Source organism: Micromonospora sp. NPDC007208, from assembly GCF_042869175.1.
Classification (GTDB): Bacteria; Actinomycetota; Actinomycetes; order Mycobacteriales; family Micromonosporaceae; genus Micromonospora; species Micromonospora foliorum.
Genome location: NZ_JBIAFG010000015.1, coordinates 1 through 55,559 on the forward strand (window position 1 = coordinate 1; position 55,559 = coordinate 55,559).

A 55,559-nucleotide genomic window follows, 5' to 3' on the forward strand; every position below is an offset into this window, starting at 1 on the left:
GGGCGGGGGGGGGGCTCTTACCGCTCCGGGGGCGTCTGCGCCCGGGTTGAACTTTCCCCACGACCCCCCCCCCCCCCCCCCCCGGGGGGGGGCCCGGGGGCCCCCCCCCCCCGGCCGTGCCGTGCCCGTCCGTCCACCCCTCCCACAAGGAGCTATCCATGCGCAGACGCGCCATCAGCACACTCGCCGCCGCCGTCGTCACCGGACTCACCCTCGCCGCCGGCGCGGCGACGGTGGCTCCGACCCCGGCCGAGGCCGCACCGGTGGGCAAGGTCCTGGTCTTCTCCAAGACCGCCGGCTTCCGGCACTCGTCCATCCCGAACGGCATCGCCGCGATCCAACAACTCGGTGCGGCGAACGGCTTCACCGTCACCGCCACCGAGGACGCGGCCACCTTCACCACGGCCAACCTCGCCCAGTACCAGGCGGTGGTCTTCCTCAGCACCACAGGCGACGTGCTCAACGCCGGCCAGCAGGGCGCGTTCGAGGCGTACGTGGCCGCCGGGGGCGGCTTCGTCGGGGTGCACGCCGCCGCCGACACCGAGTACGACTGGCAGTGGTACGGCGGGTTGGTCGGCGCGTACTTCGCCTCGCACCCGGCCACCCAGCAGGCGACCGTGCGGGTCGAGGACCGGGCCAACGCCTCGACCGCGCACCTGCCGTCGACCTGGACCCGCACCGACGAGTGGTACAACTACCGGGCCAACCCCCGCTCGGCCGTGAAGGTGCTGGCCAGCCTCGACGAGTCGTCGTACACCGGTGGGTCGATGAGTGGCGACCACCCGATCACCTGGTGCCACAGCTACGGCGGCGGACGCTCCTGGTACACCGGCCTCGGCCACACCGAGCAGAGCTACACCGACCCGAACTTCACCCGGATGCTGCTCGGTGGCATCCAGGTGGCAGCCGGGGCGGTGCCGGCCGACTGCCGGCCGGAGCCCGGCTACACCCCGCTGTTCGACGGCACCCAGGCCAGCCTCGGGCAGTGGCGGCAGGCGGGGCCGGGCGGCTTCACCCTGGCCGACGGCACCCTCACGTCGAACGGCGGCATGGGGTTGCTCTGGTACCCGGTGCGCACCTTCGCCAACTACTCGCTGAAGGTCGACTGGATGATGCCGGGCGACGACAACGGCGGTGTCTTCATCGGGTTCCCCGATCCGCAGGGCGACCCGTGGGGTCCGGTCGCCGCCGGTCACGAGATCCAGATCGACGCCACCGATGGCGACCCGACGCGCACCACCGGCAGCGTCTACAGCTTCCAGGCACCCGACCAGGCCGCCCGAGCTGCGGCGCTCAACCCACCCGGCTCCTGGAACACCTACGAGATCGGCGTGCACGGCCAGCGGGTCGAGATCTGGCTCAACGGCGTCAAGATCAATGATTACGTCAGCAGCCGGGCCATCGCCAACGGCTACATCGGGTTGCAGAACGACGGCGCGGGGATGGACATCAACTACCGCAACGTGCGGATCAAGACCGACGGCCCGAGCGAGCCGCCCGCCACCGACCTGGCCCGGAACCGGCCGGTGACGGCGTCCAGCGTCGAGCCGGGCAGCGCGCACGTGGCGGGCAACGCCGTGGACGGCAACGCGGCCACCCGGTGGGGCAGCGCCTACGCCGACCCGCAGTGGATCACCGTCGACCTGGGTGCCACGTACGCGGTCAACCGGGTGCGGCTGGCCTGGGAGACGGCCCACGCGCGGGCGTACCAGGTCCAGGTGTCGCCGGACAACGTCACCTGGTCGCCTGTGCACACCACGACCACCGGCGACGGCGGCGTCGACGACCTCACGGTCACCGGCACCGGCCGTTACCTGCGGGTGTACGGCACCCAGCGCGCCACCCAGTGGGGCTACTCCCTGTGGGACCTCAACGTCTACGGCACCGCCGCCGCCGGCACCCTGCTCTCCCGGGGCCGGCCGGTCACCGCGTCCAGCGTGGAGCCGGGCAGTACGCACGTGGCGGCCAACGCCGTGGACGGCAACGCGACCACCCGGTGGGGCAGCGCGTACGCCGACCCGCAGTGGATCTCGGTGGACCTCGGCGCGTCCCGCACCCTCGACCGGGTACGGCTGACCTGGGAAGCGGCGTACGCGCGGGCGTACCAGATCCAGGTGTCCCCGGACAACGTCACCTGGTCACCGGTGCACACCACGACCACCGGCGACGGCGGCGTGGACGACATCGCCATCTCGGCCACCGGCCGCTACTTGCGCGTCCAGGGCACCCAGCGGGCCCTGCCCGCGTACGGCTACTCGTTGTGGGAGCTGGAGGTGCACGGCAGCTGAGCCGGCCGCCGCGTCCTGACCTCGCCGACCGGCGAGGTCAGGACGTACGCCATTTCTGGTTGTTGCCGCCGTTACAGTCCCAGATCGCGACGGTGGAGCCGTTGGCGGTGGCGTTGCCGATGACATCGAGGCACCTGCCGGCACCGACCGCGAGGATGCTGCCGTCGCTGTTGAGCCGCCACTGTTGATTGGCCTGCCCGTTGCAGTCCCAGACCTCGACCGCGGTGCCGTTGGCGGTGCGGTTGTCGTAGACGTCGAGGCATTTGCCGCCGGCGGTCCGCAGCTCGCCGGCGCCGGTGCGGGTCCACTGCTGGTTGGCGGCGGCGTGGCAGTCCCAGATGACCGGCAGCGTGCCGTTGGTCTCGTCGCCGTTCGGCACGTCGAGGCAACGGTTCGAGCCGACGCCGCGCAACACGCTCGTGCCGCCGCCGGGTGGGGGGGTCCCGCCGCCGGAGACGATGAACATCGCCGCGCCGTGCGATGGGACGGACGCGCTGATCGTCGGCCCGGAACTGGCTGTGGTGTGCGCCCACAGGTCCCGTACCGAGTAGCTCGACGCACTGCCCAACCCGAGCGCGGACGCGGTGGTCGACACGGTGGCCGTGCCGCCGCCCCGGTTGAGCAGCACCACCGCGGCGGCGCCGTTGGCCATCGGCTTGAGCCAGACCTCCTGGTCGCCACTGTCGCTGATCTTGTTGCCCTGCCGGCCACCCCAGTCCTGGTTCACCGCGATGACCTCGGTGTTGGTCAGGATCGACCGCGTGGTCGCGCTCATCGAACGCAGGTCGTTGCCGGCGATCAGCGGCGCGTTGAGCAGCGACCAGAGGCTGAAGTGGGCCCGCGACTCGGTGTCCGTCAGGCCGTTGCCGACCTCCAGCATGTCCGGGTCGTTCCACGCGCCAGGCCGGGCGGACGCGGCCCACCGGGGCTGGGCGTCCAGGATGCCCATCACCGAACCCCAGTTGCCGGCGATGTCGCCGGTGGTGCGCCAGGAGTTACCGGTGGCCGGCCCCCACGAACCGACGTCGTCGTTGCCCCAGTTACAGATCGCGAACAGGATCGGTCGGCCGGTGCGGGCCAGCGCGTCCCGCATCGCGGTGTAGCGCTGCTGGCCGCTGCGCCCCTGGGTGTCACCGCAGTTGTCGTACTTGAGGTAGTCGATGCCCCAGGACGCCCACAGGTTGGCGTCGCGCTGCTCGTTGTTGAGACTCGCCGGGTACCCGGCGCAGGTGGTGAGCCCGGCCGAGGAGTAGATGCCGAGCTTCAGACCCTTGCCGTGTACGTAGTCCGCGAGCGACTTCATCCCATTGGGAAACTTCTGCGGATCGGGGACCAGATCGCCGTTGCTGTTGCGGCTGCGCGTCGACCAGCAGTCGTCGATGTTGACGTACTGGTACCCGGCGGCGGCCATTCCGCTGGACACCATGACATCCGCGGTCTGCCGGACAAGCCCGTCGTTGACGTTGCAGCCGAAGCTGTTCCAGTCGTTCCACCCCAGTTGCGGGGTGCGGGCCAGCCCGTTCTCCAGGGCCGCTGCCGGCAGGTCGGTGGTCGTGACGACGGTCGTGGTCGCCGCCGCGAGTAGTAGCAGCGCGGCGCTGAGGCGGGCGAGTCTGCGCATCCTGGATCCTTCGGGCGCGGTGGGAGTCCGGCAGCCAACGGCTCCGGTCCGACGGTCATCCGGAGCCAGGTCCGAGTGTTCTCCCGACATAGCAGAACGTCAATGTTAACCGGCCCGAAACATGACTGCCGACCATGGGCTAGGTCGCTCGTGGGGCCGGTCCGGAGGTGTCCGACAGCAGCTCCGCCAGACGGGCACGCATCTCGTCGAGGCGCCGGTCGCCCAGGCGCTCCAGAATCGTGACGGCCTCGTGCAGGGCCGCGATGGCGGCCGGGATGTCGCGGCGGGCCGCGGCGACGTCGGAGCAACCGTGCAGCGCCCATGCCTCCAGCATCCGGTCGCCGCGGCTCCGGGCGAGACGGACAGCCGTGTCGTAGTGGTGATCGGCCAGGTCGACATCGCCGAGGAGGAACCGCAGTCGACCCAGGTTGACGTGGGCGCTCGCCGACAACCAGTCCCGGTCGTCGGAACGCTCGGCGGCCGCCAACGCCGACGTGTAGGCGTCGAGTGCCTCCTGCTGACGGTCGGCCCGTCGATGCAGGTAGCCGAGGTTGAGTTCGACTTTGAACAGGAGATCCGGATCATCCAGCCCGGCCGCGAGCTGCCGTGCCCGCAACAGCGGCGGAAGCGCTTCGTCGAGAGCTCCGCCGTCGGCCAGCATCGCACCCAGGCTCGCCTCCACGTCGGCCCTGCCGGCATCGTCGCCGTTCTGCTCGAAGAGCGTGCTCGCGCGAAGGTAGGCGGCTCTGGCCTCGACCCGTTGAAGCAGGAGGCTGTGTGCCACGCCCAGGCTCGCGTACAGCGTCGCCTCGCCGATGCTGCTGCCGGCCAGGGCGGCGGCCCGGATGCCCTGCTCGGTAACGGTGATCCAGGTGCCGCGGGGAGCCCGGCGTTGCAGCCAACCCCGGATGTTCGCGGCGAGTGGCCACACGAGGTCGGGATGCGTCCCACCGAATTGGGCGATCATCGCGATGATCGTGTCCGCCTCCGCGTCGACCCAGGCGACAGCGGCCGCGGTGTCGGCCAGGTCCGGCAGGAAGAGCGGACGCGGTTCGGGCGCCGTGTCACGGCCCGCTCGGCCCACGGTCGGGCGTATGTGTTGCTGTGCCGCGTCGGCGGCCTGCGCGTACCAGCGGAGCGCCTGCCGTTCCGCGCTCGCTTGATCGGCGGCGGTGTCGTCGCGCTGCCCCTGCTCCCGAGCGAAGAGGTGGGTCAGCTGGTGAAGGCTAAGCCGGTCGGCCGCGTCGACGGCGACGAGGTTGGCCGCGGCGAGCCGCCCGATCAGGTCGGTGAGGACGGTTGCGGAGGTGATGCCGCAGAGTGCGGCGGCGGCACCGGGTGGCACGGCGTGGGCGTCCAGCAGCCCGAGACGGCGCAACAGCTGACGTTCCGATGCGGCCAGGCGCCGGTACGACACCGCGATGACGGCGGGGACGTTCACATCGCCGTCCGTGGTGGTCAACCGGGCGAGGCGGGTGCGCTCGTCGTGCAGGGCGCCGACGAGGACGCCTGGGCTGGTCCCCAGCCGCAGGTGGGCTCCCACGATCCGGATGGCCAGCGGCATCCCGTGACACAGCTCCACCAAAGTACGGATGTCGTCGGTTGGGGGCCCGGTCATCCCGGCGGTCGCCCGTAGTAGGCGGGTGGCCGGCTCGACCGGCAGCGGCGCGAGCACCAGCAGGTGGGTGCCTTCGCGGGCGACGAGCCCGTCAAGTCGGTTGCGGCTGATGATCACCAGCAGGCTGCCACCGCTGCCGGGGATGAACGGCCGGGCCTGTTGGGCGCTGCCCACGTTGTCCAGAACCATCAGCACCGCCCGGCCGGAGAGCAACGACCGAAGTCGTGCCGCGCGTGCCTCTGCCTGTCGTGGCACGTCATCGGGTGCGATGCCGAGATCCACGAGGGCCCGGGCCAACGTCACCGACACTGGAACGTCGTTGTCGAGATCGAGGTAGAGCTGCCCGTCGGGAAAGCTCTGCCGGTGTTGGTGGGCCCACTGGGTGACCAGGGCTGTCTTGCCCATGCCGCCGGAGCCCGTGACCACCACCGAACCCGCGAGCCGCTGACCGGACCCGGGTTCGGCGTTCACGGCGTCGAGTGCCGCGAGTTCGTCGTGGCGACCCACGAAGTTGCTGGGCGGGGCGGGCAACTGCGCCGGCCGGACGGTGACCGGAGCGGCGGTCGGCGTCACCGCCTGCGCGGGTCCGCGCAGGATCGCGGTGTACAGCTGCTGGAGGCGGATGCCCGGATCGGCACCAAGCTCGTCGGCGAGGATCCGCCTCGTCCGCTCGTAGACGGTCAACGCCTCCGCCCGGCGGTCACTGCGGACGAGCGCCAGCATCAGTTGCGCCTGTAAGCGCTCGCGCAGCGTGTTCGCCGAGGCCACGGCGGACAGTTCGGCGCACAGTTCCCGGTGCAGCCCGAGGCTGAGTTCGATGTCGACGCACCGCTCGTACGCGCCCAGGCGCTGCTCGCCGAGGTGGTCGGCCGCACCCCTGACCTGATCGGTGTCGGCCGTGCCCTGGTAGGCGTCCGTTGTCCGCCACAGCCGCAGCGCGGCCCGGTAGCCCTCACGCGCCTCGGCGAGCCGGCCTCGTGCCTCGTCCCGGGCGGCGGCGTCGACCAGCGTGACGAACTCGTCGGCGTCGAGCTGGTGGCCGTCCAGCATGATTCGGTAGCCGCCGGCCGTGCGGGTGATCGACCCGGTGCCCAGGTTGCGGCGCAGGTGATGGACGAGGACCCGCAGCGCCACCTGCTTACTCTCGTTCGCATCGTGACCCCACAGGGCCTCCCGCAGGATGCCGTCGGTGACGGTCCGTCCGCCGGCCGCGAGGAGGCAGGCCAGCACCACCTCATGTTGCCGTCTGCCGACCGGAACCACCGATCCGGACGCGTCGACGGCTCGCAGTGGCCCCAGGACTTCGAACCGCATGATCCCTTTCCAGGAGCGCGATCTGTCTCGACTGCGCGCACGTCGGCCATCGATCGACGACGCGCCCCGCACCCAGTGGCAGGATCGTTGCACCCGCGCGGCGAAACGGAAAGGGCAGCACGGCCGTCAGCCGTCAGCCGTCCAACGCCCAGCCAACATTCGCCTGTGAGACTGCCGCCGAAGCGATCGGGTCAGATCGGATGGAAGGGGGCCCAGGCAAACCCATCAGCGCCAAACGGGGATACGCGACCGCGGCTGGCGGTTGGCTCGGGGTCGGGTGTGGCGCGGCGTGGGTCAGCAGCGACCGTGCCCCGTCGGCGCGGCTGGACCGCACCGACGGGGCACCGGTTGTCGGAGAGCAGCGTTACCTCTTGGCGATCCTGATGGTCGCGGTGCGGTAGTTGTTGCGCTTGTCGTTCTTCGTCGGGTCGTAGTTCTTCTCGATGTTGCCGGCGCTGTCGACCGAGAACCAGTTGAACGTCGTCGTCTCGGTCACGTGGAACACCTGCCCCGGCTCGCGGAACTCGGTCGCCGCGTAGCGGGGCGACTCGAGCGTGGGCCGGCTGCCGTCGGTCGTGTAGTAGATGGTCGCCGGCTCGTTGGTCTCGAAGTGCACGTCGACGGGCCCGGAGTAGCGTCCCGCGCCGGGGATCAGTTGGGACGTCGGGTTCTTGTTGTCCCTGCCCCAGTCCGCCGCGACCCGGAACATCTCCATGATGCCGTTGGCGTACTCCATCGTCTCGGCGTGGCCACTGACGAGCTCGGGGTTGCCGTCCCACTCCGGTTGGAACGAACCGCCCTGCCAGTCCCCGGTGGCCGGGTTGTAGACCGAGCCGCCGACCTCCCAGCCGAACGCGTAGATCCCGTAGGTGTGGTACAGGTCCTCGCGCACGTTACCGGCCGAGGAGTAGAGGACGTCGGACGAGCCGCCGACGTTCTCCGGCGTGACGACGGTTTCCCGGTGCGCCTTGACCTGCGACAGGATCCGGGCGGCGGACTGCCAGTAGAACGCCTCGTCACCCAGCGGCGGACGCGGCGTGGTGATCCGGCCGTCCGCGATGTAGGCGCCCGGCTGCCAGAAGAGCTGACCACCGTTCGAGTGCACCGACATCATGAACTTGATGTTCTTGTACTTCTCGACCAGCCAGATGATGTTCTTCGACTCGGGCTCGGACAGCTCCTCCGGCCCCTGGTAGGTGTCGCTGACGCAACTGGTCGACGCACCCGCGTAGCCGTCGTGCCCCGAACCGACCCGGTAGTTCCGGTTCAGGTCCACGCCCCAGGAGTTGCGTCGACCCGGATCGGCGTTCGCGTCCGGGCAGTGGTTGGTCAGGTTCCGCCGCTGGGAGGCGAAGTTGTAGAAGCTGTAGTTCGCCCCGTCTGGGTTGTTCGACAGGATGAAGAAGACGTCGGTGTTCTCGACGATCTTCTTCGTCTCCCGATCGGACCGGTAGTTGTGCACCAGCCGTTCGGCGGACTCCAGGCTCGTCGTCGCCGGCACCCACTCGCGGGCGTGGTCCTGCGCCTGGATCAGGACGCCGGGCTTCTTCCCGTCACGGTGCTTGCCGATCCGCAGGACCGGGATCGTGGCCGGGCCGCGCGGCACCTCCCCCGCCGGCGCGCCGACCCGCTTCTGGTCCAGGAAGTCGGTCAGCGCGACCGGCCCGGCCGTCGGCGCGACGATTCCGCTGCCCTCGTTGGTCCGGTACGGGTGCGCCCGGTCGATGAGCCCCGCGGAGCGCGTCCGCAGCGCCTCTCCCACCTCGGCGGCGGTACTCGCCGGTGCACCGGAGGCGTCCGTGGCGAGCAGGACGCGAACCGCCTTGCCGGTGACCTCCACCGCCAGCGGGAGGTCCGGGTCGGGCCGGGCCACGAAGTCGACAGTGACGTCGTTGCCGCCCTGGTGACCCCACTCCGCCGAGGTGACGACGACCGCCGCCTGCCCCGTACCGCCGATCTGGGCCTGCGCCTTGCGTTGGTACCCGTTCGTCTGGTTCGGCAGGTAGACGATCTCGGCGATGTCCGGGTACTGGCGGGCGATCTCCTTGGCACGGCTGTAGAGCTGCTGCGGGTGCCGGTAACCGTCCACGAAGTCAGACTTGTAGGACGGGTTCGCCGTCAATGGCGGCGGGGCGTCCTCCAACCAGTTCGAGACGACACCGGTCGTGACGCCACCGGTGGAACTCGTCACCTGGATCTTGTTGGGGCGTACGTCGAGCTTGAACAGGTTCCGGTGGAACATGTACTGCCCGGAGTCGACGAACCGGCTCATCGTCCGGGCGAAGCCGAACGGCGTGCCCTTCCCCGAGTCGTTCTCCAGTTGCATCCCGACGATCGGGTCCGCCTGCTGTCCCTCGGTGGTCCGCGCCTCGACGTAGAGGAAACCCTGACCCTTGGTGGTGAACCAGTCGGCGCGGACGACGCGTACCGTCGCCTCGTGGTTCGCCGGCTGGGCCGCCCGCGCGCCGGCCGCGCCGATGCCAAGGCCGCCGTCGGCCTCGTCACTCCAGGCGAAGCCCGCGTCGTCGCCGAGCACTGTCACGCCCATCGCCGTAAGTTCGGCGACCTGCTCGGCGGTCACCACCGCCTCGCCCTCGATGCCGTTCGGCACGCGCCGGAGGCCGTGTTCGAGGTCGAAGCCGGCCGCGGCCACCTTGTCCAGCATGTCGGCACCGGTCAGCCTGATGTGTACGAGCCGTACCGACTCACGATCGTCAAGCTGGGCTCGGCTGGCGACGGCTGACGACCCCTTGGGATCCGCACCCGCAGGGCCAGTCGTCACGAGGATGCCACCTACCAGGGTGGACAGTGCGAGAAGCGCGATGCGTCGCTGTGTACGCCGCATTCCCCCTCCTTCTGTTACGACGGGTGATTACCGGCGGGCCGGGTCCGGTGAGCGTATGTGCGTTTGCGGCTTCAGTGGATGACGTCGATCGAATTTGAGCATTCCTTGAGCACTCTCGCCGTCCCCGAACCGCCGCGTCCGCACCCCGAACGACGGCCTGTCCCCCGGCAGAGGGAGCGCTTCCCCTGCTGTCGGGGAGGAGAGACGATCCGCAGCCAGCGATCGTTGGTCCATGGCTGTCGTTGAGATACCGACCCGCACCAGACCGTGGGTGCTGGCGTGTGCCGTGTTCGTCGTCGCTGCGGTGGCTCAGCGGCTGTACTGGATCGCGGGTGGCCGGTGGGCGTACACCGCCTGCGATCGCACCGCACTGGTCGATCCGACGGGCGGGTGCGGCGCGGACCAGGTCATGGCGTTGCCGTTCTGGTCGGGGTGGGGAGCGGTGGGAGTCGGCGTCGCCCTCGCGGTGGTGCTCGCATGCACGGTCCGGTTTCCCGGCCGCTGGGCGACCGCCGGTGGCTGGGCCGCGGCCGCGCTGCTCCTGGTGGTCGCGTTCCCGCTGCACCTGGCCTTCGAGATCCCGGCGGCGCTGGCGGGGCGGCCCTCGGACTGGCGTGACCTCGGAGCCCGCCTCGTGCTGGTCACCGGTGGCGTCCTGTTCGCCGGGCTCGCGAACGCATCCGGGTCCCAGCGCGGACCGGCCGCCGTCGGCTACCGACCGGTGCCGCGGTGGACGCGCCGCTGGGCGTACGTCGCCGTCGCGCTGCCCGTGGTCGGCTGGGCCGTTCCGCACGCGCTGTGGGTGCTCGGCGTTCCGCTCGGCATCTCCGAGCGGGAACTGAACGACATCGAACGGAACCTCTCCACGTGGACGGGGGTGGCGATCACGCTCGTCCCGCCACTTGCCGGCCTGCTCGTGCTCGGGCTGGTCCAGCGGTGGGGGCAGCAGTTTCCGCGCTGGGTGCCGGGACTACACGGTCGGCAGGTCCCCCGACGGCTGGCGGTGATCCCGGCCGGCGTGGTGGCGCTCACGCTGGTCACCTACGGCGTGCTGAGCATCGCCGTGCTCGTCGGCGAACTGCTCACAGGTGAAACGCGCTGGTCCGACGTGCGGGACGGGTGGGCGGTCACCGCCACGCTGCTGGTGTTCCTCGGCTGGGGAGTGTCGATGGCCGTCACCGCCACCGGCTACGCCCTCGCCACCTCGGCCGACACCACCATGACCGAGCTTCCAGGATCGGAGCACCCATGAGCCCCACCGACTCTGCCCACGTCTCGACCGCCACCCCGCCGCCCTGGGCGGTCTGGGCCGCCTACGCCGTACCGCTCTGCGTCCTGCCGTCCGCGGCCTGGCGACTGTCGCTGGTGTTCACCGACGATGCCACCACGCACTGGTACATGATCTTCCTGTCCACCCTGTCGATGGGCCTGGCCCTGTTGACCCTCGGGCTGGTGCACCGGTGGGGACAGCGATTTCCGCACTGGGTGCCCCGCATCGGCGGCCGTCGCATCCCGGCGCGTCCGGTCGTGCGCGTCGCGCTGACCGGCGGCTGGTCGCTCGTCGCCATCTGCGTCTACTTCCTCCTGAACCAGAGGTTCCACTTTGTGCAGAGCATCTGGGTCGGCATCGGCGAGGACGAACCGGTACATCCGCCGCCCGGCTGGGAGGTGCTCCGCTACTACGCCCCGATGCTCGCGTGGGGCCCGCTCGTCATCGCCGTGGCCGTCGACTACGGCCGGCGCGCAGCCAGGGTTCGAAGAATGGAGAAGCAATGACAATCCGCAGGTTGCTTGTCGCCATACTTGCCGGGGTCGTGACGGTCGTCGGTGCCCCGGTGTCGGCGCAGGCCGACGACCAGGACCCACCCGCGGTGCCCGCCACGCCGGGTGCCTGGATCGCCGGAGTCGGAGGCTTCGTCTACGACGAGCCCGGGACACTCGGTCATCAGATCCGGTTCGGCGTCCTGGGCTGGGTCGACCGCCACGGGACAGGCCACGGCGTGTTCCGCTTCCGGCACGCGCTGCCCGACGGGCGCGTGGTGAGCGAGGGGCTCGCCGAGGTGACGTGCGTCAGCGTGGTGGGCGACACCGCCCTGGTAACCGCTGTCGTTCCGGAAGGCGGGAGCCCGATGGTCAACCACGTCTTCGTTATCAAGATCATTGAGGATGGTCCGGGTCGAGCCGACCAGATCGAGACGCTCCAGGCCGGCGGCGATCCGACCAGACCCGCCAAGCGGTACTGCATCGACACCGCGCCGTACAACGTTCCCCGCTACCCGGTCCGACCCGGCGGCTACGCGTTCGGGTCGTGACGTTTCCGCCGGGACGCGGCCGGTGGGCTGATCGTCGAGTTCGACCGGACCGGGCAGGTGGCGAGGGCCCGAGCGTTCACGGACGTCTCCTATGACGAGGCGATGGCCCAGCTGGCGAGCGTCGACCTGCCGACGACGACCGCGGATGAATGGGGGTGGGGTACAAGCACCAGGCGACCACTGAGCGCGCCATCGTGTGCGGCGGCGATGGCGGTAGCACCACCTGCGGAGGCAGCGGCTTCTTCCTGGGGTGGCTCGCCCTCGCGACCGCCTACCGGGACAAGGATTTCGGCCAGTGGCTCGCCTCTGAGGACGGGTACGCCGACGAGATCCTGACCCGGCCCGTCATGGAGCTGAGCTGAGCAGCCCCGAACCACTGTCGACCGGAGCCGGGCTCCTCGCCACCGCCGCAGCGGTCAGAACGTGGCGATCGGGTTGACCGGGCTGCCGGACGTGCCGGCGAAGCGGACCGGTGCCACCGCCAGCTGAAAGTCCCACTGGCCAAGCTCGGTAGCCGTCGTCGCGCAGGCCTCCAGGTCGCAGTTGTCGAGCATCCACAGACCCATCGCGACGAGACTCACGGCGTGGACCGGCATCAACACGTCGTCGTACCCGGACGGCTGAACGTCCTGAGGGCTGTCGGCGCCGATCAGCGCCACCCCCCGTTCCTGTAGCCACGGCAGGCAGGACGCGTGCCAGCCGGCCTGCGTGAACCCGCTCGCCGGACCGTTCTCGTGCCGGAAGCGGCCGTAGCCGGTCCGCAGGAGTACCGCGTCGCCGGGGCGCACCTGCACACCCTGGCGACGCTCGGCCTCCTCGAGGTCGTCGGGAAACACACCCTCCCCCGGCTCCAACCACGGCACACCGCGGACCGCCGCGACGTCCAGCAGGACACCACGCGTGACGATTCCGTTCGCGGCCGCCGTGACTGCCGCCCACGCCGAACCCGTTGCGGCGTCGACCAACGAGTGCGACCGCCCGTTGTACATCGTGCCGTCCCAGTAGATGTGGCACGGCGAGTCCAGGTGGGTGACGGTGTTGCCGTGGTACGAGATGCCGACCCGCTCGGACGAGAAGCCCCAGCGCCGGTCGGCGTGGAAGGCGGGCGGCATGTTCTCGGCACCCGGCATGTCGGCGGTGCACGGGCACGTCGTCGTCGACCGCTCCATGTCTCCCGGTGCGGAGACCTCCCACGCGCAGGACACGCTCCGGCCGTGCCGCACGGCCCGCGCCGCCGCCAACCGGACGTCGTCGGTGATGTGGTTCAGCGTGCCGAGTTCGTCCTCGTCGCCCCACCGTCCCCAGTTCGACAGGGTGTCGAAGTACCCGAGCACCTCGTCCTGGGTCGGCATCGGTCGTCCTGCCGTCATCTCAGCATCGACTCCTCTGGTCACGCGGTTTCGAGGCACCGCAGGTCAGGTTAGCCGGCCGCCGAGTCGAAGATCGCAATGGCTGGCCGATCAGACGAGGCGGTGTTCTATTCACTGAACTCGGTCACGGAGAGCGCCTCGTCCAGCCGACCGGCGGCCAGGTCGTCGTGGCCGATGACGAAACTGCCGTAGTAGAACTCGTCGGTCAGCGCAAAACGGGCGAGCGACACCCACCCGCTCGTCAGCCTGTGCTTCTCCCGCTCCACGTGGGAGTACCACTGCGCCAGCGGGACGACGATCTCGCCGGCCTTCTCCCGCCCGGCGAGGGTCTGCTCCGCGATACTCCCGATCACCTCGTCGTCGGCATACCCGCCGAGCCATCTGCCGGCAGGCCGAAGCCGTCGACTCTCGGCAGCGCCGCACAGTCCACGGAGAAGACCGTCAGAGACCCTGACCCACCTCGACCAGGTAGCCGTCCGGGTCACGCAGGTAGCAGCGGATCTCCGTTCCGTGGTCCTTCGGCTCGGTGAGGAAGTCCGCGCCCCGGGACTTCCACTCCTCGTAGAGTTTCCGGATGTCCCGGACCCGGACGTTCATCGCGCAGCTCAGGGTGTTGGAGTCGGCTGGCGCCTTGGCCTGCACCGTCGGCTTGTCGTCCGTCGGACCGCCCTCGACGTTGATGATGATGTAGCTGTTGAAGAACTTCATGATCAGCGGGCTGCTCTCGTGGACGCAGGTCGCCCCGAACACCCGCTCGTAGTACTCCCGTGATCGCGCGAGATCGCGCACGATCAGCAATGTCGCGAGGAACATGCCGTCCTCGGGCTCGAAGTAGTCGGGTGCCGGGTTGGCCAACGCCATGACCGTCCTCCTGTCGTCGCCCGTCCAGCGCGAGAAGTCGGGCGGCGTCGGTATCCCCAGCAGGTGTTGGCGAAAACGCCACAGCGACTGGTGATGTCCCGACTGACCCGACAGGTGCCGACCTGGCAGGGGGATGGATATCGCTCTGGCGAGGGAGGCTGTGCGCCCTGTGGCGGTGCGATGGTCGGGCCAGGACCGGTGGCCGCCAGCGGAGGGGCCACCGGTGGTGGCAGTTGTGGCCGAGCGGGACGGGTTGGAGTGACGATGACGAAGCATGCCGTCCGGGTGGCCCGGATGTTCGACGGCGAACGGCTCGTGGACGGCGGGGTGCTGGTCCTGCTCGACGACGGGCGCATCGTCGACGTGCACCGGGGTAGGGCCGACGCGCCGGCCGGTTGGTCGGTGCGCGAGGAGCCGAACGGCACTCTGCTGCCCGGCCTGGTCGACGCGCACGTGCACCTGTGTGCCGACGCCGGACCTGACGCGCTCGGCCGGCTCGCCGAGCGTCCCGAGACAGACCTCGACGCGGTCGTCGAGGCGTCGCTGCGTACGCACGTGGCGGCCGGCGTCACGACGGTTCGGGACCTGGGCGACCGGCGCGGAGCGGTGCTCCGTTGGCGCGACAGGGGTTTGCGTGACGACCTGCCGACGGTGCTTGGGGCGGGCGCACCGCTCACCAGCGTCGGCGGGCACTGCTGGTCGCTGGGGGGTGAGGCGAGCGGTGTGGACGGGGTCCGCGAGGCCGTACGACTGCGGGCGGCGGCCGGCGCCGATCTGGTGAAGGTCATGGCCAGCGGCGGGGTGTTCACCCCCGGCACCGACACCACGAGGCCGCAGTTCACCGACGAGGAGCTGACCGCCGCACTGACCCAGGCCCACGAGCTGGGTCTGCCGGTGACCGCGCACGCGCACGCGCTCAGCGCCGTCGAGCAGGCTCTGCGCGTCGGCGTGGACGGGATCGAGCACTGCACCTGCGTGACTGCGGCCGGCGCCCACGTCCCCGGTGAACTCGCGGACCGGCTGGCCGCGTCGGGGGTGGCGGTCTGTGCCACGCTCGGCACCGATCCGGCCGTGGTCACGCCACCGGAGGTGGTGGAGATGGCGGCGCGGGCCGGGCTCAGCGAGGCCGCGCTGCGGGACGGTTTTGCCACCCTGCACCGGGCCGGGGTCCGCCTGGTTGCCGGTTCGGACGCGGGCCTCGGCCCCGCGAAACCGCACGGGATCCTGCCCGAGACGCTCGTCGAGTACGTAGCCTGCGGCATTTCCGCCACCGCTGCCCTCGCCGCGGCCACCTCGGTCGGCGCCGAGGTGTGTGGCCTGGGGCGCCGCAAGGGCCGCGTCCGCCCCGGATTCGAGGCCGACCTGCTGATCGTGGACGGCGACCCGACGAGCGACATCACGGTGCTGCGCCGCCCGCTCGCGGTGTACCTCGCCGGTGCCCTCGCGGGATGAGGGTGTCGCCGGGTCAGGACGAGCGGAGCTGCTGGCGGAACCAGGACCGGTCGGGGTTCACGACGGCCTGATCGCCGAGCACGACGGTGGGCACTGTCTCGTTGCCGCCGGCCACCGCCCGGACGGCGGCGGCAGCGGCGGGGTCGTGCCAGATGTCGACCCAGTGCGCCCGCCGGGCGAGCCGGCCGAGGGAGAACCGGAGCCGCAGGCAGTAGTGACAGCCGGGACGCCAGTAGACGATCGGCCGTCCGTCCACCGCGCTGGCCCGCTGCGCCTCGGCGGCACCGATCGAGCGGGGAAAGGCCCACGGCGACAGCAGCAGCGCCAACACCAGGAAGACCAACAGCTCGACGCCGCCGACGACGGGCAGACCGTCGGCCAGTTGCGCCGCCGCCACCAGCACGCCGCACGTCGCCGTCAGGACCGCCAGAACCCACCGTCGCAGCACGCCGAGGACCCTACCCCCACGTACGCGAGGACCGCTGTTCCGCCCAGGTGAGCGGCAGTCCCGCCTTGACATGTATCGATGTTAACGCCAACATGAACTTCGCCACCTGGCAGCAACGCCACCGTCACATTCCCAGCCCTTCGCGCCTCTCCCCGGTCCTGCCCGACCTCGCCGCGCGGCGTCGACCGGATCGACTACGGCGCCGCGGTGGCGTTACCGGTGCTGGTCAATGGCCGTTCCCAAGCTCGCGGAGGACACATGCCGCTGCCATTCCCTCGAATCGACCCGATCACCCGCCGGGCCGTCCGCCGGGGACCCGCCGGCCACGGTGGCTCTCGGCGTCTGCGGTCGGTGCTGGCCGCGGGGTTGGTGGTCCTCGCCGTGTCGGCCGGCCTGCCCGTGGCCGGGCCGGCGCACGCCGCACCGGCCGTCAACTACACGAACCCGTTGGTGAACCAGCGGGCCGACCCGCACATCTTCCGGCACACCGACGGCTACTACTACCTGACCGCGACCGTGCCGCAGTACGACCGGATCGTGCTGCGCCGGGCCACCACCCTGCAGGGGTTGGCGACGGCGGCGGAGACGACGATCTGGAGCCGCCACACCAGCGGAGAGATGGGCGCCCACATCTGGGCGCCCGAGATCCACTTCATCAACAACCGGTGGTACGTCTACTTCGCCGCGGGCCGCACCGACGACGTGTGGCGGATCCGGATGTACGTGCTGGAGAACGCCAACGCCAATCCTCTTACCGGTTCGTGGACGGAACGCGGCCGGATCACGACCCCCTGGGACACCTTCAGCCTGGACGCCTCGACCTTCGTCGCCAACGGGGTGCGCTATCTGACCTGGGCGCAGCAGGAACCGGGAATCTCCAACAACTCCAACGTCTACCTCGCCCGGATGGGTGCCAACCCGTGGCAGATCACCGGCACCGTTACCCGGCTCGTCGTGCCGACGTACGACTGGGAGACCCGCGGCTACCGGGTCGCCGAGGGGCCGGCGGTGATCCAACGCAACGGCCGGATCTTCCTGACCTACTCGGCCAGCGCCACGGACGCCAACTACTGCCTCGGGATGCTGAGCGCCTCCGCGAACGCGAACCTGCTCGACGCCACCTCCTGGAGCAAGAGCCCCAGCCCGGTGTTCACCAGCAACGCGGCCACCAGCCAGTACGGCCCCGGCCACAACTCGTTCACCGTCTCGGAGGACGGGCAGAGCGACATCCTCGTCTACCACGACCGGAACTACCGCGACATCACCGGCGACCCGCTCAACGACCCGAACCGACGCACCCGGCTACAGAAGGTGTACTGGAACGCCGACGGCACCCCGAACTTCGGCATCCCGGTGCCCGACGGGGCCACACCGGTGCGACTGCGGTCCCATGACCAGGCCAGCAGCTACATCCGGCACTACGACTACCGGGCCCGGATCGAGCCGAACGTGACCAACCTGGCCGACTCCCAGTTCCGCATCGTCACCGGCCTGGCCGGCGGCGGATCGGTGTCGCTGGAGTCGACAAACTTCCCCGGCTACTACCTACGCCACCGGGGCTACGCCCTGTACGTCGAGAAGAACGACGGCTCGGCGCTGTTCGGCGGCGACGCGAGCTTCCGTCGTCAAGCCGGCCTCGCCGACAGCGCCGGGATCTCCCTGGAGTCGCAGAACTTCCCGGGCCGCCATGTGCGCCACCGCGACGGACTGCTCTACATCGAGGCGGTCAGTTCGAGCGCGGACCGCGCCTCGGCCACCTTCCACCTGGAGTAGTCACCCACCGGTCGAGGTGCCCGCGATCGTCGACACCCGTCCCGGTTCGTCCGGAGCCCATCCAGCCAGGAGGAGCTATGCCCTTCACCGACAGTGAGGTGGTGTTGACCCGGTGAGGAGCGGCCGCCCGGGTTGGGCGGCCGCTCTCCGCCGGGCCGTGGCTGCTGCGGTGGCCCGGACCGGCCGCAGGGTTTCGCCGGCTGGCGCTTGCGGGTAGCGGATGCCCATGAACCGCAATCTCGTCAAGGCTCTGCAGGTCGCGTGGGAGCTGCCGGAGTTCCGCTCCGGGGTACGGCACGTCGTCGATCTCGAGGAGATCGCGGGGCTGCTGGCCACCCTGTCCGTTCCGGACCATGACCACGAGGTGGAGCGCAGCCTGCTGAACCTGCTGCGGTCCGCCCTGGACACGGTCGAGATTCGGGAAGCGGTGTTGCTGCTGCTGGAGCAGGACGAGGTACGCAGACCGCTCGTCGCGGCGGCGGTGGAGCCGCTCGCGGACCGACCGGGTCAGGCTGCCGCCATCGCGTCGGCGGCCGAGGACCCTGCGGTGCGGCGTGAGGTGCGGGCGGTGCTGGCCAGCGCCAAGGTGCGCGAGCTGATCCGGCAGGCGATCGAGAACCAGATGAGCGACAACCGGTTCGGCCTGATCCGCCGGGCGGCGGTGCTGTTCGTGTGGCACCCGCGCGTGCGGCGCCTCGCGTGGGCGTTGCGCCGGCACGGCGTGTTGCGCGAACTACGCCGCAAGCAGTGACCCATGCCGGCCGACGCGATCGGCGTGGCACGCTCGCGTGACCCCGGACGGCAGATCACCGACGACGGCGGGCCATCCACTGCCAGATGTGGGTGCCGTTGAGGCTCGGATCGTTGCGGGCCACGTAGATCCAGGACCAGTGGCCGGGGAACTGGTAGCCGTTCCAGACGACGTGGTCGTACAGGCTGAGCAGTGAGCCCGGGATGAGATCGTGGGCGTGGATGGTGTTGGTCTCGGGTGGCACCGTGTCGTCGTCGCGTGAGGTGACCAGCCAGGTCGGGGTCTGGATCTTCGCCAGCTCCGCGTCGGTGATCAGCGGCGGGCCCTCCCCGTTGAGCGGCTCGACGACGCCGCAGATCGGCACCGACGCGGCGAACAGGTCGGGATAGGTCGAGGTCATCTCAAGGGACATGTAGCCGCCGTTGCTGCAACCGACCACGTAGATCCGGTCCGGGTCGACACGCTTGCGGCGTACGAGGTCCCGGATGATCTCGCGGATCAGCGGGGCGAACCGGGGGCCGTCCTCCATCCAGTAGGAGGTGCTCTGCGGAGCGACGACGTACGCCCCGGAGAAGATCCGCTGAGCCTGCGGGGTGGCGAAGCCGAGCGCTCCACGGTTGGCGCGCAGGGTGGTCTCGTTGTCGTAGTAGTCGTCGGGCAGTGAGGCGCCCTCGCCGCCGCCGTGCAGCCACACGATCAGGGGCCGCCGACCGCGCACGGGCGAGTGGTCGGGCGAGTACAGCCGGTACTTCAGGCCCGAGCCCGAGACGTGGTAGCTGAAGGCGTCCACCTCGGGGTTCGACAGCCCTGCCTGCACGAAACGGGTGATGGTGATCGGCGAGCCGTGGCGCCGGACGATGGGGGTGTTCTGCGTGATGGTGTAGACGAGGTCCAGCCGGACGTTGCGGCCCCTGCTCAGGATGTAGCCCAGGGTGCCACCGCCGGGTTGACCTTCGGCGTGGCTCAGCTCCAGCACGATGTTGCCGTGCCGGTCGAGTCGGGCCGCGGTCACCGTGCGGTCCAGGTCGTACTCGCTGAAGATCTGGTCGCCGGGAGCGATCGGGATCGGGCTGGTGGCCTTGGCGTGCACGGTGAACGTGGCGGGGGTCAGCCCGGCCGGGTCGATCGGCCCGAGCCGGCCGGTGTCGAGGGTGACCGAGGTGACCTGCTCACCGCCGTCGAGCGTTGTCGCGTCGAGGGTGAAGCTCACGCTGGTGGGATGGTGACCACCGGCGTGTGCGGCTAGGCCGGGCAGGGCCAGGCCGATGGCGGCACCGGCCCCACCGGCGAGAACGGTGCGACGAGTGACAGGCGTGGACATGCGGCCCCCGTACCTAGCGATGTAGACGGTGATCGATGGCAACCTCAACGTAACGCCGCGGAGATCCGCTGGCAACCGGTGCCGCCACGAGCGATCAGGGCGCCCCACGCCGTAGGAGCCACGTGAAAGACGCCCTGATCAGTCACGAGACAAAGACCGCCCGCATGGTCAGCTCAGACGCTGGAACACGGAGAACGGGTAGACCCAGGCAGGGTTGAAGATGAGGCCCAGCCGGTGCAGGTAGCGCTGGCAGGTGTTCGGCTGCGCGGGGTCGGTGCAGAAGGTCACCCACAGCTCGGAGTACCCGTCCTTCTCGGTCGGGCTGTAGGTGACGACCTGGTCCCGCACGACGAACTGCATCGAGGTCAGTCGGGGATCCTGCACATCGTTGGGGAAGGAGAGGGATGTGTCCAGGCCGTACAGCACGATCTCGTTGGAGAACAGGCAGACGCTCGCCTGGAAGAACAACTCGTAGATGGTGGTGTAGGTGGCGGTCTCGTAGACCTCCTCGGAAACCTCCTCGCGATAGCAGGGGGTACCCGGCGGGAACGCAGGCGGCGTGGGCACCGGGATCGCGTTTGTCGTGATGTCACCTGTGGTGCGCGCCGAGCCGCCTGACGAGGCCACGCGCAGGCCCCCGTCGGCGCAGGCGGTCTTCGTCCTGCAGATGGCCACGTCGGACGCCGCCGCCGACGCCGCCTCCGCCGGGACGGTGAGCGTCGCCGCGAGCACGGTCAGGGCGAGGACCAGAGACTTGCGATGTACGGACACGTGACCTCCAATGGTTCGATCAGTGCGCTCTGCACCCGAGGAGGATCGCCGATCGGGCCCGGCCTCTGGCCGGGATTCCGTACACCGCCGTACACTGACGAACGTCGATTCTCGTCGGTGGGGAGTACGGCACTGGATGCTGCGGATGCACGAACGTCCGACGACCTTGCCGGGTTGTTACGGGCGTTGCGACGCAGGCACGCCCGCCAACAGCGCGACGGCGAGTTGACCTATCGAGAGCTGGCCGCCCGCACCGGCTGGTCGCACACCGCGATCGCGGAATACCTGACCGGAAAAACGTTGCCGCCCACCGACCGGCTCGACGCCCTGGTCCGGCTGCTTGGTGCCACACCTGCCGAACAGGGGGCGCTGGCCAGCGCCCGGGACCGGATCGAGGAGAGCCGCCGCCGCGCGCCGCGGGCACCCGACCGGATGGTGCCCCGGCAGTTGCCCGCCGACGTGGCCATCCTCGCCGGCCGTGACGACGAGTTGGCCCTTCTCGACAAGCTCGTCGCCGCGCCCACCGCCGTCGTGGTCGCCGCGATCTCGGGCACCGCCGGGGTGGGCAAGACCGCCCTGGCCGTGCACTGGGCACATCGCGTCGCCGACCAGTTCGACGACGGTCAGCTCTACGTGAACCTGCGCGGCTTCGACCCGCGCGGGCAGGCGCTGAGCGCCGCGAAAGCGCTGCACGGCTTCCTGGACGCGCTCGGGGTACCGGCCGCCCGGGTGCCCGCCGACCTCGACGCCCAGGCGGCCCTGTACCGCAGCGCGCTCGCCGGCAAACGGGTCCTCATCGTGCTGGACAACGCCCGCGACGCCGAACAGGTGCGTCCGCTGCTGCCCGGCACACCCACCGCCACGGTCCTGGTGACCAGCCGCAACCAGCTCACCTCTCTGGTCAGCCTCGACAGCGCGCACCCGATCCCGCTCAGCCTGCTCAGCCGCGACGCGGCCGGTCATCTGCTCACCAACCGGCTCGGTGCCGAACGGGTGGCCGCCGAGCCGGAGGCCGCCGAGGCGATCATCGCCGCCTGCGCCCGCCTTCCACTGGCGTTGAGCATCGCCGCCGCCAGAGTCCAGCAGTCCGGCTTCCCGCTGGCCACCCTCGCGACCGAGCTGGGCACGGCAGGTCAGCGGTTCGGCGTACTGGATGCCGGTGATGCCGTCGGTGAGGTACGCGCGGTGTTCTCCTGGTCGTACACCGCGCTCACTCCACCGGCGGCCGGGCTGTTCCGGCAGTTGGGCCTGCACCCCGGTCCGGACATCACGGTGGCCGCGGCGGCGAGCCTGGCCGGTCGGCCGGCGGATGGGACCCGCCGGTCGCTGACCGAGCTGACCGGCGCGAACCTGCTCGCCGAGTACCGACCCGGCCGGTTCACGGCGCACGACCTGTTGCGGGCGTACGCCGCCGAAATCAGCGACGGCACCGATCCCGAGCCGGACCGAAGGGCCGCCACGACCAGGCTTCTCGACCACTACACCCACACCACCCATGCCGCCGACGCTCTGCTGCGCCCGCACAGCGACCCGGTCGACCACCTCATCACCCCGCCCGTGGCCGGTGTGTGTCCTGAGCGGCCCACCACCCACGCGGAGGCGATGGCCTGGTTGACCGCCGAGCACCCGGTCCTGCTCGCCGCGCTCCGCCAGGCCGCCGGTTCCGGATTCGACGCGCACACCTGGCGGCTGGGGCGGGCCCTCGACACGTTCCTGGACCGGCAGGGGCACTGGCACGACCGCGTCGAGACCTGCCGGGCGGCCCTGCTCGCCGCCGAGCGTCTCGGCGACCCGGTCGCGCAGGCCGTCGCGCACCGCTTCCTCGCCGGCGCCCACACCGTGGTCAACCAGTACGCCGACGCGCTGGTCCACCTCGAACGGGCCCTCGACCTGTACGTCCGGGGCGGCGACGCCGAGGGCGAGGCGCGTACGCACCAGAACCTCGCCTCGCTGTGGGACCGGCAGGGCGAGCCACGGAAGGCCCTTGAGCACTCGAAGCGGACCCTCGCGCTGGCCCAGGCCGCCGGTCACCGCAGGGCCCAGGCCGACGCGCTCAACGCGGTCGGCTGGTGCCATGCCCAGCTCGGCGAGCACCTCGGGGCGTTGGCGTACTGCGAGCAGGCGCTCGAACTCCTCCAGCAGCTCGACGACCGCGCCGGTGAGGCCGCCACCTGGGACAGCCTCGGCTTCGCCCACCACCACCTCGGCCAGTACGCCCGGGCTGTGGAGTGCTACGAGCGCACGCTGGAGCTGACCCGCGATCTCGGCGACCTCTGGGGCGAGGCGGACACCCTCACCCGGCTCGGCGACACCCGCCACGCCCTCGGCGACCCCACCTCCGGTCGGGCCGACTGGCAGCGGGCACTGGACATCTTCACGGCCCTCAACCACCCGGACGCCGCCGCCGTCCGGGCCAAACTCCAGCTGCCGTAATCGTTACCACCGCCCAGTGACCGGCCACCCGGGTCGTACTTTGGGACGATCTGGAGTCGCACCACCGTTCGTACGATGGGCCCATGCACCCTCACCTGCGCGCGGTACTGGCCGAGCCGCGTGTCTCACCCGTTCCCTCCCGGGTGTGGCGCGACTGGGCGGTGGTCGCGGTTCTCGCGCCGGCGATCGTGCTGGAAGGGATCTTCCGGCCCGACCTGCCGTGGCGGGTGGGCTGCGTCGTCGTCGTGCTCGCGCTGCTTCCCACGCTCCTGTGGCGGCGTACCGCGCCGCTGGCGATGGTGGTGATCGCGTTCGGCTGCACGACGGTCGCCCCGTTGGTGCTGCCCGGCGACCCCTGCCAGCTGTTCACGGCGAGCTTCCTGGTCCTCCTGGTCTACGCGCTGTTCCGCTGGGGCTCCGGCCGGGATGCGGTGCTCGGTTCGTTCTTCGTGGTGGCCAAGGTGACCGCCGCCGGGCTGGTCGGCTCGATCGACGGCGGCGAACTGGTCGCCGGTTTCGCGGTGATGGTCGCCGCCGCCACGCTGGGTGTGGCGATCCGCTTCCGCGCCGCCGCCCGGCTGCGCGAGCTCGAACAGGTGAAGCTGTTGGAGCGGGAACGGCTCGCCCGCGACCTGCACGACACGGTGGCTCACCACGTGTCGGCGATGGCGATCCGCGCCCAGGCCGGCATCGCCGCGTCGGCGAGCCAGCCGGGTGCCGCCGTCGAGGCGCTGCACACCATCGAGGCCGAGGCGTCCCGTGCGCTTGCCGAGATGCGCGCGATGGTCCGCGTTCTGCGCCGCAACGAGCCCGCCGACCTGGGTCCCAGCCCGCAGATCGCCGACATCGGGCGGCTCGCCGGCCAGTTCCGCACCGGGCCGACCGTCGACGTGGACCTGCGCGGCGACCTCGGCGGCCTTCCGCCCACGGTCGGCTCCGCGCTCTACCGCCTGGCCCAGGAGTCGGTCACCAATGCCCGTCGTCACGCCCGCCACGCCACCCGCATCGAGGTCAGCGTCGCGGCCGACGACACGTCCGTGCGCCTGCGGGTCAGCGACGACGGTGAGGCCGCCGGCTCCCGTCCGACCGGCTCGCCCGGCTTCGGCCTCATGGGCATGATGGAACGCGCCGACCTGCTCGGCGGCACGTGCGAGGCCGGCCCCGATCCCGACCGTGGGTGGACCGTCACGGCCGTGCTCCCCCGCCAGGGGGTCGGCGCGTGACGGTGCGCGTGCTCGTGGCGGACGACCAGGAGATCGTCCGTACCGGCCTCACCATCATCCTGAACACTCAGCCCGGCATCGAGGTCGTCGGTGGGGCGGCCGACGGCCGCCAGGCGGTCGCGCTCGCCCGACGGCTCCGCCCCGACGTGTGTCTCTTCGACATTCGCATGCCGGGCATGGACGGCATTGAGGCCACCCGCGCGCTCGCCGGGCCGACGGTCCCGGAGCCGCTCGCGGTGGTCGTCATCACGACCTTCGACCTCGACGAGTACGTGTACGCGGCGCTGCGGGCCGGCGCCCGCGGTTTCCTGCTCAAGGAGGCCGGCCCTGACCTGCTCAGCCAGGCGGTGCACGCGGCCGCCAACGGGGACGCGCTGATCGCGCCGAGTGTCACCACGCGGCTGCTGAAGGCGTTCGCCGACGCGGATCCGGCCGCGCCGCGTACGCAGCCCGTCGAGGCGCTCACCGACCGGGAGGAGCAGGTCCTGGTCGCGGTCGCGCGGGGACGCACCAACCAGGAGATCGCCGACGAGCTCTACATCACGTTGAGCACTGTCAAGTCGCACGTCACCAGCCTGATGACGAAGCTGGGGGTGCGTAACCGGGTCGAGGTGGCGATGTGGGCGTACGAGACCAACCGCCGCCGACGGCACTGGTGACCGCCGGAAGTACGACGACGGCGTGCGACCATGGGCCGACCCGATCGCGGCCCATGTGCCGATGAGCGGGGACGGGTGCGGCGGCCACCATCGGTGGCATGACGATGCGCGAGTGGCGGCTACCCGCCGCGTTGATCCTGCTGGGACTGATACCGATGCTCGCTGGCGCGGGACGCCTCACCGAGCTGGGCGCCGGACCGGAGGTCACAGCGGCGAACGCGCGTTTCGTCGCCGATCCGCTGCCGGTGGTGTTGCACATCGTCGGCGCGGTGCTCTACACGATCCTCGGCGCGTTCCAGTTCGTGCCCCGTTTGCGCCGCCACTCCTGGCACCGCCGGGCCGGCCGGGTGCTCGTCCCCTGTGGGCTGACTGTCGCGTTCACCGGCCTGTGGATGGCCGTCGCGTACGACCTGCCGGCCCATGACAACGACGTGCTCGCCGGCCTGCGACTGGTCTTCGGCTCGGCCATGGCCGGCTCGATCCTGCTGGGCCTCGCCGCCGTGCTCCGCCGGGACGTCGCCCAGCACCGCAGGTGGATGGTGCGCGGCTACGCGATCGGGCTCGGCGCCGGTACCCAGGCGTTCACCCACGCGCCGTACCTCATCGCGACCGGCGAACAGCCGGGCGGGAACCTCCGGGCCGGGCTGGTGGTCGCTGGCTGGTTGATCAACCTCGCGGTGGCCGAGTGGTACCTGCGCCGCCCGGCTCCGGTCGTGGCGGCGGCCCTGCGCGAGCTGAGCCCGAGCGGCAGAAGGACTGAGGGTCATCGCCCCTCTCACCCATGACGGGGTGGCTGCCGTGCCGGCGGCGCGGCAGCCACCCCCAGGCGTCACCTGTTCTGCTTCTCCTGGCACGGCACGCAGAAGCGGGCGTGCGGGAGGATGTCGAGCCGCTCCGCCGGGATGCTCTGGCCGCACTTCTGGCAGGCACCGTAGGTGCCGTCGCTGATCCGGCTCAGCGCACCGGTGATCTGCTCGATGTTCTGGCGGGTTGCCACCAGCAGCGCGGCCTGGTTGTGGGCCTCGCTGGGGTCGCCGGTGTCCGCGTTGAGCTCGGTCAGTTCCCGCAGCCGAGCCGTCTGGGTGGCGAAGTCGTCCGCCAGGGACGCTCGCACATCAGCCAGCCAACTCTGGTCGGGAGTACGACGATGATCGACGCTCATGGTCTGCCTTTCAAGGGGAATGGGCGTGAAAAACAAAAAGGGCCGAAGCTTGGATAGCTTCGCCCTGGCGGTCGTTCGGGGTGTGGAACGACTCCGCAGGTGGGCCTCGGCCGGTGTGCATCGGGCTCGACATTGTGTGCGTGGGCGCCGGGTGCGGCGCGCGGACAACCGGCACCCGCATGTCGGCCTTGACGCGTGTCACCGTCGGCACCCGGACAGCACCGTCCACCGCCACCTGGGTGGCGGCGGGCGAGCGGAAGGTCACCGGCGGCATGCCCCCACCATAGAGCGGTGTTGCGCTAAATCCAACGTCCGCGGTGGGACCTCATTCCGGCCATGAACTGCCGCTTTTCGCCGTAATAGGGCCGTTGCCCGAACCCGGTGGGCGCCCTTCGATATCGCAGCGAGGTCATCTTTTCGCGTCCTAGACTGCGGTGCATGGCGGGGTCTTTACCCTGCCAACCGGGGGGAGAGAATGCCATGCAATCTCGGTCGACACCGTCCGGGTCTCCGTCGACAACGCAACAGCCCGACAAAACTTCCGGTGGCGCCAACCGTGACATGCCACCGGAATTGGGTACGGATGCTGTCGGCATATTTGAAGGCCGGACCTTCATGTTGTCCAATCCCGCCGGGAACGTACCGGCGGATTCCATCGCTGGTCTCGTACACGACGACACCCGCTACCTCAGCCGATGGGAGCTGACCCTCGACGGGAATGCTCCACTCGTCCTCAGCGCGAACCCTGTCGATCCGTACTCGGCGGCGTTTTTTCTCGCGAACCCTGAGGTCGACGGCCTGGCGGCGAACCGGGTCGGCGTGCGACGGGAACGATTCGTCGGCGACGGCATGTATGAGCGGATCGCGGTGCAATATTTTGGCGTCGAGCCGGTCTCCGTGCGTCTGCGGTTGGAGGTCGGCGCGGACTTCGCTGATCTCTTCGAGATCAAGGGGGCGGGGCGGAGCAGGCTGGGCGACATTCGGCGGACCCACCTGTCGGACGGCTCCACGCTGTGTTTCTCTTACCAGAATTCGCACTGGTCGGCCGTCACGACGGTCGAGGCCGAGCCGCGTGCCGATCGGGTCGAGGGCGACGCACTGGTCTGGGACGTGCACCTGGGCCGAGGCGAGACCTGGGGTTGTGAGCTGCGGGTGCTGCTGAACTGTCGGGGGAAGGACTACCAGCCGGCCAACCGTACCTTCGGCGAGGAGCATGACCCCGGCGCCGACGACGCCGCCTGGCGGTGGAGGGAGAACAAGCCACACCTGAACGCCGAATCAGACCTGTTGCGCAGCGTGTACCACAAGTCGGCCACCGATCTGGTGTCGATGCGGATCGCCAAGGAGATCCACGGCGAGCAGGTCGTTCTGCTGGCCGCCGGCATGCCCTGGTTCCTGGCGGTCTTCGGACGGGACACCCTGATCACCGCCTACCAGAGCGTCAGCTGCGGACCCGATGTCGCCCGGGGTGCGCTGGTCACCCTTGCCGACCACCAGGGCAGCGCCGTCGACGACTTCAGCGACGAGGAACCGGGAAAGATCCTCCACGAGTTCCGCTCCGGTGAGCTGACGCAGCTCGGCATCATGCCGTACGGCCCGTGCTTCGGCGCGGCCGACACCACCCAGCTGTGGCTCATTCTGCTGAACGAGTACTGGCGGTGGACGGGCGACGACGCCTTGGTCCAGCGGTTGCGTCCGAACGCCGAGGCGGCTCTGCGGTGGATCGACAACTTCGGAGACCGCGACGGCGACGGCTACGTCGAGTACGCCACCCGGTCCCCCGAAGGTATGCGTAACCACTGCTGGCGCGACTCACCGGACGGGGTCCAGTTCGCCGACAGCAGGCTCCCCACCCTGCCGATTGCCACCTGTGAGATCCAGGGCTACACCTATGACGCGAAGCTCCGCGCCGCGCAACTCGCCGACGGGCCCTGGGCCGACCGCGCGCTGGCACGACGTCTGCGTACCGAAGCCGCCGAGCTGCGCGCACGGTTCAACCGCGACTACTGGCTGCCCGAGCGCGGCGGCTACTACGCGATCGGCCTCGACGCCGACAAGCGCCCCATCGACTCGATGACCTCGAACATGGGTCACCTGCTGTGGAGCGGCATCGTCCCGCCGGACCGTGCCGCCACGGTGGCCCGTCAGTTGATGTCCGACCAGATGTTCTCCGGCTGGGGTGTCCGGACCCTGTCCACCGAGGACGTGGGGTACAACCCCATCGGTTACCACCTCGGGACCGTGTGGCCACACGACAACTCGATCATCGCCGCCGGGCTCGCCCGCTACGGCCACCGCGATGAGGCGAACCGCATCGCGATGGCGATGCTGGAGGCTGCCGCCCACTTCGAATACCGCCTGCCCGAGGCCATTTCCGGGTACGACCGCTCGCTCGGCCGACGACCCGTGCCGTACCCCACCGCCTGCAATCCCCAGGCCTGGGCCAGCGGGGCACCCCTGCTGTTCCTGCGGACGATGCTCGGGCTCGACGTCGACGACGGAATCCTCGCCAGCGATCCGCATGTCCCCGAGGCCCTGGGGAACATCCGGCTGACCGGGGTCGCCGTCCACGGCGCCCGTGAGACTGTCGAGGCCTCCCCGGCACGGTCACGCTCCTCGGCCTGAACGACGAGCCTCATCCTTCGGCCCGGTGGTGGGCCCGGCCGTGGGCGGTGGTGACGGGTCGGGTCAGCCCGGGGCGAGGAGGCAGAACTCGTTGCCTTCCGGGTCGGCGAGCACCCGCCACGGGACGCCCAGGTCGATGGCGGTCGCGCCGAGACTGCGCAGCCTGGCCGCCTCGGCCTCCGGGTCGTCACCGGGGTACGGGCGGACGTCGAGATGGACGCGGTTCCACCCGCTCTTCACGTCGGGTGTACGGACGAACTCCAGGTAGGGGCCGACGCCCTTGGCGGAGCGCAGTCTCGCCCCCTGGTCGGTCACCTCGTGCAGCGTCCAGTCCGTGGCCTCGCTCCAGAACCGGGCCATGGCTCGCGGATCCGCGCAGTCCACCACCACGGCGGCGATCGGTCCGGTGTCCCGGTAGAGCGGTCGGGGGTCCAGCACGCAGAACTCGTTGCCCTCCGGGTCGGCCATGACCGTCCACGGCACGTCGCCCTGGCCCACGTCGGCGGTCGTTGCGCCGAGACCCTTCAGGCGCGCGACGACCTGCGCCTGATGGGCCGCCGAGGCGGTGGCGAGGTCCACGTGCACCCGGTTCTTCACCGTCTTGGGTTCCGGGGAGACGATGAGGTCGACGCAGACAGCGACGGGATCGGGGTAGACGAAGCCCTCGGGTTCGAGGTTGGTCACGCCAGGTCCCTCACTGGAGACGCCCCAACCGAGCGCCTGCGCCCAGAAGGCACCCAGCGCGGAGTCGTCCCGAGCCTTCATGTTGATCTGAACAAGCCGTGTCGCCATGCGGCGATGCTAGGGCGTGCCTCGACGTCCCGCTGACCGCCCTGGCCCTCTGCCGGCTCTACCGTCCGCGCTCGTCCGGAGGCTGCTCCTTCGTCAGGTGGAGCAGCCATCCCTCGCCGGTGCGGATGAGCGCGTATCGCCGGCGGCCGGTGCGGCCGTGCAAGGTGAACAGCATCCGCCGGTCGGTGCGATCGTGCTCCTCCCAGGTGCCGATGTCGGCGATCGACTTGTCGACGTCCTCGTAGGTGAGGTGATCGAGGTCGTGGTCGGGTACGGCGATCGCGAGCCGGTTGTCGCTGGGGCTGTCCGGTAGACCGCGAGGCACCGCCCACGAGCGCAGTACACCGTCCTCCTCGAGCCGCAGATCGAAATGCGGCCGTGGTTTGCGGTGGTCGTGCAGGACGAAGGCGGGTGCCACCCTTCCCATTGTCGGCGTCTGCCGGGCCTTCCGCCGGTCAACGCGACCACCGCACGACACCTGTCACGCCTTCCAGTCGTCGATCAGGGCGATGAGCGCCGCCGCACAGTACGGTACGTCGATGGGCAAGCGCTCGACCCGATCCATGATCGGTGACCGTGCCTCTGTGATCACGTTGGTCCACGGCACGTTCGCACGCGACGCCCCGTGGACCAGGCCGGACAGCGCCTTGAGTACCTCGCTGCGGCAGGCCGGGTGCCACGTCACCCGGTTCGCGTGGTCGGGTCGCAACTCTCATCGGGCGCGAACCGCCGCCGCGCACGGCCTGGCCGAGCATCTGCGGCAGCAGCTCACCGAGCATCCTCGCGCCCGACACTGGGTGATCGCGCACAGCCACGGCGGGAATGTCGCGCTGCACGCCGCCGACCAGGTGCGTACCGCGCAGGGCCGCGCGCCGGTCACCACAGTGACCCTGGCGACGCCGTTCCTGCACGCGCGCTCTCGCAGCATCACCGGTTGGCCGCTGTTCGTCATCGTGCTGTTCAGCGTGCTGCTGCTCTGGTCGGCTTCGGCGACAGCGGTGAGCGGCCCGCGCTCGCTCGCCGACGCCGCGCTGGTCGTCGGTGGCGGTGTGTTCGCGGCCATCCTGGCCCTGTGCGCCGTCGGCGCGGTCCTGCACCGGCGATCCCTGGGGCCGGGCTGGCGGAGCCGGCTCGTGGGCGCTGTTCACGCACCCACGGCTCGACCCGACGAGATCGTTGTCATCCGGGCCGCCGGCGATGAGGCATCCGGGTTGCTCGCGGCCGGCCAGTTCGTCGGCTGGCTGAGCGCGGCAGCGACCCGACTGCTGACCAACCTGTGGTTCTGGACCATCCTCATCGGGCTGCCGCAGCTCGCGGTTGTGGTGGCCACACTCGTGGGGCACGGCGGGCGGATGGCGTTCAACCTGCTGATCTACGGGTTCACCGCACCCGGCCTCGTGGTGGTTGCCGTGGTGACGGCGATGACCGGCTCGGCGGTGGTGTTCGGCATCGACGGCCCGTTCGCCGGTCTGGTCGCGTCCTGCTCGGCCGAGGCAGCCCCGCCCGGCACGGCGACGCTGCTGCAGCTTGAGCCTCGCGCCAGCGCCACCAGGCGTGGCCTCGCGCACTCCAGCCTCTACGACGATGAGCAGGTCATCCGCCACATCCTGTCCGCCGTCCGCCCGTCGCCGCAGAACTGACCGGAGCTTGCGTCGCCTGCCCGATTGTTCGCGCTCACCACCGTCGATAGCGTGATCCCCGTGATCGGGGAGGCCGTACGGGAGCTTCGGCGACGCAGCGCGTTGACGCAGGAGGATCTGGCCGCGAAGACGGGATTGTCGGTCCGGCACCTCCGGGACCTGGAGGCGGGGCGAATCGCCCGGCCACGACCGACCACGATGCTGTTGTTGTCCGACGCCTTCGGGCTACGCGGGTCGGAACGGGACCGGTTCCTCGCCGGGACGCCGACGCCGCCCGCCTCGGACCGAGTTCCGGCGCAGCTGCCCGCGGACGGGTTCGGGTTCGTCGGTCGAGCCGGCGCGCTGGCCCGCCTCGACGAGATCCTGGCCCGGGCGGTGGATCAGCCGACCGCGATGGGCCTCGCGATCGTCTCCGGCACCGCCGGCGTGGGAAAGACCGCGCTCGCGGTGCACTGGGCGCACCGCGTCGCCCGGCACTTTCCCGACGGCCGGCTCTACGTGAACCTGCGCGGCTTCGACCCGGGTGGCACCCCGACCAGCCCGAGCACCGCGCTCGCCGGCTTCGTCAACGCTCTCGCGGGACCGGCTGACCGTCCGTCAACCGACCTTGAGGAACAGGTCGCTCGTTACCGCAGCCTGCTCAGCGGCCAGCGGATGCTGGTCGTCCTGGACAACGCCGGTGACGCCGACCAGGTACGACCGCTGTTGCCGGGCGCGCCGGGCTGCTTCGTCCTCGTCACCAGTCGTGACCAGTTCCTGGGCCTGGTCAGTGCGAACGGCGCCGATCCGATCACCCTGGACGTCATGTCCGCGGCCGAATCCCGCGAGCTGCTGGCCCGACGCCTCGGCACGAGACGCCTGGCCGCCGAGCCCGAGGCCGTCGACGCCATCGTCAGCGCTTCGGCCGGGTTGCCACTGGCGCTGTCCGTCGTGGCCGCCCGGGCCGCGATCCACAGTGATTTCCGTCTTCTGGAGCTGGCAGCGCACCTACGCCCGGCGGCCGGACGCCTGGATGCTTTCGACGGCGGCGAACCCGTCACCAACCTGCGGCTGGTCATGTCCTGGTCGTACCGGACCCTCGACGCGCACACCGCCCGGCTGTTCCGGCTGCTGAGCGTCCATCCGGGCCCGGACTTCGCTGCCGAGGCGGCGGCCAGTCTCGCGGGGATCGCGCCCGCTCAGGCCCGCCGCCACCTGGCCGAGCTGACCCGGGCTCACCTGCTCAGCGAGCACCGTCCCGGACGGTTCACGTACCACGATCTGCTCCGCGCGTACGCCGCCGAGCTGACGGCGACCGAAGACAGCGAGGCGAATCGTCACGCCGCCCGCTCCCGGTTGCTCGACCACTACCTCTCCGTCGCGTACGCCGCCGACGAACTGCTCTATCCGCAGCGCGACCGGCTGCCGGTCGACCCGCCGGGGCCCGGGGTCGCGCCGGTGCCACTGGCCGACCGTGACCAGGCCCTGTGGTGGTTCACCGACGAGCACCCGGTGCTGCTCTCGGTCCTGCGGCTGGCGAGCGACCACGGCTTCGACCGCCACACGAGTCACCTCGCCTGGGCGATCACCACCTATCTCAACCAGCGCGGCTACTGGGAAGACTGGATCGGCAGCCTGCAGGCAGCGTTGTCGGCGGCCGTCCGGCTGACCGACGACCGGGCCGAGGCGTACGCCCACGGGGTGCTCGGTTTCGCCGGCATCTCGCTGAACCAGTACGTCGACGCGCAGCGCCACCTGGAGCTCGCGTACGACCGGTACCGGCGACTGGGCGACCTCGCCGGGCAGGCCCGGGTCGAGCTCAACCTCGGGTGGATCCGCGACCGAACCGGCCAGCCCGAGCAGGCCCTCGGCCACGCCCAGGAGGCGCTGCGCCTGCATCGGCAGGCTGGACACGTCACCGGCCAGGCCTTCGCGCTCAACGCGGTCGGCTGGTCCCACGGCCAACTCGGTGACCACCACGCCGCGATCGAAAGTTGCGAACAGGCTCTGGCCCTGTTCACGTCGGTCGACAACGTGCTCGGCCAGGCGATCACCTGGGCGAGTCTCGGGCACGCCCACCTCCAGCTCAACGCGTTCACGGAGGCGGTCGCCTGCCACGAGCAAGCGGTCCGCCTGCGCCGCGAGATCGGTCACCGGCGGTTGGAAGCGGACGCGTTGGTGAGCCTCGGCGACGCGCACCTGGCCGCCGGCAACACCGCACCGGCCCGCCTGGCGTGGAAGCAGGCGCGGGACATCCTCGTATCGCTGCATGAGGGCGACACCGGCGGGGTCGACGCCAAACTCGCCTCTCTGGGTTGAGAACCCAAAGTGCCGGTCAATCTCCGGTCCGGCTCCTGTCCGGTCTGAGCAGCTAACGAAACGATGGTGTGGCAAGCCGCGCGACGCGGTGTCGCGTGTGCGTCCCGCACCTCGACCACGGGGGTTCCCATGATCCGACGTCTCCTTCGCCTCGGCCTGACGGTCGCGCTCGCCGTCACAACCGTGGGCGGCGCGGTGGCGATAGCCGCGCCCGCCCAGGCCGCCCTGCCGCACTGCAACGGCGCGGGCGTCTACACCTCCACCTGGTCCGGCGCCCGGGGCTCCACGGCCTGGATCCCGGCGTACGTCTCCAGCACCATCAACTTCAACTGCCTGCTGACCCGCGGCGACCACAGCTCCGGCGTCGGTGAACTGCAGCGGACGTTGCAGGGGATCTACGGGAAGTACCTGGGCCCCAACGGCGTCGACAACGACTTCGGCGGCTACACCCAGAGCGCGGTGCGTAGCGTCCAGTCCGACATCGGGATCTCGGCCGATGGCGAGTACGGGCCGCAGACCCGCGACCACCTGTGCTGGCGGTGGACCGGCAGCGACAACTCCTGCATCTGGCTCAACAACAACCACTGAGCAGGCGCGGGGCGCGCCACGGGGGTGTCCCGCGATCGACCGCCTCGGCTTCGGCCGGGGCGGTGCCCTTTCCGCAAACCGAGGCGTCTCGGCCCGGTCCGGCCCTCTTCAGCGGCCGTTTGGGTCGTACGCCTTCCAGTCCTCGACCGGAGTGAGCGGAACCGGCGCGGGCCGCTCCACCACCGTCGTCAGCTCGATCCGCCGGCCTTCCGTCGCCGAACGGAGCAGGCTGGTCATCGTTTCGAGTACGTGCAGTGCGACGTCGCCGTCAGCGCGCGGCGGACGCTTATCGTCGGCTTTGACGAGGTCGATCAGACCGATGCCCCGGGAACCCTTGGCGTAACCGGCCCGCGTTTCGAGAGCGCGCCATTCGGTGTCGCCGAGCGCGAAGAGGCGGACCTCACCGTCGAAGTAGTTCGGATCGGGTACGGCGAGCGTGCCGGCCTCCCCGTGGACCTCGATCGGCGCCGCCGTCGTCCGGACGCCGTCGAAGCTCGTCGTGATGGTGGAGAGAGCACCGTTGGCGTGCTCGAGGACGCCGGTGAGGTGGGTGTCCACCCCCACCGGGATCCGCTCGCCGGTGCGTGGGCCCGAGCCGATGACGCGCTCGGCACGTAGGCGGCTGGCGGCTCCGGTCACCGCCCGGACCGGCCCGAGCAGGTGGATGAGCGCCGAGATGTAGTACGGCCCCATGTCCAGCATCGGGCCGCCGCCCGGTGCGTAGTAGAAGTCGGGGTTGGGATGCCAGCGCTCGTGCCCCGGCGTGACCATGACGGCCGACGCGGACATCGGGCGTCCGATGAGCCGGCCGTCGATCGCCGCCCGAGCCGTCTGCGTACCCGTGCCCAGGACGGTGTCCGGCGCGCACCCGACGCGGACGCCGGCCGACGCGGCCCGTTCGATGGTGGAGCGGCCGTCCGGGAACGTCACGGCGAGCGGCTTCTCGACGTACACGTTCTTGCCGGCGTCGATCGCGCCCAGCGAGACGTCCGCGTGCGCCGCGGGGATGGTGAGGTTGAGCACCGTCTGCACGTCCGGGCGGGCGAGCAGACGCTCGACGCTCATCGCCTCGGCTCCGGGGATCGTGGCCGCGACCGCGGCCGACCGGGAGGCGTCGAGGTCGGCCACCGCGGCGATGCTCACCTCGGGGTGGCCCGCGAGTGTGTCCAGGTAGGCGCGGGAGATGACCCCGAGACCTACGACGCCGACGCGGTGCGGGTCGCCCACACCATCCCCCTCTCGATGACGGTACGGACGCTCGGGTGCTCCAGCACGTCCAAGCTGTGCCCAGGGGTCGTCACGACGATGCGCCCGGCACCCCACCGCCGGGTCCAGATCGCCGGGGAGGTGACCGGTCGGTGCCACGGATGCCACGGCTGGGTCGGGTGGGTGGTCACGGCCAGTACGTCGATCAGGTCGTCGTGCAGCACCCAGTACTGCTCGGTGACCAGGTCGAAGTCCTCGATTCCCGTGGTGACCGGGTGTTCCCGGCCGAGGTCGGTAACGCGCACGGTGTGCGGCAGGAAGTTGTCCTCCGGACCACCGTGACGCTCACACGGCTCCAGGCCCGGATGGGTCGCGAACTGGCCGCCCACCAGATGCAGGTATTCGGATGACGCGCGGAACGAGTCCACGATGCCGCCGTGCCAGCCGGTGAAGCCGGTACCGGCGATGACCGCCGCGCTGAGGCCCGCCACCTGGTCCGCGGTGATCTGCGACATCGTCATGCACTGCACGACGAGGTCGGTCTCGGCCATCTCGGCGGCATCGGCGTAGATCTCTGTCGACTCCTCGACCCGTACGGCATAGCCGCTGCGTTCGAGGAAGGGCAGGAACAACTCGGTCGCCTTGACCGGCTGGTGCCCCTCCCAACCGCCCCGAACCACCAGTGCTCTCGGCTGCGTCACCCTCGCTCCCTCCCACGGTCCGACAGAGCGCCCATCAACGGATCAACCGCTGCGGCGGTTACCCCACTGGCGAGGGCTCTGGACCGAGCCCCGGCCGCCGAGGTGCTGCCCCTTCCCATGCGGTTGAGGCGAGGCGACCTTGCCCTTCGCCCGTCGGGCAGCCCGGTTCGCGGGAACGGCAGGCGGGTCGGTCTCGGCCGTCTCTGAGGTGTCGGTAGCCACCGCGGGGGCTTCCTGGGCGGGCTCAGGCTCCGGCATCGGGTTCTCCTTGGATTGGTGGGGTCCCACGGGCCGTCGACGGCCGGCGGACGCCGACTGATCGACGCCGGGGTGCGCACCTTGACGGTAGCGCAACGCCAGGCCCACCTGAGTGTCCCCCCACGCCGATGGGACAGCGTTACCGACTTCCTCCCAGCGCAGCCCGAGCCCCAGGCCGCGACCGCATCGATGCCCCCGTACCTCGATGGTGGTCCTTCCCGGGGTAGCCGGGACCGCCGCTTTGCCGCTCGGACAACGACGGGTTGCCGACATGCAACCCGTCGTTGTCCGGCTCGGAAAGGCCAGCGTGGATCGGTCGTCAGGTCGGAGCGACCGTCAGACGGTGGTGCGCGACCACTGCTGGTTGGTGCCGGAGTTGCACGCGTACTGCTTGAGGACCACCCCGTCCGCGGTCGACGCGGCCGGTACGTCCACGCACTTGTTGCTGTGCCGTGCCCGGAGCTGAAAGTAGCCGCCGTTGGCGACCATCTGGAACTGCTGGTTGGCACCGGTGCCGCAGGTGTACTGGACGAGTTCCGCGCCGTCGGCGGTCGACGCGCTCACCACGTCGAGGCACTTTCCGCTGTGCCGGCTGACGATGCGCCAGTAGCCGCTGCCGGCGTCCTGGAACTGCCACTGCTGCCACGCACCGCCGCTGTACGTGTACTGGCCGACGCGCGCGCCGTTGTCGGTGTTCGGTTGCTGGACGTCCATGGCCTTGCCGCTGTGCCGCACATCGATCCGGTAGAACGTTCCCGTCGACGGCGGCGGCGTGGTCGGACCACCGTCGACGGTGTCGCCCCACGCGTACCGGATCCGGTCCGCGCCCGAGGTGTTGCGGACGGTCAGGTTGAGGTCGGTGCCGCTGCCGCTGAGGGCGAACATCGAGTACCAGTCGTAGCCGATGCTGCCGGTCTTGCCGCCGAGGGCGGGCCAGTAGGTGCCACCCATCTGGTTGTCGCGCATCACCTGGGCCATGGCGCGGATGTAGCGCACGAAGTTGTCCGTGCTGCCCGCGTCGGCGTAGTTGCGGCCGTCGTTCATGGGCGCGCCGAACTCGGTGGCGACCGCCCGGGAGGCGCAGGTGCCGAGGCGGGCCTGGATGTGGCTGCGGAAGGCGTCGTAGGTCATCGCGCCGTAGAAGAAGGCGTAGTAGTGGAAGGACAGCAGCGTCGCGTTGAATCGGCTGTCTGTGCAGATGTCGCGCAGGTCCTGGCTGAAGCCGGTGCCGCCGATGAGCACCCGGCCGGGCACCGCCGAGTAGTGGTAGCTGAGCCAGTTCGCCGCGACGTTGCGCCACTCCGTCGAGCTGTAGCCGTGCGGCTCGTTCATCGGCTCGAAGTACACGTTGGTGTTCGAGCCGTACGTGTTGGTCACCGTGGACCACATCGCGTTCCAGGCGGCGAGGTTCGTGATCCTGCCGCCGGAGGCGGCGCCGTCCTCCCAGTAGGCGAGGATGACCTTGAAGCCGCGGGCGGTGGCCGCGTCGATGGCGCCGCGGTACGCCTCCCACCACGCCGTCCCCACCGTGTGGGTGTTGATCGGCAGCCGGACGGTGTTGACCCCCATGGTGGACGCCATGTCGTCGTAGAGGGCATTGGCCTTGGCCCGCACCGTCGCGTTGCTGTCGGACATGCTCAGGCCCTGCACGACGAGCGGACCGGTCTTGAAGTTGTCACCCAACACGGCCCAGTTCATGCCTCGGAACTGGTTGGTGGCGGCGGTGGCCGGCGACGACGCGACGGCGACGATGCCAACCAGCGCCGTCAGCGCGGCCACCAGGGCGGAGAGCACCCGTCGATGTAGTGCCACAGTCGGAACTCCTTGAAGAGGGACCAGGGTCAGCTGGTCACGCGGAAGGTGGCGTCGGCACGGCTCTGCGCGTCGGACACCGGGTCGAGCCGGAGTAGGTAGGCGTAGTGCCGGAGGTAGCGGTCCGGGTGGCTGTAGGACTGGAACGACGTCCACGCGGAGTTGGCGAGGCCGGCGACCTGCCGGAAGGTGGCGTCGGCGGCGAAGGTGGCGGTGCCGTCGTTGGCTTCCAACCGGAAGTCGAACCCGTAGTGGCGCAGGTAGTAGCCCGGGTAGTTGACCGACTGGATGGAGACCGTGCCGGAGCCCACCAGGCCGGGCACCACCCGCCACTGGCCGTCCTGGGCGGGGCTGACGTTCGGGTCGATGCGGACGTCGTAGTCGTAGTGCCGTACGTACCGGTCCTGGAAGTTGTACGACTGGATCCGGCTGACCGCGGTGGCCGGCCAGCGGGCGAGCACCCGGTTCTGTTCGGCAGCGGTCAGGTTGAGGATCGAGCCGTGCCGTTTCTTGGTGCCACCCATCGCGTACGAGCCGGACGCCGGCAGCCGGTAGCTGCCCGGGCTCGACGGGTCGGTGGTCAGGACCGGCAGGTAGCCGCGTCCGCTGGAGTACTGGTCGAGGTAGAGGACCCACTCGTTGCGGGCGTTCATCTTCATCCACATCGGGCCTTCGACCTGGGAGCCGGTCAGCCCGATGCCGGAGAGGTTCCCGAGGCTGGTCCAGGTGCCGAGGATGGAGTTGCTGCCCTCGATGGCGATCTGGCCGTCCCGGGAGGCCCGAACGTAGCGGTAGGAGCCGACACCGGCCGGCACCTCGACGATCTGGGTGTCGATGATCTCCTGGTTTCCCGGCCGGTCGACGTAGACCTGCGGCGTGGTGACGCTGCGGAAGTTCGCCGTACGCGCGTAGTAGATGCGGTGCTTGGTCACCCCGTTGAGCGGGACGTTCGTCGCCCAGTAGAGGACGTAGTCACCGGTGGCCGGGTTCCAGATCGCCTCCGGAGCCCAGGCGTTGCGCCCGTCCGGGATCGCGCCGGCGACGTTCAGCAGCCACGGCGCCGACCAGTTGACCAGGTCGGTGGACTCCCACACGACGAGGTTGCGGCTGCCGTTGTTGATCGCGGTCGACCAGTCCTGGCCGCAGCCGATGCACAGGTCCGTGGCGATGATCCAGTACCGGTCGCCGCCGGGTGAGCGGACCAGGGCGGGGTCGCGGACGCCGCGGGTACCCACGGTGGACCGCAGTACGAGCCCACCGTTGTTGAGGTCGTTCCAGCGTAGGCCGTCGGTGCTGTGGGCGAGGTAGATCTGCTGGTCGGTCGAGGACTCGCCGGTGAAGTGCGCCATCAGGTAGCCGACGGTCGGGTCGAGCGCGGCCGCCTCCTTCGGTGTCGCCGCCGACCAGGTGGTGAACAGCAGGCACGCGGCGACCGCAACCGCACCGAGCCGGGCGAGGACTCTCGACATGTGTCTCTCTCCTTCGCGGGTGGGCGTAAGGGTCAGCTAGAGGGTCGGTACGACGGGGCGGATGGTGCCGTCGGTGTTGAACTCCATCCGGTCGATGGCGGTCTCGCGGTTGGTGCCGTTGCCGGCCGGCACCGCGAACCGGTGGTAGGCGATGTACCAGGTGTCGCTGCCGGGTGCCCGGACTACGGAGTGGTGGCCGGTGCCCTTGATGCCAACGTCGAGCCGCTTCTGCAGCACCACGCCGCGCCTGGTCCACGGCCCGAGGGGTGAGGAGCCGGTGGCGTAGGCGACCCGGTAGTCCTCGCTGCGCGTGTCGTTCTCCGACCACATGAAGTAGTAGAGACCGTTGCGCTTGAACACGAACGGCGCCTCGTTGTAGCCGGATGGCGTGATGACCCGCGCCTGCGCCATGTCGAACGAGACCATGTCGGAGTTCAACCGCACCGCCCTGGCGACGCCCTGGCCCCAGTACAGGTACGACTGCCCGTCGTCGTCGGTGAACACCATCGGGTCGATCGCCTGCCCGCCGGAGAACTGGTCGCCGCGGACGAGCGGTCGGCCCAGCGCGTCGCGGAACGGTCCGGTGGGGCTGTCGGCCACCGCGACGCCCAGTTGTTTGGCCGTGGTGCCGCTGGCCGCACCACCACTGAAGTACAGGTAGTAGCGGCCCTTGGCGGTGGCCACCGCGGGTGCCCAGGCCGAGTTGTCCGCCCAGGACACGTCCGGACCGTGGTCGAGGATCACGCCGTGGTCGGTCCAGTTGACCAGGTCGGTGGAGGAGAACGCCTTGTAGTAGGTGCCGCCCCAGCTCGCGTAGCCGTCGGTGGTCGGGTACAGGTAGTAGCGACCGTTGAGGACGGCGAGGTGCGGGTCGGCGAAGAGGCCCGGGATCACCGGCCCTTTGGTGGTCTTGGGCGCCCAGGGCGCGACGAGGCGGAAGGAGCTGTCCGCCCGGAAGGCGGCCGTGTCCTGGTAGGCGTCGAGCCAGAGCGCGAAGTCGCGGTGCCGGATCCGCCGGTTCGGGTAGTTGTACGAGGCGAGCGCGACCGATCCGCTGACCGAGCCGTCCACGGCGCAGAAGGTGGCGTCGGCCCGGAACGCCGCGTCGCCAGTGTTCGGGTCGACCCGGAGCCGGTAGTCGCGGTGCCGCAGGAACATGCCGGTCTTGGTCTGGAACGAGTAGCAGGCCGGCGACGCCAGACCGTTGACCACGGTGAAGGTGGCATCCAGCTTGGTCTGGTTGGCGCTGCTGGAGGTGACCGGGTCGAGCTGACCGAGATAGTCGATGTGGCGTACGTACCGTCCGGCCTGGTTGACCGCCTCCAGCGAGACGGCGCCGGTCTGCAGCGTGGCGGCATGCGCCGGCCCGTCAGCCATGACCACGACAGCCGCAGCGGCCACGGCGGAGAGCACGAGCAGGGCACGCAGACGCGTGGTCGATGCTCCCGACAGAATCACCGTCCCGGCTCCTCTCGCAAGATCATCTATGTTAGCGTTAACAAGCGCACGCAGTGTCCGGGCTCAGGCTTGAGCGGCCCTGGCGACGGGTGAAGTGTTCGCATGCGGCGCCTCTGACGCGTCACGCGACCGCAGGCACAATGTGTTCGGTTCGTTAACTTCGCGTTGCGGACAAGTGTTAGCGATCGCATCTACGAGTGTCAAGGGATCGACGATTGCCGCTCCCCCGCGACCCCCCCGTCACGGCGCCCGTCATCCAGAGCCCCGTGCTCGTCCGGATGGCGTGGACGCAACGGGTTGGCGGGAACGATCAGGATCACCTCCGGATCCTGCCCCCGGAAACCGGTTGCCCGTCGCCGGGGTCGCGCCGAAGATCGGTCGATGCCCAGTGACCAGACGACCCCCGACTTCTCGATCAAGCCCACCCTCACCGGGGAGTGGGTGATCCTGCGGCCCTTCGTCGACGACGACCTGGACACCTTCCGGGCGGCGGTGGCCGACCCCGAGGTGGCCCGGCTGACCGGCAGCCCGGCCGACGACGCTCCCGACGAGGAGCGGTTGCGTTCCTGGTACGGCAGTCGCAACGCGCAGACCGACCGACTCGACCTGGCGGTCGTGGACCGCGCCACCGGGGCCTGCGTCGGCGAGGTCGTCCTCAACGTGCGGGTGTACGAGAAGGTCGGCTTCGTCGTCGAGGGTGTGCTCCGGCAGGTCCTGCGCGACGGCGACGACTGGGTTGACGCCACGGTGATGTCGATCCTCGCGCCCGAGTGTGCGGCGCACCGGGGACATCCCGAGCGCCGAGGTTCGTAGCCGGCGGAGGGCGAGGGTGTCAGCTCTGGATGGAGAACGTGGCGACGACACCGTTGTGGTCGGACCTGGTGGCACCGACGATGTCGTAATCGGTCATCCACATCAGCTGGTACTCGGGCAACCGCTTCCAGAAGTAGACGTAGTCGATGTGCCGGTTGCCGTGCGTTCCGGTGCCCTTCTCGCCGTAGAGGTTGTAGTTGGAGCGCAGGTTCGGCAGCTCGTTGGCCTCGAAGACCTGCCACGGGAACTTCGCGTACCCGTAGCTCCGGTCGGCGCTGAAGTCGACGTTCAGGTCACCGCTCACGATGACCTGGCCCTCGGCCTGCTTGTCGACCGCCAGATCCTTGAGAGCCTGGAACTGCGCCTCGGCACACCTGGTGCGCGGTAGGTCCTCCGGCCGGCCGGCGGTTTCGATGCTGGCCACCGCATGGGCGTTGATGTGGGTCACGTTGCGGCCACTGGCCTTGTGCCGGTACTTGACCCAGTTGTTGTAGCGCGCGGGCGGCACCTCGCCGGGACCGTTGGTGTCACAGACGAAAATCGAACCCTTGTCGAGTACGTCGAACATGCTCTTCTTGGCGATCAACGCTTCGCCGGCCTGGTTGGTCCCGCCCGGCGCGTACAACCACCAGCCGTTGTTGTCGGCCCAGCTCTCCAGGAACGCCTTGCGCGCGCCGACCTCGTTGAGACCGACGAGGTCCGCCTTGGACGCGATCAGGTTCAGGTCGTGCACGAAGTCGGCCTGGCTCAGCCCGTAGTAGATGTTCAGCGTCGCCGCCTTGAAGCCCACGCTCGCCGCAGCCGCCGGGGCCGCCGGCAACAGGGCCGCCACCAGCGCGACCGCGCCCGCGAGAGCGCCCACGGCGCGGGCCGACCAGTGCGTTGTCCTGCGCATCGATGTCCCTTCGCACAAACCGCCGTCGATGGCGGCCAACGCACCTTATCGATTCGAGCCGACGCCAAGAGGAACGCCCGGTGACCAAGGATCGACAGACCTGGGTCGAACCGTGCGGGGTGCCCGGCTCCCCCGGCAGGCGTGGTGGAGCTACGCGAACGTGAGGCCATCGGATCGGGCGCGCTTGAGCTCGGAGAAGGCCCGGCAGCCGGCGAGCAGGCGGGCGCCGTCGAAGACACGGACGGCCTCCTCTCCACGAGGGATCGAGGTCAGCACGGGACCGAAGAAGGCCACGTCGTCGATGACGACCGTCGGAGTGCCGAGGTCCTCGCCCACCAGTTGCTGGGCTCGGGCGGTGCTCGCCCGCATCTGCGGGTCGACGTCGCCGCGATGGGCGACGTCGGCCAGGTCGGTGGGGAGGCCGGCCTCGGCCAGGGCCAGCGGGACGACGGTGTCGAAGTCCTTGTCGCCGGCGTCGTGGATCCGGCGGCCGAGCGCCGGGTACAACCGGGCGAGGGCGGCGGAGCCGTGTTGCACGGCTGCTGCCACGCACACCCTGGCCGGCCCCCACGCGCGGTCGTTGAAGTCGCGGTACCAGGGCTCCAGATCGCGATGCTCGTTGAGCACCGCGAGGCTCATCACCTCGTACCGCAGGGTGAGCGGCCGCATCTGCGCCACCTCCATGAGCCAGCGGGAGGTGATCCAGGCGAACGGGCAGGACGGATCCACGTACGCCGTGACCACCGGAGCTGACGTTCGCCTCGAATTGTCTTCCATGGAAGACAACTTATCTTCCCCGGAAGGTAAGATGCAACCCGTGGATGACGACCGGATCGCCGACATCGTTGGTCAGTGGGGCCGAGAGCGACCAGACCTCGACCCCACTCCGCTGCTGATCATTGGCCGGATCCAGCAACTGGCGGCCGTACTCGATGCGGCCCTGCGGCCGCCGTTCGCCGCCGCGGACCTCGGCAACGGCGACTTCGACGTGCTCGCGGCGCTGCGCCGCGAGGGCGAGCCATACACGCTCACGGCGGGCCAGTTGAGCCAGCGGATGCTTGTGACCACCGGAGCGGTGACCAAACGGGTGGACCGGCTGATCGCCCGCGGCCTCGTATCCCGCTCGGTTTCCGCGGCCGACGCGCGCGGCCGAGTGGTCGGGCTGACTCCGGCGGGAGTGGCGTTGACCGACCGGCTCATCGAGGAACACCTGGCGAACGAGGCGGCCATCCTTCGCGGCCTCAGCGACAGCGACCGCAGAACGCTTGAGCGCCTACTGGCGGCGATGAGTCGAACCCTGGGCTCCGGCGATTTCGGACCTAAGGACGGAGGTCCGGCCGGAGAACGGCCTCGGTCGTGATCGGCCAACGCCCGGACTACCATTCCGCCATGGACGACACCACCCGCGGCGTACGGATCAGACGCGGCGGCCCGGGCGACGCACCCGCCGTACTGGACATGCTCGACTCCGCGGTGGTCTGGATGAATGAGCGCGGCAACACCGAGCAGTGGGGCACGACGCTGTTCTCGGAGAAACCCGAGCGGGCGGAACAGGTCGATCGGTACCTGACCGAAAACCTTCCGTACATCGCGGAGGTGGACGGGGCCCCGGCCGCGGCCCTGGTGTTGGACTCCGGGCCCGATCCGCGGGTACCGATCGCGCCTGTGGAAGAACCCGAGCGGTACGTCCGCCTCCTGGTCTCCCACCGACGATTCGCCGGCCGGAAACTCGGGTCGGTCCTGTTGGCACACGCCGTGGAGGAAACCCGACGAGCCGGCGTGCGGTTGCTACGGGTCGACTGCTGGGCGGGCGGTGGTGGCGAGTTGGTGACGTACTACGAGCGCCACGGGTTCACGCCCACCGAGACCTTCCTTGTCGGATCCTGGCCGGGGCAGGTGCTGGCCCAGCGGGTCGGTTGAGCCCGCGTCAGGTGGATGAGGCCGGCGCATCGGCGGCGGCACCGGCAGGGGCATTCTCGCGGAGCATGTTCAGCAGCCCGGGAAAGCGTTGTTCCACGTCGTCGTAGCGAAGGGTGACCAGCCGGCGGATGCCGTCGACGCGCGTGCGGATCAGGCCGGCATCGCGCAGCACCTTCATGTGGTGCGACACGGTCGACTTGGGCTCGCGGCGCCCGGTGAAGCAAGGAGAATTCATGGAGGATGCAGACGTGGAACCTAGCCGCTGGTGGATTCCAGCTGCTCGAAGGCCAGGCTCCACCAGGACTTCGGGTCGGCGAACGCGGACGAGTCGACGTCCATCAGCTCCTCGCGGATGGCGGCGGCGCGGGCGGCGCGGGCCCGGCCGCCCGGGTCCGTCGCGATGAGCTGCCCGAGCCGGTAGAGGAATTCGACGAACGCGGCGAAGGTGGCGTTGACCGTCTCGAAGTTGGGGGTCTCCAGGTCCAGCATCACGACGGCGCCGGTCAGCGCGTCGAGGCAGAAGAGCAGCTGCGGGTCCTCCGGCGAGCTGCCGAGGACGATGTGGATGCGAGGGCTGGCGTCGCCGATCTCGATCTTCAGCTTGGAGAACAGCTCCAGGCCGGAGACGTCGACGTCGACCGTGAACAGGATCGGCACGTCGACCGGGATGGCCCCGAACGGCGGGAAGACCTCTGGCGTCAGCGGGCCGAGGACGTCGTCGAACCGGTCGATCGGAAAGTAGATCATCCCGTCCGCGCCCCAGAGCGCCGTGAGCTCCTCATGTGTCGCGGTCAATCGTCCGTCTCCTCGTCCTCGTCGTCGGGCGTGGTCAGACCGTGCTCGTCGAGGAAGCCCCACCACTCGTCGTCGTCGAAGCCAACCTCGCCGTACCCGGCGCCGAAGACGTAGTAGGCGAGGAACGAGTCGAGGTCCGGCGCGACGTCGAGGAACAGCTCACGCATGAACCACTCGTCGGTGGTCTCCGCCGGGAAGTACCAGACCGCGCCGGTGTCGCGTCGGATCAGCAGCGGCTCGTCGTTCAGCGTGCCGATGACCAGCCACTCGGCGGGTTCGTCGGCGACGCCGGTGAACTCGGGCATCTGCTCGAGGTAGTACTGGATGTCGTCGAGGTCCGTGAGTGCGGGCAGGTCGAACGCACCGGCCAGGATGCCGTTGGCGGTCTCCAGCAGCTCCCGGACCGGCTGCGGCAGCTCGGCGGGAATCTGGTCGGCCGGAGCGCCCTCGTTGATCTGTGCCCACGCCAACGTCGCCGGCTGGTCCGCCTCCAGGTCGGTACGCAGCTCCGCGATGAGCTCCCGCAGCTCGGGATTCAATCCACTACCTCTATTCGGATCGGTGTGCCATCGGGCAGGTTCTTGATCTGATGCCAGATTTGCCCGCCGACATCCCAGTTTGTTCTGCCGTGCAGGAGCTTCAGATTACTAACGTCGTCGGCGCCGCCGAGTTGCAGCTCCCACACATGGTCGGGCTGCTGCTTGCGGAGTCGGGCAGCGAGGGCGTTCGCCATCTTCTTGTCGTGGGGCCAGTACTTGTCGAAGATCTTCTGCCGGATGCGCTTCTTGTAGTCGGCGGTGATCTTCTTGTCCCGGCCGACCGGGTTCGCCTGCTTGAACAGCTTGCCCTCGTCGCTGAGCTTCTTCAGCGCGTTCATCTTCCGGTCAAACTGGCCGCGCGCGTGGAACGGCCTGCGCTGCACCTTGATCGTGACCTCGGGCAGGTCGTTGTTACGCACCACCGGCTTGGCGGCGGCTTTCTTCACCGCCGCGCGGACGCCCTTGCCAACCCTCGGCTTGCCAGCGCCGCCGCGCTTCTTCGAACTCTTCGGCGCCCTGCTAGGCATCGAGGAGCTCCTGGATCACCTGGTCGATCAGCAGACCGACGATCTCTCGGGTGATTATCTGGAAGATCGGGATCTCGGCCAGCGACGCGCCGAACGTGACGACGGCGGTGGCGATCGCCTGCGCCACCTCGAAGGCGAGGATCGCCAACTGCACGATCACTTGGATCTTCAGCGCGAGCACGATCGCAGCGGCGATGATCAGCCCGGTGCCGATCAACATCGCGGCCTGGGAGTAGTCCGACAGCGTTCCGGGGCCGCTCTCCGGGTTGGACCACCACTTCTGGAACGCCTGCACCGACTCGCCCTGGTGCTGCGACCAGATCGCTGCCGCAGCCGAGCCGGCCTCGCCGGAGGCGTCGGCGACCGTGCCGGAGAAGTCCAGCCAGGCCTGGCCCATCTCGAACAGCTTTTCCTCGTCGGCCTCGGGCCAGGTGTAGCCGATCCAGCCGAGTGCCGTGATCAGCTCACCCGGCAGTTGGAGTCCCATGCCGTCACCCCAGCATTCCCTGGATGTCCCGCAGCGCTCCCGCGGCGGCTTCCTCGACCAGCTCGAAGTTGTCGGCCATCTGCGTCAGGTCGCTGCCGGCCGAGCCGATCTCCTCGGCGGCCACGCCGATGCAGTCCAGAACCCAGGTGGACGCCTCCGTGTAGGCGATGCCGATCAGCGAGCCGATGTCGTCGGCGCCCCACGGCTCGCCGTACCCCTGCATCTGTGCCTCGAAGCTCTCCAGCTGCCCGATGAAGCGTTCGGCGGCGCCGATGACCTCGTCGCCGCCGGAACGCAGCAACGCGGGATCGACCTCGAAGCCGCTCATCGGGAACCTCCCCGGGCCATCCGCTCCTGCGCGTCCGTGAGCGCCTGCAGGAACGCGCCGAGCCGGGGCACAGCCGTGTCACGAACCTGCTCCAGTTGCTCGGTGAGCTGCGAGAGGTCACCGGAGGCCAGGGTCGGGCCACCGCCGCGCATCGAGTCGATCGCCGCGTTCACGGCCTCCATCACGTGGTCACAGACCTCGGCCGCGCCGAGCCGCATCATCCGCGGGTCCAGCGTCAGAGACTCCAGCCGGCCATCAGCGCCGAACTCGGCACGGACCTGCCCCTCGGCGGACTCACCGACCCGGCGCAGGCGCGCGGCCTCCTCGTCTTCCGGCGCAGCGCTGGTGGCGCGCAACGCGCCAACCGTCGCGTCCAGCATGCGAGCGAACTCCCCGCTCACCGGCTCATTCACCGACATGCGCCCTCCATCGATCGCGTCCGAGACAAGGGAAAGCGTAGTCAGATCCGGCAAACAGTGTGGACCCGTGAGGCAGGCTATCCATCGAGGGCCGTCGACGGTCTCATCCCGCTACCCCGAACGTTTCCGTCAGGCGGTGGCCAGCCGGACCATGAACTGGCAGCCGTCGGGGGTGTTGCGCACCTCGACCCGGCCTCCGTGTGCCTCCACCAGGCCGTGAACGATGGCCAGCCCGAGCCCTCCGGACGCCCCACCGTCGCCCGGTCCGGGCGTGCGGGCCGGTTCGCCACGAAACGCGATGTCGAACAGCCGGGGAAGGTCGGCCGGGGGGATGCCGCCACAGGTGTCGGCAACCGAGAGCCAGGCGTGGTCCTCCTCTCGGCCGGCTTCGATACGTACGGTGCCGTCCTCCGGGGTGTAGCGGACCGCGTTGAGCAGCAGGTTGGCCACGACCCGAGCCAGCTCCGGTTCGCTCGCGGCAACCGTGGGCCATCCCGACTCGCTGGCCACCAGCTTGATCCGGCGAGCGTTCGCCAGCGGGGTGGTGCTGGCCAGCGCGTCCGAGACCACCTCTCCGAGCGGCACCGCCGTCAACGACAACCGCAGCGCTCCCGCGTTGATCCGGGACAGCTCGAACAGGTCGTCGACGAGTCGGGTCATCCGGTCGGTCTCCAGCCGGATCCGTCGGTGGTACTCGTCGACCGTGTCCGGATCACGAACCACCCGGTCCTCCAGCGCCTCCGCCATGGCCCTCAGCCCGGCGAGCGGCGTACGCAGGTCGTGGGAGACCCAGGCGACCAGATCGCGTCGGCCCTTCTCCAGTTGCCGTTCCCGCTCCCGGGCCTGGTCGCGCCACACCGCGGCGCGGGCCAGTCGCCGGCCGAAGTGCCCGCCGACGGCGAGGCTGACCACCGCTGCCGCCGCGACGGTGATTAGGACCACCTCAAGGTCGTGCGCGGAGAGGAACATCGCTTCCGCGACCGCCATCACCCCGACCGCGACGGCGACCACAGTGGTGGTGAGCAGCACGCTGAGGTGCACGGTGATCGAGCTGCGCCGAAGGGCGCGGAGCAGCACCGCGCCGGCGAGCCCGATGCCCAGTGCCGCGCCGAGGGCGATCGCGAAGATCAGGAGTACGTCACGCATGGGCCGGCTCGTAGCGGTAGCCGACACCCCAGACGGTCACGATCCGCTGCGGATCGGCCGGGTTGGCCTCGATCTTCTCCCGCAGCCGGCGTACGTGCACGGTCACTGTCGAGTGGTCCCCGAAGTTCCAGCCCCAGACCTGCTCAAGGAGTTCGGCCCGGCCGAAGACCCGGGACGGGTGCCGCATGAGGTGGACGAGCAGGTCGAATTCGCGCAGCGTCAGGGCCAGGTCAGCACCGGCGAGACGGGCGGTCCGGGAGGTCGTGTGCACCACCAGGTTGCCGTCGGTGAGCACCTCCGGCCGCTCGGGTGGCGTCCCACCGCCGGCGCGACGGAGCACCGAACGGACCCGCAGCACCAGTTCCCGGGGGGAGAAGGGTTTGGTCAGGTAGTCGTCCGCGCCGAGCTGCAGCCCGAGGATCCGGTCGGACTCGTCACCGCGCGCGGTCAGCATGACGATCGGTACGCCGTCCGGCCGTACCCGCAGCGCCCGGCACACCTCCAGGCCGTTGACCAGGGGCAGCATCAGGTCGAGCACGACCAGGTGTGGTGCCTGCCGCTCCACCGCCGCCAGTGCCGCCGCGCCGTCGGCCGCGAGGCTCACCTGGAAGCCGTCGTTCTCGAGGTAACGACGAATGACGTCGCTCACGGTCTGATCGTCGTCGACCACCAGCACACGCTGTGTCACGAACCTTCCCCGTTCCGACCCGTCAACGTCTCCCCCGAGTTGTCCATCGGCCCAGCGTAGCCACGCACCGGGGTCCGCCCGCACCGGCAAATCTTGCGAGGTCCTTACGGCTGCGCGCGCAGACCCACCCCGGCGCGCGCGAGGTCATACGGTGACCGGAATGCGGATCCTTGTCACCGGTGCGGCCGGGTTCATCGGCTCACACGTCGCCGACCTGCTCAGCGAAGACGGGCACGAGGTGGTGGCCGTGGACGCGCTCCTGCCCGAGGCACACGGTGCGACAGCGCCGCCCTGGGCCGAGCGGCACGACCTCGTGGTCGGCGACGTACGCGACAGCGAGCTGCTGACCCGATTACTAACCGGGGTCGACGCGGTCTGCCACCAGGCGGCCATGGTCGGCCACGGCATCGACCCGGCCGACGCCCCCCGGTACGCCGCACACAACGACCTCGGCACGGCCACCCTGCTCGCGGCGATGCACGCCACCGGGGTACGCCGACTGGTGCTGGCCAGCTCGATGGTGGTCTACGGCGAGGGCCGCTACCACTGCCCCACCCACAGGATCGTCCGGCCCGCCGGCCGCCGGGCCGTCGACCTGGCCGAGGGCCGGTACGAGCCGACCTGCCCTCGCTGCGACCGGGCACTCTCCCCCGGTCTCGTGCCCGAGGACGCGCCGCTGGAGCCGCACAGCACGTACGCCGCCACCAAGCTGGCCCAGGAACACCTCGCCGGCGCCTGGGCCCGGCAGACCGGCGGATCGGTGTGGGCCCTGCGCTACCACAACGTCTACGGCCCGCGAATGCCCCGCGACACCCCGTATTCAGGGGTCGCGTCGATCTTCCGGTCCGCCCTGGCCGCCGGCCGACCGCCCCGGGTACTGGAGGACGGTCGGCAACGGCGCGACTTCGTGCACGTGACCGACGTGGCCACGGCCAACCTGCTGGCCCTCACGACCCCGGCACCCGATCCCCTGACCCCGGTCAACGTCTGCTCGGGCGAACCGCACACCGTCGGCGAGTTGGCCCACGAGCTGGCGTCGGCGATGGGCGGGCCAGCGCCCGTCACGGTCGGGGGCGGGCGGGCGGCAGACGTGCGGCACGTGGTGGCCGATCCGGCCCGCGCCGCCCGGCTGCTCGGTTTCACCGCCCGAATCGGTTTCGCCGCCGGCATCGCCGACTTCACGACCGCGGTGATGCGGGATCCGGCATCGGTCACGACACCGTCCACAGTAGGTGGTTGACGGCGAGCGCGGTGGCGGCCTGGGCCGCCAACCACCACCGTCGGTGGCCGTGCGGCAGGTGCGCGGTAGCGACCAGCAGCCAGACGGCGAACGGTAGCCAGATCCGCTCCGTCTCGGCCTTGCTGAGCCCGGACAGGTCCGCCGCGAGCACGGCCACCGCCGCCGCGACGGGCAACCACACAGTGGGTCCGGCGCTGGCGATCCGCTGTCCGAGGGCCGTCGCGAGCGGTGGGCGCGGTGCTCGGATCGAAACGGCGGCCACCATTGCCCGTCGCAGTGCCGGCCCGACCACCGGGCCGGCCGAGAGCAGCAGAGCGGCGAGATTCGCCCAGACCCAGTAACCGTACGGACGTTCCGCCGCCCACCCCTGGTAGTAACGACGCGCCACCAGGTGGTAGCCGTCCAGCCACCAGAACCCGGCGAGTGTGAACACGGCGACGACGGCCCCGACCGCCGTCGCCGCGACCAGGAGCACGCCGAGGCGATCCCGCGCCCGGAGCAGCAGCACTGTCAACGCGAGCACCCCGACCAGGACGAACCCGTACGACAGGTAGAGCGCGAAGCCGAGGAGCAACCCGCCCAGTGCGGCCCCGGGCCGGCCGCCGACCGCCAGCAGCGCCAGCCCGGCGGCGACCACCGCGGCGAAGATCCCGTCCGCGGACGCGCCCACCCAGACCGCCCCAGGGAGGAGCACCAAGAACGGCCACACCGCCCGGGCCGCGTCCTCGACGCCGAGCGCCCGCAACGTCACCGGAACCGACACCGAGACGGTGGCGCCGAGCAGCACACAGGCCAACCCGGCGGCGGTCCCACCGCTCAGGCCGATCCGCTCCAGCCAGACGAAGAGCAGCAACGCTCCCGGCGGATGGGCGGCGGTGTGGGTGGACCACGAATCGGGTTGGAAGTCGAGGATCCGGTCGGCGAAGCCGGCCAGCATGATGCCGACGTCCGTCACCCGGGGCACCTCGTGCAGGTACTCGGCCTGCACGGTGAGCCGCTCGGTCAACCCCGCGGACCAGCCGTCCACCAGGGCCAGCGACAGCGTCCAGAGCACCGAGGCGAGATAGCCGACGAGTAGCAGCCGCCGCCACGGCGTGTCGGTTCCCCAACGCGTGCCCCGCCAGACGAACAGCGCCGCGACGAGAAGCGCGGCGGGAGTACCGGGCCCCAGGTGGGGCTGCCAGGCGGCGTAGAGGGGCGCCGCGTCGGCGTGCAGCCGTACGCCCTGCTGGTTGAGCAACGCGCCGACGACGACGGCGACGGCGAGCAGGGCCACCTCGGCGCCGAGGACGATCAGGTCGGCGGACCGGGGTCGTCCCGGCCTGGTCATCATGGTCATGGTGACGGCCGACGATACGACCTCTGACCAGGGATCCGACAGCCAGACGGTGAGACGTCAGGGAGTCGTAAGAATCGGTTGCCGTGTAAGCGATTCGTAAGGACGAACGGCGGTCCGGACGGCCCGGGGCGGGCCTAGCGTCGCCGGTATGCACACAACGATCGACGTGGTGCTGCCCTGTCTGGACGAGGCGGCCGCACTGCCTGCCGTACTGAGCGGTCTGCCGCCCGGCTACCGCGCCATCGTGGTCGACAACGGCTCCACCGACGGTTCGCCGGTCGTCGCGGCCGCGTGCGGGGCCCGGGTCGTCCACGAGCCGCGACGCGGGTACGGCGCGGCCGTGCACGCCGGCCTGCTGGCGGCGGAGGCGGATCTGGTCTGCGTACTCGACGCGGACGGTTCGTTCGATCCAGCCGAGTTGCCCCCGCTCGTCGCGGCGGTGCTCGACGGTCGGGCGGATCTCGCCGTCGGGCGGCGTCGGCCGGTGTCGGCGGATGCCTGGCCGTGGCATGCCCGCACCGGGAACGCGCTGGTCGCCGCGTCGCTGCGGCGTCGCGGGGTGCCGGTGTACGACATCAGCCCGATCCGGGTGGCCCGCCGGGCGGCGCTGCTGGGCCTCGGTGTCAACGACCGAGCGTTCGGCTACCCCCTGGAGTTGCTGCTCCGGGCGGCCGAGGCGGGCTGGCGGATTCTCGAGCTGGACGTCGCGTACACGCCTCGGGCCGCCGGCACCAGATCGAAGGTCTCCGGGTCGGTCCGGGGCACGTGGCGGGCGAGCCGGGACTTCGCCGGAGTGCTGCGCGCCGACGTCGGTGGTGGCCGGTGAACGTCCTGCTCCTGGTCGCGAAGGCACCGGTCCCCGGGCTGGCCAAGACGCGCCTCTGCCCGCCCGCTGATCCCACCCAGGCGGCCCGGGTCGCGGCGGCGGCGCTGTTGGACACCCTCGCGGCGGTGCGCGCCACCGCGTCGACCATTCCCGTGTTGGCCCACACCGGTCGGTTCGCCGATGCCGAGTACGGCGTGGAGTTGACCACCGCGTTGGCGGGTTGGCACCTGCTCGCGCAGCGCGGCGCCACGTTCGCCGACCGGCTGGCGAACGCCCACGCCGACACCGCTGCGGCGTTCCCCGGCCGACCGGTGCTGCAGATCGGCATGGACACGCCGCAGATCCGGCCGGCCCTGCTCACCACCGCGCTACAGCGACTCGCCGAGCACGAGGCGGTGCTCGGACCGGCGCTCGACGGTGGCTGGTGGGCGCTCGGGTTACGCGATCCGTCGTACGCGAACGCGTTACGCGATGTTCCCATGTCGACCGACGACACCGGTCGCCGTACCCTCGACGCCCTGCGTGGGCACGGCATGGACCCGGCGATCCTGCCCGTTCTGCGGGATGTCGACGATTGGTCGTCGGCGCTGGCGGTCGCAGCCGACCTACCTGGCACCCGGTTCGCGGAGGCGGTCGCGTCGGTGGGCGATCAGCTGGTGAGTGGACGCCCCCGGTGACGTCGACGATCAGCCTCGACGGTTTCGGTGTGGCGCTGGGCGGCGGGTGGCCCGCCGACCATGACGGGTACGGCACACCGGTCGCCGCGGTGCCTGCGACCCAACCCGACCACTGGCTGGTGTACACCGATGGGCGACGTGACCTGTTGCCGGTGCGGCGCTGGCACGGCCCGCCGGAACCGGCAGTCGAGTCCGTCGCCGCACGCTGCGCCGGACCCACCATCGATCTCGGTTGCGGCCCCGGCCGGCTGACCAGGGCACTGGCCCAGCGCGGCCTCGTCGCACTGGGGGTGGACATTTCCGCCGAGGCGGTACGGCTGACCCAGGGCCGGGGTGTGGTCGCCCTGCGACGCGACGTCTTCGCACCACTTCCCGGCGAGGGGAGGTGGGCGCACGCCCTGCTCATCGACGGCAACATCGGCATCGGTGGCGACCCGGTCCGACTGCTACGCCGGTGCGGCGCCCTGATCGCGGCCGACGGAACGCTTGTGGTCGAGGTGCAACCCCCGGGGGCCGGGTTGTGGCAGGGGCAGGCGTACGTCCTGTCCGGATCGTGCGGCGACCGGGAACTGCGGGGACCGGCGTTTCGGTGGGCGCGGGTCGGGGCGGAGGCGGTGGCCCGTACCGCCGCCGCTGCCGGGCTGCGGGTCGCCGACCGTTTCCGGTTCGGTGGACGCTGGTTCGCCGAGTTGGCGCGCCCATGATCCGCCGCCCACGCCTCCCGGTCCCCGAGGACTTCACGGCGCCCTCGCACTCGCCGCTGGTCGCCGCCCGACTCGGCCTCTGGCTCGGGGCGACCTTCGGGCTGTGTTTCGGCACCGGGCTGCTCAGCCACTACCTCCAGCACCCGCCGGGCTGGTTCACCTGGCCGACCCGACCGGTCAACCTGTACCGGGTCACCCAGGGCGTCCACGTGCTCTCCGGTGTCGCGGCCGTTCCGTTGCTGCTGGCCAAACTGTGGAGCGTCTACCCCCGGCTGTTTGTCCGGCCGCCCGTGCGCCAGCCGATCCGGCTGTCCGTCCACGCCCTCGAACGGACCTCCGTCCTGGTGCTGGTCTGCGCCGCGTTCTTCGAACTGGTCACGGGCCTGTTCAACGTCGCCCAGTCCTACCCGTGGGGCTTTTTCTTCCCGACGGCGCACTACGCGGTCGCCTGGCTGGTGGCGGGCGCGGTACTGCTGCACGTCGCGGTGAAGCTCCCGGTCGCCCGCGCGGCGCTGGGCACGCCACTGCGGGGCGGGAGAGCGGTGCGGGCCGCGGCACCGCGGCCTGACGATCGGGACTCGGCGCAGCGGCGCGCGTTCCTGCGTACCTCGGTGGGCGTCGCCGGCATCGCCGTGCTGGCCACCGCCGGGGTCACCGTGCCGTGGTTACGTCGGGTGTCGCCGCTGGCATGGCGTTCCGCTTCCGGGCCACAGGGCATACCGATCAACCGTACGGCGGCTGCCGCGCGCATCGCCGTTCCGCCGAACTGGCGGCTGGAGATCGTTTGGCCGGGCGGGCGAAACACCCTGTCCCTCGCCGAACTGGCGGCCCTGCCGCACCGCACGGCGGAGTTGCCGATCGCCTGCGTCGAGGGCTGGAGCGCATCGGCCCACTGGACCGGCGTGCCCGTCGTCGAGTTGCTCCGCTGGGCCGGCGCACCGACCGGCCGACCGGTTCGGGTCACCTCGCTGGAACCCGACGGCCTGTACGCGGCCAGCACACTGCCGGCGGCCCATGCCCGTGACGCGCTGACCCTGCTCGCCCTGCGGATCAATGGCGAGCAACTGTCGCCGGACCACGGGTACCCCTGCCGACTCATCGCCCCGAGCCGGCCGGGCGTCCTCCAGACCAAGTGGGTGGCACGGTT

Annotated in this window: 52 protein-coding genes and 1 pseudogene (1 of these 53 running past the window's edge); 24 read left to right on the forward strand and 29 right to left on the reverse strand. The window is 70.3% G+C overall.

Going from position 1 to position 55,559, the window contains the following annotated elements; genetic code table 11:
• Window positions 1-158 precede the first annotated feature (158 nt).
• Complete coding sequence (locus ACFYL6_RS25085) at window positions 159-2,288, forward strand: ThuA domain-containing protein (RefSeq protein WP_387174742.1); 2,130 nt, start codon at window positions 159-161, stop codon at window positions 2,286-2,288.
• Window positions 2,289-2,325: 37 nt separating this feature from the next.
• Here ACFYL6_RS25085 and ACFYL6_RS25090 read toward each other — a convergent pair whose 3' ends face one another.
• The 3 genes from ACFYL6_RS25090 to ACFYL6_RS25100 all read right to left on the reverse strand — a co-directional run bounded on the left by ACFYL6_RS25090 (window position 2,326) and on the right by ACFYL6_RS25100 (window position 9,686).
• Entirely contained in the window at window positions 2,326-3,909 is a 1,584-nt protein-coding gene (locus ACFYL6_RS25090; protein WP_387174744.1) for a ricin-type beta-trefoil lectin domain protein, read from the reverse strand.
• Between the two features lie 139 nt (window positions 3,910-4,048).
• A complete protein-coding gene (locus ACFYL6_RS25095; protein ID WP_387174746.1) occupies window positions 4,049-6,841 on the reverse strand; it encodes a BTAD domain-containing putative transcriptional regulator in 2,793 nt (930 codons plus the stop codon).
• Window positions 6,842-7,205: 364 nt separating this feature from the next.
• Entirely contained in the window at window positions 7,206-9,686 is a 2,481-nt protein-coding gene (locus ACFYL6_RS25100; RefSeq protein WP_387174748.1) for a M14 family metallopeptidase, read from the reverse strand.
• A gap of 232 nt (window positions 9,687-9,918) precedes the next feature.
• Between ACFYL6_RS25100 and ACFYL6_RS25105 the strand changes: the two genes are divergently transcribed.
• From ACFYL6_RS25105 to ACFYL6_RS25120, 4 genes are all read left to right on the forward strand, one after another.
• Window positions 9,919-10,938 (forward strand): hypothetical protein, encoded by a 1,020-nt coding sequence (locus tag ACFYL6_RS25105; RefSeq protein WP_387174750.1) that lies wholly within the window; start codon window positions 9,919-9,921, stop codon window positions 10,936-10,938.
• A complete protein-coding gene (locus tag ACFYL6_RS25110; protein WP_387174752.1) occupies window positions 10,935-11,462 on the forward strand; it encodes a hypothetical protein in 528 nt (175 codons plus the stop codon). Before ACFYL6_RS25105 ends, ACFYL6_RS25110 begins: the two co-directional genes overlap by 4 nt.
• Window positions 11,459-11,998 carry a hypothetical protein gene (locus ACFYL6_RS25115; protein WP_387174754.1) on the forward strand — a complete coding sequence of 180 codons (540 nt, stop codon included), beginning with the start codon at window positions 11,459-11,461 and terminating at the stop codon, window positions 11,996-11,998. Before ACFYL6_RS25110 ends, ACFYL6_RS25115 begins: the two co-directional genes overlap by 4 nt.
• Before the next feature lie 155 nt (window positions 11,999-12,153).
• Complete coding sequence (locus ACFYL6_RS25120; RefSeq protein WP_387174756.1) at window positions 12,154-12,360, forward strand: hypothetical protein; 207 nt, start codon at window positions 12,154-12,156, stop codon at window positions 12,358-12,360.
• Window positions 12,361-12,414: 54 nt separating this feature from the next.
• Here the strand turns inward: ACFYL6_RS25120 and ACFYL6_RS25125 are convergent, their stop codons facing one another.
• The 3 genes from ACFYL6_RS25125 to ACFYL6_RS25135 all read right to left on the reverse strand — a co-directional run bounded on the left by ACFYL6_RS25125 (window position 12,415) and on the right by ACFYL6_RS25135 (window position 14,229).
• Window positions 12,415-13,368, reverse strand: coding sequence for a cyclase family protein (locus ACFYL6_RS25125; RefSeq protein ID WP_387174758.1), 954 nt, complete (start codon window positions 13,366-13,368; stop codon window positions 12,415-12,417).
• 107 nt (window positions 13,369-13,475) lie between these two features.
• Window positions 13,476-13,721, reverse strand: coding sequence for a hypothetical protein (locus ACFYL6_RS25130; protein ID WP_387174760.1), 246 nt, complete (start codon window positions 13,719-13,721; stop codon window positions 13,476-13,478).
• Window positions 13,722-13,809: 88 nt separating this feature from the next.
• Complete coding sequence (locus tag ACFYL6_RS25135) at window positions 13,810-14,229, reverse strand: VOC family protein (RefSeq protein ID WP_112583511.1); 420 nt, start codon at window positions 14,227-14,229, stop codon at window positions 13,810-13,812.
• A gap of 264 nt (window positions 14,230-14,493) precedes the next feature.
• On the opposite strand from ACFYL6_RS25135, the gene ACFYL6_RS25140 reads away from it, so the two are divergent.
• Window positions 14,494-15,681: an amidohydrolase family protein gene (locus ACFYL6_RS25140; RefSeq protein ID WP_387174762.1), complete on the forward strand. Its 1,188-nt coding sequence runs from the start codon at window positions 14,494-14,496 to the stop codon at window positions 15,679-15,681.
• Window positions 15,682-15,694: 13 nt separating this feature from the next.
• Here the strand turns inward: ACFYL6_RS25140 and ACFYL6_RS25145 are convergent, their stop codons facing one another.
• Complete coding sequence (locus ACFYL6_RS25145) at window positions 15,695-16,129, reverse strand: glutaredoxin domain-containing protein (protein WP_387174764.1); 435 nt, start codon at window positions 16,127-16,129, stop codon at window positions 15,695-15,697.
• 258 nt (window positions 16,130-16,387) lie between these two features.
• On the opposite strand from ACFYL6_RS25145, the gene ACFYL6_RS25150 reads away from it, so the two are divergent.
• Both ACFYL6_RS25150 and ACFYL6_RS25155 read left to right on the forward strand, forming a co-directional pair.
• Window positions 16,388-17,902 carry a family 43 glycosylhydrolase gene (locus ACFYL6_RS25150; protein WP_387174766.1) on the forward strand — a complete coding sequence of 505 codons (1,515 nt, stop codon included), beginning with the start codon at window positions 16,388-16,390 and terminating at the stop codon, window positions 17,900-17,902.
• A 226-nt stretch (window positions 17,903-18,128) separates the two neighbouring features.
• The gene (locus tag ACFYL6_RS25155) at window positions 18,129-18,653 is read left to right on the forward strand and encodes a hypothetical protein (protein ID WP_387174768.1); all 525 of its coding nucleotides are present in this window, start codon (window positions 18,129-18,131) and stop codon (window positions 18,651-18,653) included.
• A 55-nt stretch (window positions 18,654-18,708) separates the two neighbouring features.
• Here ACFYL6_RS25155 and ACFYL6_RS25160 read toward each other — a convergent pair whose 3' ends face one another.
• Complete coding sequence (locus ACFYL6_RS25160; protein WP_387174770.1) at window positions 18,709-19,974, reverse strand: prolyl oligopeptidase family serine peptidase; 1,266 nt, start codon at window positions 19,972-19,974, stop codon at window positions 18,709-18,711.
• Between the two features lie 168 nt (window positions 19,975-20,142).
• Window positions 20,143-20,745 (reverse strand): hypothetical protein, encoded by a 603-nt coding sequence (locus ACFYL6_RS25165; protein WP_387174772.1) that lies wholly within the window; start codon window positions 20,743-20,745, stop codon window positions 20,143-20,145.
• Between the two features lie 51 nt (window positions 20,746-20,796).
• Between ACFYL6_RS25165 and ACFYL6_RS25170 the strand changes: the two genes are divergently transcribed.
• The 4 genes from ACFYL6_RS25170 to ACFYL6_RS25185 all read left to right on the forward strand — a co-directional run bounded on the left by ACFYL6_RS25170 (window position 20,797) and on the right by ACFYL6_RS25185 (window position 25,845).
• Entirely contained in the window at window positions 20,797-23,178 is a 2,382-nt protein-coding gene (locus ACFYL6_RS25170; protein WP_387175072.1) for an ATP-binding protein, read from the forward strand.
• 83 nt (window positions 23,179-23,261) lie between these two features.
• Window positions 23,262-24,401, forward strand: a complete 1,140-nt coding sequence (locus ACFYL6_RS25175) for a sensor histidine kinase (protein ID WP_387174774.1) — start codon at window positions 23,262-23,264, stop codon at window positions 24,399-24,401.
• Window positions 24,398-25,060: a response regulator gene (locus ACFYL6_RS25180; RefSeq protein WP_387174776.1), complete on the forward strand. Its 663-nt coding sequence runs from the start codon at window positions 24,398-24,400 to the stop codon at window positions 25,058-25,060. The genes ACFYL6_RS25175 and ACFYL6_RS25180 overlap by 4 nt, the downstream gene beginning before the upstream one ends.
• A 98-nt stretch (window positions 25,061-25,158) precedes the next feature.
• On the forward strand, window positions 25,159-25,845 hold the full coding sequence (locus ACFYL6_RS25185; RefSeq protein ID WP_387174778.1) for a DUF2306 domain-containing protein: 687 nt from the start codon (window positions 25,159-25,161) through the stop codon (window positions 25,843-25,845).
• 44 nt (window positions 25,846-25,889) lie between these two features.
• Here the strand turns inward: ACFYL6_RS25185 and ACFYL6_RS25190 are convergent, their stop codons facing one another.
• Window positions 25,890-26,174 (reverse strand): TraR/DksA family transcriptional regulator, encoded by a 285-nt coding sequence (locus tag ACFYL6_RS25190; protein ID WP_387174779.1) that lies wholly within the window; start codon window positions 26,172-26,174, stop codon window positions 25,890-25,892.
• 609 nt (window positions 26,175-26,783) lie between these two features.
• Between ACFYL6_RS25190 and ACFYL6_RS25195 the strand changes: the two genes are divergently transcribed.
• On the forward strand, window positions 26,784-28,847 hold the full coding sequence (locus ACFYL6_RS25195) for a glycogen debranching N-terminal domain-containing protein (protein WP_387174781.1): 2,064 nt from the start codon (window positions 26,784-26,786) through the stop codon (window positions 28,845-28,847).
• Window positions 28,848-28,910: 63 nt separating this feature from the next.
• Here ACFYL6_RS25195 and ACFYL6_RS25200 read toward each other — a convergent pair whose 3' ends face one another.
• Both ACFYL6_RS25200 and ACFYL6_RS25205 read right to left on the reverse strand, forming a co-directional pair.
• On the reverse strand, window positions 28,911-29,639 hold the full coding sequence (locus ACFYL6_RS25200; protein ID WP_387174783.1) for a VOC family protein: 729 nt from the start codon (window positions 29,637-29,639) through the stop codon (window positions 28,911-28,913).
• A 58-nt stretch (window positions 29,640-29,697) separates the two neighbouring features.
• Window positions 29,698-30,066, reverse strand: coding sequence for a DNA polymerase ligase N-terminal domain-containing protein (locus ACFYL6_RS25205; RefSeq protein ID WP_387174785.1), 369 nt, complete (start codon window positions 30,064-30,066; stop codon window positions 29,698-29,700).
• A 157-nt stretch (window positions 30,067-30,223) separates the two neighbouring features.
• Between ACFYL6_RS25205 and ACFYL6_RS25210 the strand changes: the two genes are divergently transcribed.
• The 3 genes from ACFYL6_RS25210 to ACFYL6_RS25220 all read left to right on the forward strand — a co-directional run bounded on the left by ACFYL6_RS25210 (window position 30,224) and on the right by ACFYL6_RS25220 (window position 34,165).
• Complete coding sequence (locus ACFYL6_RS25210; protein WP_387174787.1) at window positions 30,224-31,279, forward strand: esterase/lipase family protein; 1,056 nt, start codon at window positions 30,224-30,226, stop codon at window positions 31,277-31,279.
• A gap of 51 nt (window positions 31,280-31,330) precedes the next feature.
• Window positions 31,331-33,577 carry an ATP-binding protein gene (locus ACFYL6_RS25215; RefSeq protein ID WP_387174789.1) on the forward strand — a complete coding sequence of 749 codons (2,247 nt, stop codon included), beginning with the start codon at window positions 31,331-31,333 and terminating at the stop codon, window positions 33,575-33,577.
• A 129-nt stretch (window positions 33,578-33,706) separates the two neighbouring features.
• Window positions 33,707-34,165, forward strand: a complete 459-nt coding sequence (locus ACFYL6_RS25220) for a peptidoglycan-binding protein (protein ID WP_387174791.1) — start codon at window positions 33,707-33,709, stop codon at window positions 34,163-34,165.
• A 108-nt stretch (window positions 34,166-34,273) separates the two neighbouring features.
• On the opposite strand, the gene ACFYL6_RS25225 is transcribed toward ACFYL6_RS25220, so the two are convergent.
• From ACFYL6_RS25225 to ACFYL6_RS25245, 5 genes are all read right to left on the reverse strand, one after another.
• Window positions 34,274-35,392, reverse strand: a complete 1,119-nt coding sequence (locus ACFYL6_RS25225) for a Gfo/Idh/MocA family protein (RefSeq protein ID WP_387174793.1) — start codon at window positions 35,390-35,392, stop codon at window positions 34,274-34,276.
• On the reverse strand, window positions 35,362-36,072 hold the full coding sequence (locus ACFYL6_RS25230; protein WP_387174795.1) for a ThuA domain-containing protein: 711 nt from the start codon (window positions 36,070-36,072) through the stop codon (window positions 35,362-35,364). Before ACFYL6_RS25230 ends, ACFYL6_RS25225 begins: the two co-directional genes overlap by 31 nt.
• Before the next feature lie 594 nt (window positions 36,073-36,666).
• Window positions 36,667-38,142 (reverse strand): RICIN domain-containing protein, encoded by a 1,476-nt coding sequence (locus ACFYL6_RS25235; RefSeq protein ID WP_387174797.1) that lies wholly within the window; start codon window positions 38,140-38,142, stop codon window positions 36,667-36,669.
• Window positions 38,143-38,171: 29 nt separating this feature from the next.
• On the reverse strand, window positions 38,172-39,611 hold the full coding sequence (locus ACFYL6_RS25240) for a glycoside hydrolase family 43 protein (RefSeq protein WP_387174799.1): 1,440 nt from the start codon (window positions 39,609-39,611) through the stop codon (window positions 38,172-38,174).
• Between the two features lie 36 nt (window positions 39,612-39,647).
• Window positions 39,648-41,069 (reverse strand): family 43 glycosylhydrolase, encoded by a 1,422-nt coding sequence (locus ACFYL6_RS25245; protein WP_387174801.1) that lies wholly within the window; start codon window positions 41,067-41,069, stop codon window positions 39,648-39,650.
• Window positions 41,070-41,450: 381 nt separating this feature from the next.
• Between ACFYL6_RS25245 and ACFYL6_RS25250 the strand changes: the two genes are divergently transcribed.
• Window positions 41,451-41,882, forward strand: a complete 432-nt coding sequence (locus ACFYL6_RS25250; protein ID WP_387174804.1) for a GNAT family N-acetyltransferase — start codon at window positions 41,451-41,453, stop codon at window positions 41,880-41,882.
• A 19-nt stretch (window positions 41,883-41,901) separates the two neighbouring features.
• Here the strand turns inward: ACFYL6_RS25250 and ACFYL6_RS25255 are convergent, their stop codons facing one another.
• On the reverse strand, window positions 41,902-42,777 hold the full coding sequence (locus ACFYL6_RS25255; protein ID WP_387174806.1) for an endonuclease/exonuclease/phosphatase family protein: 876 nt from the start codon (window positions 42,775-42,777) through the stop codon (window positions 41,902-41,904).
• A gap of 150 nt (window positions 42,778-42,927) precedes the next feature.
• On the reverse strand, window positions 42,928-43,554 hold the full coding sequence (locus ACFYL6_RS25260) for a disulfide bond formation protein DsbA (RefSeq protein WP_387174808.1): 627 nt from the start codon (window positions 43,552-43,554) through the stop codon (window positions 42,928-42,930).
• On the opposite strand from ACFYL6_RS25260, the gene ACFYL6_RS25265 reads away from it, so the two are divergent.
• Both ACFYL6_RS25265 and ACFYL6_RS25270 read left to right on the forward strand, forming a co-directional pair.
• Window positions 43,553-44,137, forward strand: a complete 585-nt coding sequence (locus tag ACFYL6_RS25265) for a MarR family winged helix-turn-helix transcriptional regulator (protein WP_387174810.1) — start codon at window positions 43,553-43,555, stop codon at window positions 44,135-44,137. The genes ACFYL6_RS25260 and ACFYL6_RS25265 overlap by 2 nt on opposite strands.
• 29 nt (window positions 44,138-44,166) lie before the next feature.
• Window positions 44,167-44,697 (forward strand): GNAT family N-acetyltransferase, encoded by a 531-nt coding sequence (locus tag ACFYL6_RS25270; protein WP_387174812.1) that lies wholly within the window; start codon window positions 44,167-44,169, stop codon window positions 44,695-44,697.
• A 67-nt stretch (window positions 44,698-44,764) separates the two neighbouring features.
• On the opposite strand, the pseudogene ACFYL6_RS25275 reads toward ACFYL6_RS25270, so the two are convergent.
• From ACFYL6_RS25275 to ACFYL6_RS25315, 9 genes and pseudogenes are all read right to left on the reverse strand, one after another.
• Window positions 44,765-44,896: pseudogene (locus ACFYL6_RS25275) on the reverse strand (ArsR/SmtB family transcription factor); the annotation flags it as partial.
• 56 nt (window positions 44,897-44,952) lie between these two features.
• The gene (locus ACFYL6_RS25280) at window positions 44,953-45,492 is read right to left on the reverse strand and encodes an SUKH-4 family immunity protein (protein ID WP_387174814.1); all 540 of its coding nucleotides are present in this window, start codon (window positions 45,490-45,492) and stop codon (window positions 44,953-44,955) included.
• On the reverse strand, window positions 45,489-46,031 hold the full coding sequence (locus ACFYL6_RS25285) for an SUKH-4 family immunity protein (protein ID WP_387174815.1): 543 nt from the start codon (window positions 46,029-46,031) through the stop codon (window positions 45,489-45,491). Before ACFYL6_RS25285 ends, ACFYL6_RS25280 begins: the two co-directional genes overlap by 4 nt.
• The gene (locus ACFYL6_RS25290; RefSeq protein ID WP_387174817.1) at window positions 46,028-46,558 is read right to left on the reverse strand and encodes an endonuclease; all 531 of its coding nucleotides are present in this window, start codon (window positions 46,556-46,558) and stop codon (window positions 46,028-46,030) included. Before ACFYL6_RS25290 ends, ACFYL6_RS25285 begins: the two co-directional genes overlap by 4 nt.
• Window positions 46,551-47,045: a hypothetical protein gene (locus ACFYL6_RS25295; protein ID WP_387174819.1), complete on the reverse strand. Its 495-nt coding sequence runs from the start codon at window positions 47,043-47,045 to the stop codon at window positions 46,551-46,553. The genes ACFYL6_RS25290 and ACFYL6_RS25295 overlap by 8 nt, the downstream gene beginning before the upstream one ends.
• 4 nt (window positions 47,046-47,049) lie before the next feature.
• Complete coding sequence (locus ACFYL6_RS25300; protein ID WP_387174820.1) at window positions 47,050-47,373, reverse strand: hypothetical protein; 324 nt, start codon at window positions 47,371-47,373, stop codon at window positions 47,050-47,052.
• Window positions 47,370-47,792 carry a YbaB/EbfC family nucleoid-associated protein gene (locus ACFYL6_RS25305; protein ID WP_387174822.1) on the reverse strand — a complete coding sequence of 141 codons (423 nt, stop codon included), beginning with the start codon at window positions 47,790-47,792 and terminating at the stop codon, window positions 47,370-47,372. Before ACFYL6_RS25305 ends, ACFYL6_RS25300 begins: the two co-directional genes overlap by 4 nt.
• A 129-nt stretch (window positions 47,793-47,921) precedes the next feature.
• Complete coding sequence (locus tag ACFYL6_RS25310) at window positions 47,922-48,938, reverse strand: sensor histidine kinase (protein ID WP_387174824.1); 1,017 nt, start codon at window positions 48,936-48,938, stop codon at window positions 47,922-47,924.
• The gene (locus ACFYL6_RS25315) at window positions 48,931-49,626 is read right to left on the reverse strand and encodes a response regulator transcription factor (protein ID WP_387174826.1); all 696 of its coding nucleotides are present in this window, start codon (window positions 49,624-49,626) and stop codon (window positions 48,931-48,933) included. The genes ACFYL6_RS25310 and ACFYL6_RS25315 overlap by 8 nt, the downstream gene beginning before the upstream one ends.
• A gap of 160 nt (window positions 49,627-49,786) precedes the next feature.
• Between ACFYL6_RS25315 and ACFYL6_RS25320 the strand changes: the two genes are divergently transcribed.
• On the forward strand, window positions 49,787-50,866 hold the full coding sequence (locus ACFYL6_RS25320; RefSeq protein ID WP_387174828.1) for an NAD-dependent epimerase/dehydratase family protein: 1,080 nt from the start codon (window positions 49,787-49,789) through the stop codon (window positions 50,864-50,866).
• On the opposite strand, the gene ACFYL6_RS25325 is transcribed toward ACFYL6_RS25320, so the two are convergent.
• Window positions 50,838-52,205 carry a hypothetical protein gene (locus ACFYL6_RS25325; RefSeq protein WP_387174830.1) on the reverse strand — a complete coding sequence of 456 codons (1,368 nt, stop codon included), beginning with the start codon at window positions 52,203-52,205 and terminating at the stop codon, window positions 50,838-50,840. The genes ACFYL6_RS25320 and ACFYL6_RS25325 overlap by 29 nt on opposite strands.
• Before the next feature lie 148 nt (window positions 52,206-52,353).
• On the opposite strand from ACFYL6_RS25325, the gene ACFYL6_RS25330 reads away from it, so the two are divergent.
• The 4 genes in view from ACFYL6_RS25330 to ACFYL6_RS25345 are tightly spaced (each overlapping or abutting the next) and all read left to right on the forward strand, a layout consistent with a single transcriptional unit that may run on beyond the window.
• Entirely contained in the window at window positions 52,354-53,031 is a 678-nt protein-coding gene (locus ACFYL6_RS25330; protein WP_387174832.1) for a glycosyltransferase family 2 protein, read from the forward strand.
• Window positions 53,028-53,708 (forward strand): DUF2064 domain-containing protein, encoded by a 681-nt coding sequence (locus ACFYL6_RS25335; protein ID WP_387174834.1) that lies wholly within the window; start codon window positions 53,028-53,030, stop codon window positions 53,706-53,708. Before ACFYL6_RS25330 ends, ACFYL6_RS25335 begins: the two co-directional genes overlap by 4 nt.
• Window positions 53,705-54,412: a class I SAM-dependent methyltransferase gene (locus ACFYL6_RS25340; RefSeq protein ID WP_387174836.1), complete on the forward strand. Its 708-nt coding sequence runs from the start codon at window positions 53,705-53,707 to the stop codon at window positions 54,410-54,412. The genes ACFYL6_RS25335 and ACFYL6_RS25340 overlap by 4 nt, the downstream gene beginning before the upstream one ends.
• A protein-coding gene (locus ACFYL6_RS25345) for a molybdopterin-dependent oxidoreductase (protein ID WP_387174838.1) crosses the window boundary here: on the forward strand, window positions 54,409-55,559 show its 5' portion. The gene runs 16 nt beyond the window's last position; 1,151 of the gene's 1,167 nt are visible here — the first part of the coding sequence; its start codon is at window positions 54,409-54,411; its stop codon lies off the right edge, out of view. The genes ACFYL6_RS25340 and ACFYL6_RS25345 overlap by 4 nt, the downstream gene beginning before the upstream one ends.

Excerpts from the sequence above, each read along its gene's own strand:
- ACFYL6_RS25085 (WP_387174742.1), top strand. The coding sequence starts at position 159 with ATGCGCAGACGCGCCATCAGCACACTCGCCGCCGCCGTCGTCACCGGA.
- ACFYL6_RS25090 (WP_387174744.1), bottom strand. The coding sequence starts at position 3,909 with ATGCGCAGACTCGCCCGCCTCAGCGCCGCGCTGCTACTACTCGCGGCG.
- ACFYL6_RS25095 (WP_387174746.1), bottom strand. The coding sequence starts at position 6,841 with ATGCGGTTCGAAGTCCTGGGGCCACTGCGAGCCGTCGACGCGTCCGGA.
- ACFYL6_RS25100 (WP_387174748.1), bottom strand. The coding sequence starts at position 9,686 with ATGCGGCGTACACAGCGACGCATCGCGCTTCTCGCACTGTCCACCCTG.
- ACFYL6_RS25105 (WP_387174750.1), top strand. The coding sequence starts at position 9,919 with ATGGCTGTCGTTGAGATACCGACCCGCACCAGACCGTGGGTGCTGGCG.
- ACFYL6_RS25110 (WP_387174752.1), top strand. The coding sequence starts at position 10,935 with ATGAGCCCCACCGACTCTGCCCACGTCTCGACCGCCACCCCGCCGCCC.
- ACFYL6_RS25115 (WP_387174754.1), top strand. The coding sequence starts at position 11,459 with ATGACAATCCGCAGGTTGCTTGTCGCCATACTTGCCGGGGTCGTGACG.
- ACFYL6_RS25125 (WP_387174758.1), bottom strand. The coding sequence starts at position 13,368 with ATGACGGCAGGACGACCGATGCCGACCCAGGACGAGGTGCTCGGGTAC.
- ACFYL6_RS25135 (WP_112583511.1), bottom strand. The coding sequence starts at position 14,229 with ATGGCGTTGGCCAACCCGGCACCCGACTACTTCGAGCCCGAGGACGGC.
- ACFYL6_RS25140 (WP_387174762.1), top strand. The coding sequence starts at position 14,494 with ATGACGAAGCATGCCGTCCGGGTGGCCCGGATGTTCGACGGCGAACGG.
- ACFYL6_RS25150 (WP_387174766.1), top strand. The coding sequence starts at position 16,388 with ATGCCGCTGCCATTCCCTCGAATCGACCCGATCACCCGCCGGGCCGTC.
- ACFYL6_RS25155 (WP_387174768.1), top strand. The coding sequence starts at position 18,129 with ATGAACCGCAATCTCGTCAAGGCTCTGCAGGTCGCGTGGGAGCTGCCG.
- ACFYL6_RS25160 (WP_387174770.1), bottom strand. The coding sequence starts at position 19,974 with ATGTCCACGCCTGTCACTCGTCGCACCGTTCTCGCCGGTGGGGCCGGT.
- ACFYL6_RS25175 (WP_387174774.1), top strand. The coding sequence starts at position 23,262 with ATGCACCCTCACCTGCGCGCGGTACTGGCCGAGCCGCGTGTCTCACCC.
- ACFYL6_RS25185 (WP_387174778.1), top strand. The coding sequence starts at position 25,159 with ATGACGATGCGCGAGTGGCGGCTACCCGCCGCGTTGATCCTGCTGGGA.
- ACFYL6_RS25195 (WP_387174781.1), top strand. The coding sequence starts at position 26,784 with ATGCCACCGGAATTGGGTACGGATGCTGTCGGCATATTTGAAGGCCGG.
- ACFYL6_RS25200 (WP_387174783.1), bottom strand. The coding sequence starts at position 29,639 with ATGGCGACACGGCTTGTTCAGATCAACATGAAGGCTCGGGACGACTCC.
- ACFYL6_RS25205 (WP_387174785.1), bottom strand. The coding sequence starts at position 30,066 with ATGGGAAGGGTGGCACCCGCCTTCGTCCTGCACGACCACCGCAAACCA.
- ACFYL6_RS25220 (WP_387174791.1), top strand. The coding sequence starts at position 33,707 with ATGATCCGACGTCTCCTTCGCCTCGGCCTGACGGTCGCGCTCGCCGTC.
- ACFYL6_RS25240 (WP_387174799.1), bottom strand. The coding sequence starts at position 39,611 with ATGTCGAGAGTCCTCGCCCGGCTCGGTGCGGTTGCGGTCGCCGCGTGC.
- ACFYL6_RS25250 (WP_387174804.1), top strand. The coding sequence starts at position 41,451 with ATGCCCAGTGACCAGACGACCCCCGACTTCTCGATCAAGCCCACCCTC.
- ACFYL6_RS25255 (WP_387174806.1), bottom strand. The coding sequence starts at position 42,777 with ATGCGCAGGACAACGCACTGGTCGGCCCGCGCCGTGGGCGCTCTCGCG.
- ACFYL6_RS25265 (WP_387174810.1), top strand. The coding sequence starts at position 43,553 with ATGGAAGACAACTTATCTTCCCCGGAAGGTAAGATGCAACCCGTGGAT.
- ACFYL6_RS25260 (WP_387174808.1), bottom strand. The coding sequence starts at position 43,554 with ATGGAAGACAATTCGAGGCGAACGTCAGCTCCGGTGGTCACGGCGTAC.
- ACFYL6_RS25270 (WP_387174812.1), top strand. The coding sequence starts at position 44,167 with ATGGACGACACCACCCGCGGCGTACGGATCAGACGCGGCGGCCCGGGC.
- ACFYL6_RS25290 (WP_387174817.1), bottom strand. The coding sequence starts at position 46,558 with ATGCCTAGCAGGGCGCCGAAGAGTTCGAAGAAGCGCGGCGGCGCTGGC.
- ACFYL6_RS25295 (WP_387174819.1), bottom strand. The coding sequence starts at position 47,045 with ATGGGACTCCAACTGCCGGGTGAGCTGATCACGGCACTCGGCTGGATC.
- ACFYL6_RS25300 (WP_387174820.1), bottom strand. The coding sequence starts at position 47,373 with ATGAGCGGCTTCGAGGTCGATCCCGCGTTGCTGCGTTCCGGCGGCGAC.
- ACFYL6_RS25305 (WP_387174822.1), bottom strand. The coding sequence starts at position 47,792 with ATGTCGGTGAATGAGCCGGTGAGCGGGGAGTTCGCTCGCATGCTGGAC.
- ACFYL6_RS25310 (WP_387174824.1), bottom strand. The coding sequence starts at position 48,938 with ATGCGTGACGTACTCCTGATCTTCGCGATCGCCCTCGGCGCGGCACTG.
- ACFYL6_RS25320 (WP_387174828.1), top strand. The coding sequence starts at position 49,787 with ATGCGGATCCTTGTCACCGGTGCGGCCGGGTTCATCGGCTCACACGTC.
- ACFYL6_RS25325 (WP_387174830.1), bottom strand. The coding sequence starts at position 52,205 with ATGACCATGATGACCAGGCCGGGACGACCCCGGTCCGCCGACCTGATC.
- ACFYL6_RS25330 (WP_387174832.1), top strand. The coding sequence starts at position 52,354 with ATGCACACAACGATCGACGTGGTGCTGCCCTGTCTGGACGAGGCGGCC.